The following is a 55,993-nucleotide window of genomic DNA, read 5'->3' as shown; positions in this document are numbered from 1 at the left end:
GCACCCCAGAGGCGCGCGAACTCCCCGACGATCGTCGCGCCGCCCGTGCTCACGGGGCGGCCGTCGATGCGCGCGAGCACGCGGAACCCGCGCCCCGCGCTCCAATCCGCCTCGAGCTCGCGCAGCTCGGCGTCGAGCCCCGCCTCGTCGAGCGGCGCCTGCTCCCAGACCGGCACGTTGACCGCGTCGACGTCGCGCAGCTGCTCTCGTGTGCGCACCGTCTCGACCGTGACGCCCGGGGACTCCCCCGGCGTCGCCTCGTCGAGGGCGAGCGCGAAGACCGTGACGGTGTCCTCGTGCACCGCGCCGCGCCGGAGCAGCGCGTCCGCGAGCCCTGTCGGGCGGTCGGATGCGCCGACCCAGAAGGTCGTGCGCCGCTCGCCCCAGTCGCGGGCGCGCTCGAGCGCGGCGTCCACCGCCTCATCGGCTGTGCCCTCGCGGTCGAACGCCGAGACCCGCACCCCGCCGCCGAAGCGCGCGGGATACCGCACGGCGACCATCCCGTCGACGACGTGATCGGAGTCGCGGGGCAGCCAGACCCACTCGGCGGCTGCGCGGCGGATGGCGTCGGCGTCGGTCATGCGCGCTCCTCCGGGGCCACGAGGCGGGCGAACGCGCTCATGCGCGCGACGCCGGCGGGCGTGTGCGGCAGGTCGTCGAGCAGGGCGGGCGAGTGCACGAGGTACGCCGCGACCATCGCGCGCGAGATCGCGACGTTGAGCCGGTTCTGGAGCAGCAGGAACTCCGTCCCGCGCGGGGCGTCCCTGCCCGATGAGGCCGCGAGCGTCACGATCGAGATCGCGGCTTCCTGCCCCTGGAACCGGTCGACGGTCCCGACGCGCACGCGCGGCCATCCGGCACGCTGCAGGGTCTGCTCGACGAGCTGCTGCTGGGCGTTGTACGGCGCGACGACGATGATGTCGTCCTCCGTGAGCGGGCGCGGCGGGCACGCGTGGGCGACGCCGTCGTCGTCGATGCGGATGTCGGTGAACGCCCGCCCGACGACCTCGCCGACGATCCGCACGACCTCGTCGGCCTCGGCCTGCGACTCGGTCGCATCGCCCCGATGACGCACGGGCACCGCGTGCAGGCCCGGCGCGACGCCGTCGACCGACCGGCGCTCCGCGCCGGCGCGCGACGCGAGACGCCCGGCGTAGGACAGGTGCGAGACGGCCTCGGACACCTCCGGATGCATGCGCCACGACCGCGCGAGGAAGTAGCCGTGCGTCTCCGGGAGCACCTGCTGGCCATCCATGACCCAGCCGAGGGCCGAGGTGTCCACGGGCTCGGGATGCACCCCCTGGCTCACCTGCGGAAGCTGCTGCGGATCGCCGAGCAGAAGCAGGCTGCGCGCCGCCGTCGAGACCGCGATGGTCGACGCGAGCGAGAACTGGCCCGCCTCGTCGATGACGAGCAGGTCGAGCCCGCCGCGCGCGATGCGGCCGGTGTGCGTGAAGTCCCACGCGGTGCCGCCGACGACGTAGCCGCCCTGCTGCTCGGAGACGAAGCGGGCCACGCCGTTCTTGGGGATCAGCGTGAAGGCGGGGTCGCGCGGCTCGGCTCCGGACTTCGGCGCCTTCGCGACGCGCGAGCCGGGCACCCCCGCCGCGACGACGCGGTCGAGCATGTTCTCGACCACGGCGTGCGACTGCGCGACGACGCCGACCCGGTAGCCGTGCTCCATGACGAGGCGCGCGATGACGTGCGAGCCGACATACGTCTTGCCGGTGCCGGGAGGCCCCTGGACGGCGACGTAGGAGCGGTCGAGGCCGCGCACCGTCCGGACGATCGCGGACACGTCGTCGCCGTCGGACGGCGCGATCCCGGCACCGCGCGGCGGGATGCGGCGCAGGATGTCGGTGGCCGGGTCGGCCGGGAGCTCCCCCGCGTCGGCCGCGCGCACGACCGTCTCGGCCCATGCGTCGATGGCCCCCTGCTGGTTGCCGGCACGCGGCGGGGGCGCGGGGGTGAGGGCGACCGGAAGCTCCTGCCACGTCTCGCCGTCGGCCGCGCGCTCCTCGATGACGGCACCGTCGTCGAGGACCTCGATGACGCGTGCCTGGCGCGGCACGTGCACCCAGCGCGGGGAGGCCTGGTTCGGGAACGGAGCGGGCCGCGGATAGAGCAGGTACGGCTCGACGCCCTCGCTCAGTCGCGTTCCCGGTGCGAGCTCGCCGCGGAGCTCGACCACGCGGCGGACGGATCGCGCGCCCTCGGGCATCCCCCAGTCCTCGACGACGCGGCAGCGCGAGGCGTCGACGGCGAGGACATCGCGCGTGTCGAGCCAGAGGCCGAGCGGCTCCCGCAGCCGCTGGAAGTGCCCGTGCCAGAAGCTCTTCGCCTCGCGCGGGTAGTAGTCGATCGCGGCCGCAGCGAGACGCAGCGCGTCCTCGTCGGCGCTCGGGGCCGACAGCGGGTCCGCCGCCACGCGGGCATCGCGGCGCGCAGCGGCATGCGCGTCGAGCGCGAGCGCGAGCGGAGACGGCGCGTACGCGAGCTCGTCGGGCACCTCGGGCGGGGCAGGGGTCACGCCGGTCTCCCGCGCACGCTCGACGAGCCAGTCGCGCAGGCGCCGGGTCGAGACGCAGTCGTAGCGGTTGTAGTCGGCGAGGTCGTCGAGGATGGCCCGCGCGGCCGCCTCCTGCCCATCGGCCTGCAGGGCGCGCGCCTCGACGTAGCGGACGATCGAGTCGTCGCCCTTCTGCACGTCCTGCGTGCGCACCTCGTCGCCCATGTAGAGCGGCTCGAGCTTCTTGATCGAGTACGACCGCGAGCCGATGCGCAGGGCCCGGCGCACGATGGGGTAGAGATCGACGAACAGCTCGTCGCGCAGCATCCGGTCGACGTCGGCCTCGCGCACACCGTGCCGAGCGGCCATCGCCGCCAGGTGCGTGGGCTCATACGGCGCGTAGTGGTAGATGTGCATGTCGGGATGCGCGGCCCTGCGCGCCGCGACGAAGTCGCAGAAGCGCTCGAGGGCGGCCTTCTCCTCCGCGAGGGTGTGCGCCCAGAGCGCGGAGTACTGCTCGCGCAGGTCGACCCATCCGAAGAGGTAGTCGATGCCCCAGACGGCGGCCGAGCCGACCTGCTCGCTGTAGAGCGGATCGCCCTCGAAGTCGAAGAACACGTCGCCCTGGCTCGGGCGGGGCATCGCGCCGAGCGCGAGCGGCTGCACGACCTCGTACGCGGGAACCGGGTGCGCGTCGGCCGGCTCGTCACCCGGAACGCCCGCAGGGCTCTGCAGCTGGAGGCGCGCCTGCGTGCGCAGCGACGCGAAGACGTCGGAGTTCATCCGCGCGGGGCCGGTCTCGGCCGCCGCGAGGTCGTCGATCGTGCGGATGCCGATGTCGCGCAGGCGAGCGCGCTGCGACGGGCGCATGCCCGCGACGAGCAGGAGGTCGCGATGCGCGACGACCTCGAGCTCGCAGGTCGCGCAGCGCCCGCAGGCGGACACCTCGAGCTCGCCGCGCTCGTCGCCCCACGCGATCGCCTCGGCCGACGCGCCCCGCTCGATCCCGCGATCCGCGATGAGCGCCCGCAGGCGCCGACGGCGCACGTCGAACATCGGAAGCAGGTCGTCCACCCGGTGCGTCGACACCGAGCCGTCGCCGAGCAGGAGGTCGACCTCGTCGGAGGTCGGGATGCCGAGACGGCGCAGCTGATCGACGTATGCCGCGAGCTGCATGAGCGCCGTCACGCGGGCCGTGCGGGCGAGCTTGCTGTCCTGCACGCGCCAGCGGCCATCCGCCTCCTGCACGAGGAAGTCGGCGAATCCGACGAACTCGTCCGTGGTGAAGGCCGCCTGGAACAGCACCCGCGCATCCGACCGCAGCGCGTCGACCGTCTGGGCCGCCACGTCGGCGAGCGCCGCGGAGTCGGCCGACGACACCCGCTCGAGCTCGACCACCCCGGCGCCGAACTCCTGGCGGTAGCGCTCGAGGACGCGCTCCTCGTGGCGATCGCCGAGCCGGGCCGCGCGCTCGAGCATGGCGTCCTCCGGATCCTCGACGGCGGCGACGCGGCCGAGCTTCGCGTCGATCGCCCGCAGCCACGCGAACTCGCACTCGGCGGCGGCCTTGAGGTCGCTCGCGCTCCACACGAGGCGCTGCTCTGTCGGGATGAATCTCACACTCCGACGGTAGCCCGGGTCTCGGACATCCCCGTCCGCCGGCATGACACGATGGCTCTGATGCCCGCGAGCGGAGGAGACGGCATGGACGAGCGACCCGGCCCGTGGACCCGGTTGAGCGCCGCGGCCCATCCCCTCGGCGAGGGATCGCGGCTCATCGACGGCGTCGTGCACTGGGTCGACCTCGAAGGCGGCGTCCTGCACGCCTGGACCCCCGAGGGCGGCGACGCCGCGACCCATCGGCTCGACCGCCCGGTCGGCTTCGCCGAGAAGGCGCCGGACGGACGCCTGCTCGCCGCGGCGGGGACGGGCGTCGTCGAGCTCGACATCTTCGGGCGCCACACCGCTCTCGGCGACACCGGTCTCGATCCCGCCCGGCATCGCGTCAACGACGGGACCATCGCGCCCGACGGATCGCTGTGGTTCGGGACGATGGTCCGGGACGGCTCCGATCCCGAGGGCTCGGTCTGGCGCTGGGACGCGGGCACCGGCGAGGTGACGCGCCTCGCGACCGGCATCGACATCCCGAACGGCCCGGCCTTCCATCCCGACGGCGAGACCGTGCTCATCGCCGACACCGTGGGCGGCCGCATCCTGCGCGCGCCGCTCGCGGCACCCGACCGCCTCGACGTGTTCGCCGCGGTCGACGGGTCGCCCGACGGCCTGCACGTCGACGCGCAGGGACGCATCTGGAGCGCCGTGTACGACGGCGGACGCCTCGACGTGTACCGAGCGGATGGCGCGCGGCTCGCGCGCATCGAGGTCCCGGCCGAGCACCCCACGAGCGTCCTCACGACGCCGGACGGCCGCGTCGTCGTGACGAGCGCCGCGCAGGGCATGGACGAGCCGGGCCCGTTCGACGGGCACACGTTCGCCGCCGCGATCGCCGACGTGCTCGAGGCCTGAGCCCGGTCAGGCGGCGCAGGCGCCGGGGCCCGGCTCAGCGCCGCGCTGACCGCTTCTGCACGCCGCGCGCGAGCCCGGCGAGACCGGCGACGAGGATGACCGCGCCCGCGGCCAGGACGACGGTCACCGCGGTCGACACGGGGTCGGCGGTGAGGATCCAGTCGGCCACCGCCGCCTGGAGCGCGGCGTATCGCGTCGCGTCGAGCACCTGTCCCAGCCCGACGAGGGAGACGACGAGCATGAGCGCACCCCAGATGATCGCCGCCCAGCGGATGCGGGGCCGCTCGGCAGGCTCGGGGCCCGCGGCCGGGGCGCCCTCGGGGACGCGCTGCTCTTCGCTCATCGTGCACTCTCCTCGTCAGCGGACGGCGTCGGCTCGACCGCGCCGAACTCGGCCTCGTCGAGCACCCAGATCGACACCTCACCGCCCTCGGTCTGCGTGATGTCCACCGTGCGCAGGGGCGCATCCGCCTCGGCGCCGTCCTGCGCCCACTCGACGATCCCGTCGCGCGGCACCGGCAGGTCCTCCGACTCGTAGAAGCCCGCGTCGCTCATCCGGGTCACCATGACGCGCGTGTCGTCGTCGGCGTGGATCCGGATGTCCGCCGCGACATCCGGAGGGACGGTCACCTGCGTGAAGCCGGCACGGCGGACGACCGTGGCGCTGCCCTCCCCGCCGCCATCGGCCATCAGCCACAGCTCGAGGGAGCCGTAGGCGCGCGTCACCTCGTACGACGAGCCGTCGACGGCGATCGTCTGCCAGCTGTTCGCGCCGATCACGTTGTTCGCGCCGAGCGCCGTGCCGGCCCCTGCGGCGAGCGCGATCGCGGCGAGGGCCGCGAGCGCCCCGCTGCGGCGGCGCAGGACCCCCGCGATGACCATCCCGGCGGCCGCGACCGCCGACATCGCGAAGGCCGCCGCCGCAAGGGCGGCCGAGGCGCGCTCGGGCTCGATCGGCCAGGTCCCTCCGCCGAGGACGACGAGGGCTGCGGCCGATCCCGCGACGAGGGCGAGCCCGAGGGTCGACGCGCCGAAGGCGAGGGAGATCCTCGGACGACCCGCCCTGCGGGCCGCGCGCACGCGCGCCGCCTCCTCCGCGAACGCGCGCGCGGCCCGCTGGCGGCGGGCGCGCTCCTCGTCGCGGGCGAGGCGCTCCGCGTCGGTCTGCTGCGCGCGCCACGCGTCGTGCTGCTCGCGCCACTCCTCGTGCTGGCGACGCCAGGCGTCGAAGTCGCCGTCGGCGGGCGGCTCGGGCGACGGAGCCGGCTCGAAGGGCGGGACGGCCGGCCCCCCGGCCGTCCCGCGCGCGGCGGGGGTTCCCTGCACCCCGCCGAGGCCCCCGCCCGACACGGGGGACGCGATGCGCCGGCCGGCCCAGATGCCGAGCGCGGCGATGGCCGCGACCGCCGCGAGCCCGACGAGCAGCGCGACGGGCGATCCGTACCCGAAGATCGCGGGCACGACGACGCCGAAGCCGATCCCCAGGATCGGGATGGCGGCGGCGACGCAGACGAGGACGATGAGCGCCGTCCGTCCCGGACCGAGCGCGGCCACGCCGCCCACGGGCCGCTCGCGCCGGACGAGCCAGAGCGCGAACGCGGCGACCGCCGCGACGACCGCGATCCAGAACGAGGCCTCGATGGCGGTCCAGACGATCCGGCCCGGGTACGCCAGGGCGAGGAAGTCCTCCATGAGCGTCGCGCTCGCCCAGCTGGCGAGTGCGCCGAAGCCGATCATGATCGCGATGCCGACGAGCGCCGGGCCCGAGCCGGTCCGCAGCCGGATCGCGATGTCGCCCCGCTCATCCGGGAGCAGCGCCCATCCGAGGGCGTACAGCCACAGCGCGGGGAACCCGAGCACCGCGGCGACGACGAAGATGCCCCGCACGATGACGGGGTCGGCGCCCGTGCGACGCGCGATCGCGGCGCACACGCCGCCGATCCAGCCCTCCGTGCGCACGAGGCCGAGCGATCGCACCCAGTCGAAAAACCCTCCTCCCGGACGACGCGACGGCGCCTCGACGGCGGGAGCGCCGCCATCCGCCCCCACGGCGCTCGTCATCTCGGTTCCCCGCGGTTCGCTCTCGGTCATGGTCCGATCCTCGCGCGCTGCGCGCCGGCGCCGCCATGAGGGATCACCCCGGTCCTCCCCTGATTCGCCCGCTCAGGGCGGCCCGCGCGTGGTTGCATGGGGGCATGACCGCCGCGCCTCCCGCCTCGCGCCTCGCGCGCTCGCGCAGCGCGGTGGTCGCGGGCGTCGCCGAGGGCGTCGCGCGGCACCTCGGATGGCGCGTGCCGGTCACACGGCTCCTGTTCGCCGCGACGGCGGGCATCTGGGGCGCGGGCGCGCTCCTCTATCTGTGGCTCTGGGCCTTCACGCCCCTGCAGGATGGCGATGCGCGCGTCACGCGGCGGGCTCCCGTCGCGTGGATCCTCCTCGCGGGGGCGGCGCTGTTCCTCCTGGTCGCGCTCCAGATGAACTACTGGAGCCTCACTCAGGGCGTCCTCCCGCCCGCGAGCCTGCTCCCCGCGGTCTTCGCGATCGCGCTCGCGACCGCCGGGGGCGTGTGGTCGGCCGTCCTCGACCGGGCCGACCCGGCCCGCGGCCCCCAGCAGGACCTCCTCCTGCGAAGCATCGCGTCGGCCGTGCTCGCGGCCGTGGCCATCCTCATCCTCACCCGAACGGGCTCGGTCGCGGCCCAGCTCGCGCCGGTCATGCTCCTCATCGCGCTCGCGGCAGCGCTCGGCATCGCCGTCGTGTGGTCGTCGACCTGGATCGCGCGGTTCCGCGAGCTCCAGGCCGCGCGCATCCAGGGCATCCGCGAGGAGCAGCGCGCCGAGATGGCCGCGCACCTGCACGACTCCGTGCTGCAGACGCTCGCGCTCATCCAGAACCGCGCTGGTGCCTCGAGCGAGGTCGGCCGGATCGCCCGCGCCCAGGAGCGCGAGCTGCGTGCCTGGCTCTACGACGACGACGCGCCCGCCGACAGCGACCTCGCGACCGATCTGCGCGACTACGCGACAGCGCTCGAGCTCGACTACGAGGTGGCGATCTCGGTCGTCTCGGCCGGATCGTCGACCGAGCGGGCGAGCGGCGAGGTCGCCGCGGCGGCCCGCGAGGCGATGCTCAACGCGGCGCGCCACGCGGGCGGCGAGGTCTCGGTCTACATCGAGGGCGCCCCGGGAGCGGTCGACGTCTTCGTCCGCGACCGCGGTGCCGGGTTCGACCTCGACGCCGTTCCCGAGGACCGCTTCGGCGTGCGCGAGTCGATCGTCGGCCGCATGCGGCGCACGGGCGGGATGGCCTCGGTCACGCGCGGCGCAGGAGGCGTCGGCACGCAGGTGCACATCCGCTACCCTTCGGCAGGTGCCCGTGCCTGAGCTCACCGTCGTGATCGTCGACGACCACTCCATCTTCCGCTCGGGGCTGCGCGCCGACCTCGACGGCGCGCTCCGGGTCGTCGGCGAGGCCGCCGACGTGCCGTCCGCGGTCGCCGTGATCGCCGAGACCGCGCCCGACGTCGTGCTCCTCGACGTGCACCTGCCCGGCGGCGCGGCCGGCAGCGCGGGCGGCGAGGACGTCCTGCGGCAGGCGTCGCCGCTCTCACCCGGAACCCGCTTCCTCGCCCTGAGCGTCTCCGACGCGGCGGAGGACGTCGTGCGGGTCATCCGCGCAGGCGCCCGCGGCTACATCACGAAGGGCGCATCGGGAGCCGAGGTCTCCCGCGCGGTGCGGGTCGTCGCATCGGGCGACGCGGTCTTCTCCCCGCGCCTGGCCGGATTCGTCATCGACGCCTTCGGCGCGGCCTCGGGCGAGACCGCGGTCGCCGACGACGAGCTCGACCGCCTCTCCGCGCGCGAGCAGGAGGTCATGCGGCTCATCGCCCGCGGCTACGCCTACAAGGAGGTCGCCGCCGAGCTCTTCATCTCGGTGAAGACCGTCGAGACCCACGTGTCGGCCGTGCTCCGCAAGCTCCAGCTCTCGTCGCGGCACGAGCTCACGGCGTGGGCGTCGGCGCGACGGCTGCTCTAGCGGCGATCGGGGCGGCGCGCCGCCTCCGGTGACAGACTGGACGACGTGAGCGACTTCGACTTCGGCAGCGCATACGGCCACGGCTTCGCCCGCATCGCGGCGGCGACCATCCCGCTCGCGGTCGCGGACCCGGCGACGAACGCCCAGGCGGTCATCGAGACCGCCCGCGAGCTGAGCGACGACGCCGTCGCGGTCGCGGTGTACCCCGAGCTGTGCCTCTCGGGCTACGCGATCGACGACCTCGTGCTGCAGGACCCGCTCCTCGACGCGGTCGACGACGCGATCGCGACGATCGTCGCGGCCTCGGCCGATCTCTTCCCCGTGCTCGTCGTGGGCGCGCCCCTCCAGCGCGGCAGCCGCGTCTTCAACACGGCCGTCGTCATCCACCGCGGCGAGATCCTCGGCGTCGCGCCGAAGTCGTATCTGCCGACCTACCGCGAGTTCTACGAGCGCCGCTGGTACGCCCCGGGCGACGACCAGCGCGGCACGATCGCGGTCGCGGGTCGCGAGGTGCCGTTCGGCCCCGACCTCCTCTTCGAGGCGGCGGACGTGCCCGGCCTCGTCGTGCACGTCGAGGTGTGCGAGGACATGTGGGTGCCCGTTCCGCCCTCGTCGCTCGCGGCGCTCGCGGGCGCCACCGTGCTCCTCAATCTCTCCGGCAGCCCGATCACGATCGCACGCGCCGACGATCGCCACCTGCTCTGCAAGTCGGCCTCTGCCCGATGCATCGCGGCCTACGCGTACGCCGCGGCCGGGCAGGGCGAGTCGACGAACGACGTCTCGTGGGACGGCCAGACGATGGTCTACGAGGTCGGCACCCTCCTCGCCGAGACCGAGCGCTTCCCGGATGGCGCGCGCCACTCCGTCGCGGACGTCGACCTCGACCGCATCCGGCAGGACCGCCTGCGCCAGGGGACGTTCGACGACAACCGGCGCACCTTCGCCGAGCAGACGCGCTTCCGGACCGTCCGCTTCGAGGTGGATCCGCCGCGCGGCGACGTCGGCCTGCGGCGAGCGCTCGACCGGTTCCCCTTCGTGCCCGACGACCCCGCTCGTCTCGCGCAGGACTGCTACGAGGCGTTCAACATCCAGGTGTCGGGGCTCGTGCAGCGCCTGTCGGCGATCGGCAGCCCGAAGCCCGTCATCGGCGTGAGCGGCGGTCTCGACTCGACGCACGCGCTGCTCGTCATCGCCCGCGCGATGGACCGGATGGGCCGCCCGCGCAGCGACATCCTCGCCTACACGATGCCGGGATTCGCGACGAGCGAGCACACGAAGTCGAACGCGATCGCCCTCGCGGAGTCGGTCGGCGCGACCATCGAGACCATCGACATCCGCCCGGCCGCGACCGAGATGCTCTCGCGCATGGGCCATCCGTTCGGCCAGGGCGAGCCGGTCTACGACGTGACGTTCGAGAACGTGCAGGCGGGCCTGCGGACCGACTACCTCTTCCGGCTCGCGAACCACCACGGCGGCATCGTCGTCGGCACGGGCGACCTGTCCGAGATCGCCCTCGGCTGGGCGACCTACGGCGTGGGCGACCAGATGAGCCACTACTCGGTCAACCCCGGCGTCCCGAAGACCCTCATGCAGCACCTCATCCGCTGGGTCATCGCACACGGCGAGGGCGTGTCGGAGGCGGAGCGGAAGGTGCTGCAGTCGGTGCTCGACACCGAGATCAGCCCCGAGCTCGTGCCGGCCGGCCAGGACGGCAAGGTGCAGTCGACCGAGAGCACGATCGGTCCGTACGCCCTCCACGACTTCACGCTGTTCCACATCCTGCGCTACGGCATGCGGCCGTCGAAGATCGCCTTCCTCGCCGAGCGGGCGTGGGGCGACGCCGAGGCGGGCGCGTGGCCCCCCGGGTTCCCCGCGGAGGACCACTACGCCTACGACCTCGCGACCATCGTGAAGTGGGAGCAGGTCTTCCTCAAGCGCTTCTTCGGGTTCTCGCAGTTCAAGCGGTCGGCCATCCCGAACGGGCCGAAGGTGTCGCCCGCCGGCTCGCTCTCGCCACGCGGAGACTGGCGTGCGCCGTCCGACGGGAACGCGAGGGCCTGGCTCGCCGAGCTCAAGGCCGCGCTGCCCGACCTCGTCGAGTAGTCACTCGGGGTCGCGGTCGCGCAGGCCGACGCGATCCGGGATCTGCATCGCGAGGCCCGGGAGCCACGTCGCGGGATCCGGCCACGGGCGCGACGTCGGCAGGCTGCGGAGCATCCGCGCCGCCTGCTCGCGGCGCTCGGCCTCGGGCGCGTGCACGGGCACGATGCGCCGCGGCGCCCGGTGGCCGAGCGCGCCGCACCACCAGTGCCGCCAGATCTCGGGGGCCTCGTCGGGTTCGAGCACGAGGTAGTAGTCGGGCATGAGCGCGTCGCCGCGCTCGAACTGGCGGAGCGTGTCGCCGATCTCCGCCTCGAGCACGCCGAGGGTCGCGCGCTCCTCGAAGAGCTCGATCCACGCGGAGGCCACGTGCTCGAGCGGGTCGGCGTCGTGCACCACCCAGGGGGTGCCGGACGCCGAGATGCGGTGCGCCGCGAGAGACGGCTCGGAACCGCGCAGCGAGAGCGCGGAGACGCCGTCGAGCGCATCGACGGAGGCGAGCACGTCGTCGGCACCGGGGCCGACGACGGCGACGATGGTTCCGGTCGTACCTTCCATGCCTCAATATATGCCGGGATCCGGATGCGAGGCCAGACCCCTCCGTCAACCCCGTGAGAGCCGGGCGCGACGGTCGTATCGTGGCGGCATGGACGGCTTCGCGGCGGTCGACTTCGCGTTCGCGCGCGAGGTGCTCCAGCGCGGCATCGCGGCGCTGTACCTCGTCGCGTTCCTCTCGACGCTCAACCAGTTCCGCGCGCTCCTCGGCGAGCACGGCCTGCTCCGGGCGCCCGAGCTGCTCGCGTGGGCGCGCTCCTCCGACCGTGCCGCCCGGGCGCTGCGGCCCACTCTGTTCCGATGGATCCGGTACACGGATCGTCGTCTCGTCGCGCTCTGCATCGGCGGGATGGCCGTCAGCGCGCTGATCGCGGCGGGCCTCCCCCAGCTCGGTCCGCCCTGGCTGCCGATGCTGTGCTTCCTCGCGATCTGGTTCGGCTACATGTCGATCGTCTCGATCGGGCAGACCTTCTACGGCTTCGGATGGGAGATGCTGCTCCTCGAGTCGGGCTTCCTCGCCGCGTTCCTCGGCTCGCACGATCAGCCGCCCGCGACGGCGATCATCGTCCTGTTCTGGTGGCTGCTGTTCCGCCTCGAGTTCGGCGCCGGCATGATCAAGATCCGCGGCGGACGCGAGTGGCGAGACCTCACGGCCCTGACCTACCACCACGAGACGCAGCCGATGCCGGGGCCCCTGAGCCGCCTGGCGCATCTGCTGCCGCGCTGGTTCCACAGGCTCGAGGTCGTGGGCAATCACATCGCGCAGCTCGCCGTGCCCTGGCTCGTGTTCGCGCCGCTCCTCGGGCTGTGGCTGCCCGACGCGATCCCGCTCCTCATCGGCGCGTGCGCGGCGGCCGTGATCATCGCGACGCAGCTCTGGCTCGTCCTCACGGGCAACTTCGCATGGCTGAACGCGGCGACGATCATCCTCGCGTTCTCGGTCGTGGGCATCCCCGCGGGCGACGACCGCGGCGAGCTCCCCCTGCCCTGGCTCGTGGTCACCTCCGCCGTCGCGGTGCTCTACGTCGTGCTGAGCGGGCAGCCGCTGCGCAACCTCTTCGCGCATCGGCAGCTCATGAACGCGAGCTTCAACCGCTGGAACCTCGCCAACGCGTACGGCGCCTTCGGCACGGTCACGAAGGAGCGCATCGAGTTCGTCGTCGAGGGCACGCTCGACGCGAATCCCGAGCACGCGCAGTGGCACGAGTACGGCTTCCGCGGGAAGCCCGGCGACGTGCGTCGCAGGCCCCCTCAGGTCGCTCCGTACCATCTGCGGCTCGACTGGCTGATGTGGTTCCTCCCGCTCGGCCACCGCATCGACGACTGGTTCCTCGTGTTCCTCGTGCGGATGCTCGAAGCCGACCGTCCGACGCTCCGGCTCCTCGCGCGCGACCCGTTCCACGGCCAGCCTCCCCGCTTCGTCCGCGTCGTGACCTACCGCTACCGCTTCGCCTCGCGCGCCGAGAAGCGCGAGAGCGGAGACGTGTGGGTGCGCGACCGGCGCAGGACGCTCGTGCAGCCCGTGTCGCTGCACGACGTCGCGTGACGCCTGATCAGCCCTCCGCCCAGATCCGCCGCTCGTGCGCGACGCGGACGACCGCGTCGCGCACGAGCAGCACCGCAGGGCGCGACTCCCCCGCGGCCGTCACCGCGCACATCCGCCGCGACGCGAGGCGGCTGCGGATCGGCACGGACACGCAGCCCGCGGGCACGACCGGCTGCTCGGGAACGACCGCGAGACCGAGCCCGGCCGTCACGAGACCGCGCACCGTGATGAGGTCCTCGCCCTCGAAGGCGATGCGGGGCGTCCGCTCGCTGCGCGCGAAGAGGGCGTCGAGCGAGTCCCGCAGCCCGAAGCCGCGCGCGAGCGTGACGATGGGCCACTCCGCGATCTCGGGCACCGAGACCGACGCGCGCCGCGCGAGCGGATGGTCGTCGGGCAGGAGCGCGACGAGCGGCTGCTCGAACAGGGGCACGACCTCGATGTCGCCGCCGATCGCCGGGGTGTCGACGACGAGGGCCATGGCGACGCGACCCGCGTGCAGTTGCTCGATGAGGAGCGAGCGGGCGCCCTGGTGCAGCTCGAAGCGCAGATCGGGGCGGTCGCGGCGCACGGTGCTCACGACCTCGGGGATGAAGCGCTCCCCGAGCGAGGTCTGGAAGGCGAGCGACACCGTCGACGAGGCCGCGCCCGTGACGGCGCCGACGCCGTCCTCGATGAGCTCGATCGCACGTCGGAACGCGGGCAGGAGCGTGCGCGCGGCGGCGGTCAGGCGGATGCCGCGGCCCTCCCTCTCGACGAGCGCGACGCCGAGGCGCTGCTCGAGGGTGCGGATGGCGCGGCTCACGTTGGGCTGCGGCATGCCGAGGCGCTCGGCGGCCGCCGTGACGTGCTCGGTGTCGCCGAGCGCGACGAGCACCGGCACGAGCGGGAGGACGCCGCGGATCCGATCCGGTTCCATGCTCTCATGGTATGCATCAAGCCGATCCGGTATTGGATCCGCATGCATCGGGCGAGCTAGCGTCGAGGGCATGACGGCGACCGCCTCCCTCCCGACCGCGAGGGAGTCCGCCGTGCCGACGTCGCGCCGCCTCTCGATCGCGATGTGGTGCGCGGGCATCGCGAGCTTCGCGCTCCTCCACGCCCCGCAGGGGCTGCTCACGTTCGTCGCCGCCGACCTCGGCCGCTCCGCCGCCGCCGTGGCGTGGATCATCTCCGGCGCGACGCTCGGCCTCGCCCTCTCGCTTCCGCTGTGGGCGGTGCTCGCGGCACGGCGCGGGGTGGCGTGGTCGATGCGCGTCTCGGCGACGACGTCGGCGCTCATCGCGCTGCTCCTCCCGCTCGCGCCCACCCTCGAGCTCCTCGTGGCGGGGCGGTTCCTGCAGGGCGCGGCGCTGGGCGGGATCCCGGCGCTGGCCGTCGCCCTCGTGCACGAGGTGATCTCGGGGCGCCGCGCCGCGGTCGTGGCGGGCGGCTACATCGCGGCGGCCTCGATCGGCGGGCTGTCCGGGCGGCTCGTCGCGCCGCTCCTCGCCGAGATCGGCGGATGGCGCCTCGGCCTGCTCCTCCTCGATCTCGTCGGCGCCGCGATCACGATCACGATGGCCGTCCTGCTGCCGCGCACGGCGCCATGCGGAGCCCCCGCCGGGCGCACGCTCCGGGTGTTCCTGCGGCAGCTGCGCGATGCGCGCCTGCGCGCGCTGTTCCTCATGGGCGGCATGCTGCTCGGGGCGATGATCGGCATGTACAACGCGATCACGTTCCGCCTCGAGGCCCCGCCCTACGCCCTGCCGGCTGCGGTCGTCTCCTTCGTGTTCCTCGCCTATCTCGGCGGGACGGCCGCCGCGCAGCTCTCCGGGCGCCTCTCGCTCCGCTTCGGCCTGCGCACGCCCCTGCTCGCGGGATGCGCGCTCATGCTTGCGGGCGCCCTGCTCACGGGCACGACCCCGCTGCCGCTCGTGATCACGGGCGTCGTGCTGCTCACGACCGGGATGTTCCTCGCGCACTCCGTCGCGAGCTCGGCCGTGGCGGGCTTCGCGGGCACCGACCGCGCGAGCGCGGGGTCGATGTACAACGTCTTCTACTACGGCGGATCGAGCCTGTTCGGATGGCTCTGCAGCGCCGCGTGGACGGCGTCCGGATGGCCCGCGGTCGTCACCGTCCTGGGCGCGCTCGCGATCGCGGCGGGCGGATGCGCGCTCGCGGCCACGCGGCGCTGACCCTCAGCCGCGCGCGTTGTAGACCGTGATCGCGCCGGCGTCGACCGCTGCACGGTACGCGCGGAAGACCGCGACCGCGTCGTCCTTCGCGACGCCGTCGATCACGGCGATGCCGCGGGCCTCGAAGGCCTCCGCCCAGTCGGCGACCATCGGGCCCTCGTCGAACGTCGTGATCTCCTCGCACTCGGGCCCCGACCCGGCGATCGCGAGGGTCGTGATGCCCGACCACATCGCTGCGCCGTAGCACTGCACGCACGGGCGCCAGTTCACGACGAGCTCGTGCCGAGGCTGGTCCGATGCGCCGAGGTCCCACGAGCCGACCCGCGCCTGAGCCATCCCGAGCGCCGTCACCTCGGCGTGCCCCGACGTGATGCCCGTGGACAGCACGACGTTCACGCCGACCGACACGATCCGGCCCGTGTCGGCCTCGGCGACGAGGGCCGCGAACGGGCCGCCGTTGCCCTCGCGCCAGTTGCGGTCGGCGAGCCGGTTGACGAGGGCCATGCGCTCCTCGAGGGTCGGGATGACATCGGGAACGTCGGCGAGCTCCTCCGCGATCCAGGCGGGAAGGGAGATCGTGTACGAGGTGGCGAGGGGTGGGAACTCCATGACGCCAGCATGCTCCACGCTTGTGTCGGCCGTGTGACGGACCGCGGGCGACCGACAGTTCATCCGCCGGAAACGACAGATTGTGCGGCAGCGCCCATGCAGGTGCATGAACATCGGTGGAATGGGTGGCGGCGTCTGCGCACCGAGGCGGGACGCCGGCCTCCGCCGAGGGAGGCCCGCATCAAGAGGAGAGAACACGTGGGTTCAACGAAGGCCAAGGCGCCGATGTCGAACAGGAGGTTCCTCGCGATCTGGATCCCGATCGTCGCGTTCGTGGCCGTCCTGGCCGTCGGCGCGAACATCGCGATCGGGATGTTCCGCGGGGCGATCGAATCGTTCATGGGCACCGGCACGTACGTCGTCAGCAACACCGCCGAGGGCGCTGAGCTCGACACGACCTACTACGAGAGCGATCACGCGACGCAGGACGACGCCAAGGCGGCGTCGGCCGAGCTCGTCGAGGACATCGCCGACGAGGGCATGACGCTCCTCAAGAACAACGGCGCGCTGCCGCTCGAGACGAGCGCCGTGACGCTCCTCGGTCGTGGCGCCGCCGACCCCGTGTACGGCGGCTCCGGATCGGGAACCGCCGACACGCGCACGGCCGTGAACATCCGCCAGGGCATCGAGAACGCCGGCTTCACGGTCAACGACACGGTCTTCGACGAGCTCGCGGCCTTCGCCGAGGCGAACCCCGCAGCGGAGGGCGGCCGGACGAACATCGTCATGGACAAGCCCGAGGAGTCGAACTACAACATCGGCGAGATGCCGATCGAGGAGTACTCGCAGGACGCGCTCGACAGCTTCGCGGAGTACGGCGACGCGGCCATCGTCGTCATCGGACGCGCCGGCGGCGAGGGCGGAGACCTCGCCACCGACATGACCCCCTGGGACGAGACCGCCGAGCCGGGGCAGCACCAGCTCGAGCTCAACCAGGACGAGAAGGACCTCGTCGCCCTCGCCGAGGAGAACTTCGAGACCGTCGTGGTCGTCGTCAACGCGTCGACGTCGATGGAGCTCGGCATCCTCGAGGACGACCCCGCAGTCGACGGCATCGTGTTCGCCGGCTCGCCGGGTGTCTCGGGCTTCAACGCCCTCGGCAGCATCCTGAGCGGCGCCGTCAACCCGTCGGGTCACACCGTCGACGTCTTCTCGGCCGACTTCACGGCCGACCCGACGTTCGTCAACTTCGGCGACTTCGCCTACTCGAACCTCGAGGACGCGTACTTCGTGGACTACGAGGAGGGCATCTACAGCGGGTACCGCTACTACGAGACCGCCGCGGTCGAGGGCTTCATCGACTACGACGAGGCCGTCGTCTACCCGTTCGGCTACGGGCTGAGCTACACGACCTTCGGCTGGAGCGTCGCGGACGCGCGCCTGGGCGAGGTCGACGGCGAGATCTCGATCGACGTCGACGTGACGAACACGGGCGACGTCGCCGGCAAGGACGTCGTCCAGCTCTACTACACCGCTCCGTACACCCCGGGCGGCATCGAGAAGGCACACGTGGTGCTCGGCGACTTCGCGAAGACGGAGCTCCTCGAGCCCGGCGCGACGGAGACCGTCACGCTGACGCTCGCCGTCGAGGACATGGCCTCGTACGACGCGGCCGATGCCGCGGCCTACGTGCTCGAGCAGGGCGACTACGAGCTGAAGCTGCAGACAGACTCGCACAGCCTCAAGGACGGCATCGAGCCGCTCGTCTACACGGTCGACGAGACCGTCGTCTACACGGACGGACGCGCGAGCGACGAGGTCCCCGCGACCAACCGCTTCGACGACGTGACGGCCGCGTTCGAGGACGGCACCCGCACGGCGTTCTCGCGCGCGGACTTCGCCGGCACGTTCCCGACCGCTCCCGAGGGCGCCGACCTCGAGGCGAGCGAGGCGACGATCGCCGCGTACGAGCCGTTCGACGCCGCAGCCGCCGCGTCCGACGCCGAGGGCGCCGAGGCTCCGACGTGGAACGCCGACAACGACCTGTCCCTCGTCGATCTGCGCGGCCTGCCGTACGACGACCCCGCGTGGGAGGAGCTCCTCGACCAGCTCGACCCCGACGAGGTGCTCACGCTCCTCACGTCGGGCGCGTACAACACGGCAGGGCTGCCGGAGATCGGCAAGATCCGCACGAACGACCTCGACGGCCCCGCGGGCTTCTCGTCGTTCATCAACCCCGACCTCTGGACCGGGACCGCGTTCCCCTCGGAGTACCTCATCGGCCAGACGTGGAGCCGCGACCTCGCGAACGCCATGGGCGTGGCCGTGGGCAACGAGGCGCTGCACATGGGTGCGAACGGCTGGTACGCCCCCGCGGTGAACCTGCACCGCTCGCCGTTCGCGGGCCGCAACTTCGAGTACTACTCGGAGGACCCGGTGCTCTCGGGCGCCCTCGCGACCCAGGTCGTCGACGGCGCGCTCACGAAGGGCGTGTACTCGTTCACGAAGCACTTCGCCATGAACGACCAGGAGACCAACCGCGTGAACGGCGGCGGGCTCTCGACCTGGGCGACCGAGCAGACCATCCGCGAGCTGTACCTCAAGCCGTTCGAGATGGTCGTGAAGGACGCGCGCGGCGAGGTCGAGTACTACGACGCGGATGGCGAGCTGCAGACGAGCGAGATCGGCTCGACCGCGATCATGAGCTCCTTCAACCGCATCGGCGCGACGTGGGCCGGCGGCTCGTCCGCGCTCATGCACGACGTCCTGCGCGAGGAGTGGGGCTTCCGCGGCTTCGCGATCACCGACTTCAACCTGTACGACTTCATGTACCCCGACCAGGCGTGGAACGCCAGGGGAACGGATCACATGCTGACGTTCGAGGGCTCGAAGACGATCGCGGACTCGACGAGCGCGGCCGCGCAGGACAACCTGCGGTACGCCATCCACAACGTGCTCTACACCGTGGCGAACTCCAACGCGGTGAACGGCATGGCCTCGGGTGCGACGCTCACGTACCAGCTGGCGGGCTGGGAGATCGGCGTCATCGTCGGGACGATCCTGCTCGCGCTGCTCGTCGTGGCCGGCGTGGTCTGGATGGTCATGCGCGTGCGCCGTCACCGCGCTCGCCCGACCGTCGCCCCGGCCGACGCGGCGACGTACTGACCCAGCCATGAACCGGGGCCGGGAGGGCGACCTCCCGGCCCCGCACAGGAAGACCTCATCGTGAACGACACACCGGCGCTCCTCGCCCAGCTCACCCTCCTCGAGAAGGCCGCCCTGCTGAGCGGTCAGAACACCTGGCAGACGCGCGCGATCGCGCGTCTCGGCATCCCCGCGATCTGGATGTCGGATGGCCCGCACGGTGTGCGCAAGCAGGTCGGCTCCGCGGACCACCTCGGTCTCAACGCCTCCGAGCCGGCGACCTGCTTCCCGACCGCGGCCACGATCGCCAACAGCTGGGACGAGGAGCTCGCCGCCGAGATCGGCCGAGCGCTCGGTGCGGAGGCGTCCGCCCAGGGCGTGCACGTGCTGCTCGGGCCGGGTCTCAACATCAAGCGCAGCCCGCTCGGCGGGCGCAGCTTCGAGTACTTCTCCGAGGACCCCGAGCTCGCGGGGCGCCTCGCCGCCGCGTACGTGCGCGGCATCCAGGAGCAGGGCGTCGCCGCGACGCCCAAGCACTTCGCCGTCAACAGCCAGGAGCTGCGCCGGATGGTGAGCGACTCGGTCGTCGACGAGCGGACCCTGCGCGAGATCTACCTGACCGCGTTCGAGATCGTCGTCGAGGACGCGGCGCCGTGGGCGATCATGTCGTCGTACAACCTCGTGAACGGCGCCTACGCGCACGAGAACGCGCATCTTCTCGCCGAGATCCTCCGCGAGGAGTGGGGCTTCGACGGCGCGGTCGTCTCCGACTGGGGTGGCGGCAACGACGCCGTCGCCGCCGTGCGCGCGGGCGGCTCGATCGAGATGCCCTCGCCCGGGTTCGACTCGACCCGTCAGATCGTCGCCGCCGTCGAGCGCGGCGAGCTCGCCGAGGCGGACCTCGATGCGCGGGTCGCCGAGATCCTCGACCTCGTGCGGCGCGTCACGACGCGGACGACGCGCGCCCGATCGCGCTTCGACGCCGACGCGCACCACGCCCTCGCCCGACGCGCGGCGGCCGAGTCGGCCGTCCTCCTGCGCAACGAGGGCGGGCTCCTCCCCCTCTCGTCCGGCACGCGCGTCGCCCTCATCGGCGACTTCGCCGAGACCCCGCGCTACCAGGGCGCGGGATCGTCGGCGGTCAACGCCACCCGGGTGACGAACCTGCGGGATGCGCTCGCCGACACCGACCTCGAGGTGCTCTCGTTCTCGCCGGGGTTCCACCGGGACGGCCGCCCTGACTCCGCTCTCCTCGCAGGTGCCGTCGCCGCGGCGCGCGAGGCCGAGGTCGCGGTCCTCGCGCTCGGCCTCCCCGAGATCTCCGAGTCGGAGGGGCTCGACCGCGGCTCCCTCGCGCTGCCCGCCGCGCAGGTCGACGTGCTGCGCGCTGTCGCGGCCGCGAATCCGCGCACGGTCGTCGTGCTGAGCGCGGGCGGCGTCGTCGAGACACCGTGGGCCGATGACGCGGCGGCCCTCGTGCACGCATACCTCGGCGGACAGGCCGGTGCGGAGGGGCTCGCCGACGTGCTGACCGGAGCCGTCAACCCCGGCGGTCGCCTCGCCGAGACCGTGCCGCACCGCCTCGCCGACACGCCGACCGCCGAACGCTTCCCGAGCGTCGACCGCACCGCCGAGTACCGCGAGGGCCCCTTCGTCGGCTACCGCTACTACGAGACCGCGGGCGTCGATGTCGCATTCCCCTTCGGATTCGGGTTGAGCTACACGACGTTCGCGTACTCCGACCTGCAGGTGGGCGACGACGCGGTCTCGTTCACCGTGACGAACACGGGCGGCGTCGCAGGCGCCGACGTGGCGCAGGTCTACGTCGGCCGCCGCGGCACGGGCGGCGTTCCGCGCGCGGTGCGCGAGCTCAAGGGCTTCCGCAAGGTGCGGCTCGCGGCCGGCGAGTCCGCGCGGATCACCGTGCCGCTCGGCGCGCGCGCCTTCCGGTTCTTCGACGTCCGCACGGGCGCCTGGCAGATCGAGGAGGGCGACTACCTCGTGCAGGTGGGCCCGAATGTGCGCGATCTGCCGCTCGAGGCCGTCGTGCCCATCGGGGGCACCGTGCCGCAGCGGGCGCCGGAGGCAGCACTCGCCGTCTATGCCACGGGACGCGTGCACGACGTCTCCGACGCGGACTTCACCGCGCTGCTCGGCCGCCCGCGCCCGGACTCGGAATGGGGCGACGGCCCGCTCGGGGTGAACGATCCGATCGATCGGCTCCGCGTCGCCCGCAGCCCCCTCGCGCGTCTTGTGTTCCGGATCGTCGACGGTCGTCGGCGCAAGGCCGAGGCGTCCGGGGAGCCCGACCTCAACATCCTCTTCCTCTTCAACGGGCCGTTCCGCGTCATCTCGAAGATGAGCGGCGGCCTTGCGACGAGCCGGCTCACCGACGCGCTGCTCACCCTCGTCAACGGGCAGACGATCCGCGGTCTGGGCCGCGTCGTCGCCGCCTTCTTCCGCGGACGCCGGGAGGAGAGGCGCACCCGCGACGCCTTCCTCTCCGCCGCCGACGCACCCACCTCGAACAGGAGCGCATGATGTTCACCGCGATCAAGGACTGGTGGCGAGGCTTCCAGGACCGGCACCCCGAGCTGTCGAAGTTCCTCATGTTCTTCGTGCTCTCGAACGGCGTGACCGTGCTGCAGCTCGCGCTCATGCCGATCTTCCGCTGGGCGTTCGACAGCTTCACGGGTCTCGTCGGGGTCGACTTCCAGGTGCTCCCGGTCGGCTCGAACGTCGACGGCTCGACGTACTTCATGTTCGACTACGCGGCCGGCGCCCTCCCCGAAGGGGGCGGCGGTCTCGCCTACTTCCTAGCCGTCCAGATCACGCTGCTCATCGCGCAGGTCATCAACTTCTTCCTCCAGCGCAACATCACGTTCAAGTCGAACACCTCGCCGTGGGTCGCGGCTGGATGGTACGCGCTCGCCTACGTCGTCATCACGTTCGTCGCGGCTGCCGCGCAGGGGTTCTACAAGGCCCCGATCTACGACCTCCTCATCGGGATGTGGGGCGGCACGGGCGAGGTCGTGGCCGACGTCGCGACGATGATCATCAACTCGGCGATCTCGTTCTGGGTCTTCTACCCGATCTTCAAGCTGATCTTCCGCCAGACGCCCGACGCCGCCGCCGTGGCCGCGCCCACCGCACAGGCAGACTAGAGCCATGCCCCTCCTCTCGATCGTGGTCCCCGCCTACAACGCGGCCGACCACCTTCACCGTGCCCTCGTCCCCCTTCTGCGGATGCGGCACGACATCGAGGTGATCGTCGTCGACGACGGATCGACCGACGCCACCGCCGAGATCGCCGACGACTACGCGCGTCGGCGCCCCGACGTGTTCCGGGCCATCCATCAGCCGAACCGGGGGCACGGCGGGGCGATCAACACCGGTCTCGCCGAGGCCCGCGGCACGTACCTCAAGGTGCTCGACGCCGACGACTGGCTCAGCATCCCCGCTCTCGAGCAGGTGCTGCAGATCCTGCGGACCCTCGAGGAGTGCGGCGGCGTCGACGCCGTGTTCACCGACTACGTGCACGACCGCGTCGGCAAGTCGAACCGCGTCTCCCGGTTCGACAGCGTCTTCCCCGCGGGACGGGTCTTCGAATGGGGCGACACCGAGCGATTCAGCCGTCGCCAGTACCTCATGATGCACGCGATCATCTACCGCACCGAGATGGTGCGGGCATCCGGCCTCCGGCTGCCCGAGAACACCTTCTACGTCGACAACCTCTACGTCGTCGTGCCCCTCGCGCGCGTGCGGAGCATGTACTACCTGCCGGTGAAGCTCTACCACTACGTCATCGGCCGCGAAGGGCAGTCGGTCGAGGCCGACACGATGCTGCGCCGCGTCGACCAGCAGCTGCGGGTGAACCGCCTCGCCCTGCGCGCGCTCCCCTCTCCCGCCGAGGTCGCGACCGGAGAGGTGCCAGCGCCCCTGTACGCCGCGCTGCTGCACTACATCGAGGCGATCTGCGCGGTCACCTCCGCCACTCTCGCGCGAGGAGGAACGCGTGCGCACCTCGCTCAGCGCGACGCCTTCTGGCGCGAGGTCAAGGCGGAGAGCCCGTGGGTCTACACGAGGCTCCGACGGAGCTTCATGGGCGCGAGCAGCAACCTGCCCGGTCATGCCGGGCGCCGTGTGACCTCGCTCGCGTACAGCGTCGCGCGCCGGGTCGTCGGTTTCAGCTGATCCGAGGAGGGAGAGAGGATGATCCGCATCGCCGTCGTCGAGGACGACCCGGGGAGCATCGACCGTCTCCTCTCGCACCTCGACCGGTTCCAGCGCGAGCACGACGAGCGGTTCCACATCGGCGCGTTCCATGACGGCGCGGACATCCTCGACGACTACCGGCCCGACTGGGATGTCCTCCTCCTCGACATCCAGATGGAGCGCGTGGACGGCATGACCGCGGCCCGCCGCATCCGCGAGGTGGACGGCGAGGTCATCATCGTGTTCGTGACGAGCTCGCCTCAGTACGCGATCAGCGGATACGAGGTCGACGCGCTCAGCTACCTCCTCAAGCCGGTGTCCTACGCGGCCTTCGAGCAGGAGATGGAGCGGTGCCTCGTCCGCCTGCGGCGGCGCGAGCGCCGTCACCTCCTCTTCTCGACCACCGACGGGGCGCGCCACCGCGTCGACGTCGCCGACATCGTCTACCTCGAGAGCGCGAAGCACAACGTGCTGATCCACACGCTCGAGACCGACCACACGGTGGTCGCGACGCTCAAGGCCATGGAGGCCGAGCTCACGGACGAGGGCTTCCACCGGTGCAACAGCGGATACCTCGTCAATCTGCGCCACGTCACGGGCGTCGAGGGCAGCGACTGCCGGATGCGCGGCGGCGCGCGGCTGCAGATCAGCCGTCCGCGCAAGAAGGACTTCCTCGCGGCACTCGCGAGCTACATCGGCTCGCGCGGGATCACGGCATGAGCGACGTCGTCACGAGCGAGCTCGCCGAGATCCCCCGCCTGTTCACCGCTCTCGCCGAGTGGGGCGCCTGCGTGGTGTTCATCGCGATCGTCCGCCGGCGCATGCGGTGGCTCCCGACCGTCGGCGTCGCCCTGGCCGGGCTCGCGGCTCTCGTCGGCCTGCAGCTGTGGGCAGACACCCTCCCTCTCGCGCTGTGGATCCCCGGCATGCTCGGCGCCGCGCTCACGATGTTCGCGCTCCTCTTCGCGTCGCTGCGGATCACCGCGGTGACGGCGGGGTACCTGACAGCGCGGGCGTTCGTGCTCGCCGAGTTCGTCGCGTCGCTGCACTGGCAGCTCGAGCGCTTCTACCTGCCCGACGCCGAGGGCGTCGCGCGGGCGGCGTTCCTCGCCCTCGTCTACGGCGGCGTGCTCGTGCTCGCCTGGCTCGCCGAGCGCCGGCATCTCACGCGCGGCGCGGAGATCGAGGTCGGATGGCGCGAGCTCGTGAGCGCGCTCGCGATCGCCGCAGCGACCTTCGGGATCTCGAACCTCAGCTTCGCCAACGCCAACACCCCGTTCAGCAGCCGGCTCGGCCCCGAGATCTTCTACATCCGCACACTGGTGGACCTCTGCGGCTACATCGCGCTCTACGTGCAGCACGAGGTGCGCCGCGAGATGCAGACCCGGCGCGACGCGGAGGCGATGTCGCAGCTGCTCCGGAGCCAGCACGACCAGTACGAGCTCTCGCGACGCGCGATCGACGAGGTGAGCCGCAAGTACCACGACATGAAGCATCACCTCGATGCGCTGCGCGCCGAGACCGATCCGGGGCTGCGCGAGCGGATGCTCGACGACCTCGAGGAGTCCATCCGCGACTACGGGGCGCAGGTGCGCACGGGCAACCGCGTGGTCGACGTGGTCCTCACCGGCAAGCGCCTGCGCGCCAACGAGGACGGAGTCGACGTCTCGTACGTGGCGGATGGACGGCTGCTCGACTTCATGAGCCCGCTCGACGTGACGGCGGTGCTGGGGAACGCCCTCGACAACGCCATCGAAGCGACGAAGCGCATTGCGGACGCCGACGAGCGCCTCGTGCGGGTCGCCCTTTTCGCGCAGGACGACTTCGTGATGCTCCGTGTCGAGAACACCTTCGACGGCATCGTGAAGCGCTCGGATGGCCGGATCGTCTCACGCAAGCGCGAGGCCGGCCACGGCTACGGTCTGCGCAACATCGAGGCGGCTGTCGAGCGGTACGGCGGCTCGCTCTCGATCAGCGCGGACGAGCGCTGGTTCTCGCTGCGCGCGCTCTTCCCGCGCTGAGCGTTCCGGGCTCGGCGGTACTCAGTCGCGCCGCGAGCTCACGAGCGACCGCAGCACGAAGAAGACGACCACGGCCACGACGGCGACGACCGCGAGCTTGAAGATCCAGAACATCACCGAGAACAGGATGTTCACGAGCCACCACGCGATGACGACCGCGGCGATGACGCCCAGGCCTGTCCAGATGGTGCTCTTGTTCATGACTCCAGCCTAGGGCCCGCCGATCAGCAGGCCACCCGGTACCGGGTCGGCCCGCCACGACGCGGCGTGCGCGTGTGGTCGAGCCAGGGCGGCGGGATGAACCACGGCACCGCGTCGACCCCGGCGCCCTCGATGCGGATATCCCATCCGTCGTCGTGGATCCGATGATGACAGGCCACGCACAGGAGGATCCCGTTATCGAGATCGGTCCTTCCTCCCCGCGACCACCACTCGATGTGGTGCACCACAGCGTGCCCGGGCGGGGCGCCGCAGAATGCGCACCCCTCGTCGCGGATGGAGATCGCGAGCTTCTGTTTCGGAGTGAAGAGGCGCTCTCTGCGTCCGAGGTCGAGGATCTCGCTCTTGCCGCCGAGCACGCACGGGATGATCTGCGCATCGACCGCCATGCGCCGCACCGCCTTGGCGGTCACGGGCTGCTCGATTCCGTCGATGGTCGCCATGCCGCCGCCCGACGCATCGCCGTTCTGCTCATCGAGTGCCGCGCGGAAGGTGTCGTAGTCCATCCGCACGACCATCGTGGCGATGGGGCGGGTCGGAATGGCGGTGCAGCCGAGCGCATGCCGCGCGACGTCGGCGAGGATGTCGATCTGCATCTGCAGCCGCGTGCGACGATCGCGGCGCGCCTCGTCGGGCTCGTGTTCGTTCGCGCGCATCCGCTGCGTCACCATGCCGTCGAGCAGCGCGACGATCGGCGCCGCCGTCTCGGGGTCGGCGCGTCCCGTGAAGGACACCGAGCCGTCGCGCTCGGTGCGCCACGCGAGCATGCGCCGATCGCGGCGATCCTGCTCTCGGTCTTCTGCGCCATCCGGATCGAGCCGCATCTCGGCATCGAGCAGCAGGCGCCGCAGCTCGTCACTCGTGAGCCCGGGGGCCTGCGCGACGAGGATCGACTCCATCTCGTCGCAGGCCGCCGTGCCGGCGCGCACGGCCACCCGGTCGAGCATGCCGACGATGGCCTCCGCTGCGGCGAGGCCGAGGGCGCCGGACCGAAGCGCCTCGGCGACATGCGGGTGCTTCGCGGGCAGCCGCTCCCCGACGAGGCTCATCCGCGGCGCGATCGCCTCGCCGACACGCATGAGCCGAGCAGCCTCGCCCGTCGTCACACCCGTCGTGGCCGAGAGCAAGGTGCCCGGCGAGGAGTACCCCTGCCTGCGCGCGAACCCGTCCTTGCCGAGCTCGCGGCGCGACTGGCGGGCGATCTCTCCCGAGGCCGCGGCGAGCGACGCATCGACGCTCCGCCGGAGGGCGCCGAGCACATCGGTCAGCGCCCTCAGCTCGTCCGGAGCGAGACCATCCACATCGAGGTCAGCGACGTCGGCACGCAGGGCCGCCAGGCTCTCGCTGAGTGCTGATGTCATCCTCGACATGACTCCATAGTAGTTCTGTTCGATTGTCCGCGCAAGGGTTTTTAGAAGTTTTCTTCGAGTTCATTCGCACACGAGCGCACGTCCCTCCCCCGCGGACGCAGCCGCAGCATCCGCTGATCTCCCCGCGATCCGCGCCCCGACCATCCGACCGCTCATAGTCTGGAAGCCGGATCACCGAACGACTGGAGGCACCATGGCACGGATCGGCACGAGCGAGCTCGACGTCTTCCCCCTGAATCTCGGCGGAAACGTGTTCGGGTGGACGGCAGACCGCGACGAGTCGTTCCGCATCCTCGACGCCTTCGTCGAAGGAGGCGGCGACTTCATCGACACGGCCGATTCGTACAGCGCGTGGGTTCCCGGCAACAGCGGCGGCGACAGCGAGCGGATCATCGGAGCCTGGCTCGCCGATCGCAAGCCGCAGGGCGTGACCGTCGCGACGAAGGTCAGCCAGCACCCCGACTTCCGCGGCCTCTCCGCCGCCAACGTCCGCGCCGCCGCGGAGGCGTCCATCGAGCGCCTCGGCGTCGAGTCGATCGATCTCTACTACGCGCACTTCGACGACGAGTCGACGCCGCTCGAGGAGACCGTCGCGGCGTTCGGCGAGCTCGTGCAGGACGGCCTCGTTCAGTACACCGCGATCTCGAACTACACGCCCGAGCGCATCCACGAGTGGATCCGCATCGCGCGCGAGATCGGCGCCCCTGACCCGGTCGCCGTGCAGCCCCACTACAACCTCGTCGAGCGCGGCATCGAGCAGACGATCCTCCCTCTCGCCGAGGAGTTCCACCTCGGCGTCCTGCCCTACTTCTCCCTCGCGAAGGGCTTCCTCGCGGGCAAGTACCGCTCGGCGGCCGACGCCGGCTCTCCGCGTGCGGGCGCTGCGAAGGAGTACATCTCCGAGAAGAACCTCGCGCTCATCGACGGCATCGAGCGGATCGCGCAGGCCCACGGGGTGTCGATCGCGACGATCTCGCTCGCGTGGCTTCGGTCGCGCCCCACCGTCGTCGCCCCGATCGCGTCGGCGTCGCGCGTCGACCAGGTGGCGGATCTCCTCGCCGCCGGACGCCTCGAGCTCGCGCCGGAGGAGATCGCAGAACTCGACCGCCTGTCCGCCTAGCGGCCCGCAGCGCCACCCGCGCGCGATGGCAGGATGAGCGGGATGGCTCCCGCGACCGACGACGAACTGCGACTCCTTCGCGAGCAGGCCTTCGGGCGTGGGGCGGACGGCGCGACGCGCGCCGCCGCACTCGCCCGCCTCGCGGAACTCGACGGTGCGGCCCGGACCGCGAAGGTCGACACCGCGGGTGACGAGGGCGTCGCGGCTGCATCCCCTTCGCTCGCGGCGGACGGGTCGGCGCAGCCCGGTGCGGCAGCGGACACGCAGAGCGCGGCATCGGAGGGCGATCCAGTGCTGTCCGCTCCAGCGGATGGCGTGTCGGGATGGCGATGGATCGAACGGCTTGCGGCGCACATGCGCGGGCTTCCCTCGACCAGACTCCTCGCTCTCTGGGCTGCATCGCTCGTCCTCACCGTCGCGGTCACCCTCGGGGGCGGGGCCGCCGTGTCGAGCATCGACGTGCACCGCGTCGCCGTGCTGCACGTCGACCCCGACGGCGAGCTGCCGCCGGAACTCGATATGCCGGGAGATGTCACGGTCTTCGAGGAGTTCCACGACATCAGCTTTGTGACCTACCCGCTCAGCGGTTCGGGGCGTACGGCAGCCGGTACACGGTGCATGCAGGCATCAGCTCCGCTCCCCGATGACGGAGCGCGGTACTTCTTCGGGTTCGCGGCTTGTGCGTTCGGGCCATTCCCCGCGACCATCGCGACAATGATCGACGAAAGCGCGCCGGCGCCGCTTCGCGACATCTTCCCCGTCGGAACCGCTCTCCAGTTCGAGCTGTCCGGAGATCAGATCATTGTCCGAGCGGACTGACGGTCTCCTGGGTCACGGTGCTCCAGCCCTGAGGCGTGCGATCGACGCGCAGCTGCGCGGGGATCTGCTCCTTCATCGCCTCGACGTGGCTGATCACGCCCACGGTGCGGCCGCCCTCGCGGAGGCCGTCGAGCGTGCGCATCGCGACCTCGAGCGTCTCGCTGTCAAGTGATCCGAAGCCCTCGTCGATGAAGAGGGTGTCGAGCGTGATCCCCCCTGCGCGGTTCGTCACGACCTCGGCGAGGCCGAGCGCGAGAGCGAGGGAGGCGAGGAACGTCTCTCCGCCCGACAGCGATCGCGGTGACCGCGGCTGCCCCGTGAAGCGGTCGAGCACCTCGAGCCCCAGGCCGCTCGCCGCGTTGCGGTACGCGAGCGCGTCGGTGTGCTGGAGCGCGTAGCGGCCATCCGACATCTCGTCGAGGCGGCGGTTGGCGGCTTCGACGATGCCCTCGAGCTCGGCCGCGAGGACGAACGTCTCGAGGTCCATCTTCTTCATGTTCCGCCCGGCGACGGCGTCGGCCAGGTCGCGGATGATCGTCGCCGCGCGCACCGCGGCGGCGATGCTCTCATGCGCCTCCTGCGCCCGGCGGAGCGCGTCCTGCAGCGCTGCAGCGAGTTGACGCATCGACGACAGGTGCGCGACAGCCGCGTCGCGGGCGTCGTCGGCCGCGGCGAGGGCGGCGTGCGCGCCGTCGATGTCGATCGGCTCCTCGGGCAGCACGAGGAACTCGAGCTCCATGAGCGCGGCCTTCGTGCTGCGCAGATCGCCGTCGTGGGTGCTGATCCGCTGCTCGAGCTGCTCCTGCGCGGCGACGTCGCGGATGGCCGTGCGCGCACTCTCGACATCGGCGAAGCCCGCGTCGCGGACGGCCCGATCGAGCGCCTCGGCCGCCTCTGTCGCGGCTCGCTCCGCACGAAGCGCATCGTTCTGCGCTTCGGCGTAGGCCTCTGCGGCTGCCGCGCGCCGGGTCTCCGCCTCGATGCGATCGGCGACCGACTCGGCATCGCCTCTCGCTGCCGTGACCGTCGCGCGGTTCTTCTCCAGCCCGTCCTCCGCCGAGCGGATGCGCGAGGCCAGCTCGGTCTTCTCGGTCTCCACCGCGGTCCGCTCGGCCCCGAGACGCTGCTCCTCCTCGGCGAGCTCGCGCTGGGCCGACTCGATGGCCTTGAGCTCCTCTGCCGCGGCCGTCGCCGCGCGGAGCTCCTCTGCCGCTGCGTCGCGTTCGGACTCGAGCTGCTCGACGCTCCGCCCGCCCGACTTCGCCTCGGCTTCGGCGAGCGCGCGCTGCGCCTCTCGACGGGTCTCGGATGCCGCGAGCTCGGTTCGGCTCGCATGCGCCTTCCGCTCCTCCGCGGCGTCGATCTCCTCAGCGGAGACATGATCGTCGTCCCGCTCGGCTGGCGCGGGGTGCGCCGTGGACCCGCAGACCGCGCACGCGACGCCGTCGGAGAGCTCCGCCGCGAGTTCGGCGGCGTAGCCGCTGAGGCGACGCCGATGGAGCTCGGCGAGCTCGCGATCGGCGGCGTCGCGCGCACGCAGCGCCTCCTCGGCCGCCGCGGCGGCGCGCTCGTACTCGGACGCGAGTCGTGCAACCTCACGCGCAGCCTCGAGCTGCGCCGTCGCCGAGGTCAGCCGGTCCTCCGCGTGGCGGCGCTGCCCCGCGGTCTCCGTGGCAGACTTCGCCGCGGCATCGAGCTCGCCGCGTCGACGCGGGATCTCCGCGAGGCGCGCCGCGACCTCGTCGGCGCGCTCCTGCGCTCGTGCGGCTTCGTCGCGCAGGGCGGCGAGGGCCTCCTCGTCGGCGACGAGGCTCTGCTCGACGGCGAGAACCGGTCGCCATTCACCGATCCGCTGCTGCGCCCCCGTCGCGATCCGCTCGAGATCGGCGGGCTCGAGGACCTCGCCCGACGCGAACTCGGACCACCGCTCCGCCGCGCCCTCGACCGCGCTCACAGCGGTCGCTACGGCGGCGAGGGCGCGTCCGGCGCCATCGAGCGCGCCGCGCACGCTCTCCGCCCGACGCGCCGCGGTGAGCTCTGCCCGCGCGCGCTCGATGTCGTCGATGCGCGCTTCGAGCTCGTCGAGCCGGCGCCGCAGACCGTCACGCTGCTCCTGCCTCTCCCGTTCGCCGCGCAGGCGGTCGAAGGTCTCGGCGGCCGTCTCGCGGCGGCGACGCGCCTCGGCCTCCGCGGCCTCCGCGATCTCCACCTCGTGGCGCGAGCGCTGCTCGGCGCGCTCGAGCTCGGCGATCCGCATGTCCTCAGAGGCGCGCCCGGCCGCAGCCTCCGTCGCCTCTCGGCCCGGTCCATCCGCTGTCGCCGCACCCGCGCCGCCCTCGCCATCCGCCTGGGCCTCGGACGAGGACGGAAGCCGGGCCGCGATGCCATCGGCCTGGTCGAGCACGACCGAGAGGAGCTGACGCCCCTCGGCGACCGTCGCCTCAGCCGATGCCCGCCGCTGATCGAGCTCCCTCTCGTAGTCCTCGAAGCGGCGCGAGCCGAAGAGGGTGCGGAGGAGCTTCTGCCGATCGTTGTTGTCGGCGAGCAGGAAGCGGGCGAAGCGCCCCTGCGCGAGCAGGATGACCTGGAGGAACTGCTGCTGGTTGAGTCCGACGACCTCGGCGACGAGGTTCGCGACGTCGCGGTCCTTCGTGGCGCGCCAGTCGACGGAGTCGCCGACCACCTCGCCCATCTGAGCGCGTGCGGGAGCCGTGGTCATCCCGTCGCCGCGCTTCTTCGGGCGCTCGTACTCGGGCGATCGCTCGATGCGCCAGCGGGTGCCGCCGGTCGTGAACTCGACCGCGACGCTCGTCGGGTCGTCGGGCTCGCAGTGGTCGCTGCGGAGGCGCTTCTCTCCGCCCTCGTAGCGCGGAACCGAGCCGAAGATCGCGAAGGTGATCGCGTCGAGGATGCTCGACTTGCCGGCGCCCGTGCGCCCGCCGATGAGGAAGAGGCCGTCGGCGGCGTATGCGTCGAGGTCGACGACCTGGCGCGCGCGGAAGGGGCCGAAGCCCTCGATCTCGACGCGGTGGATTCTCATGCGCGCGTCTCCGCGGCCTCGCGGGTCGAGACGACCTCGCCGATGATCTCCCGCTCGACGTCGGTCGCGCCCTCGCCGTTGCGCACGTGCGTCAGGAAGTCGTCGACGAGCTCGCGGTCGGAGCGCGCGCTCTCGACTCGCTCACGGAAGGTGCGACGCTCCTCCTTGACTCCTCCGGCGGGTGCGAGCTGGATGGTGGCGCATCCGTCGAAGCGCGCGCGGAGCTTCCGCATCGGCTCGAGCGGCGGGTTCACGTCGGTCAGCACGGCGCAGACCCAGTCGCCCTCGTGCTCGCGGTAGCGCTCGTCGGCCAGCAGCTCGTCGAGGGTGCCGCGCAGAGTGACGAGCCGGCGCGGGATGGGAAGGTCGAGCCATTCGATGCGCTCGACACCGTCGGCGCCGAGATCGACGATCCAGGCTCCGCGGGGCTTGTCGCCCTCACCGAAGCTGTAGTGCAGCGGCGCGCCCGAGTAGCGGACGTTCTCGGCGAGGCGCGACCGCCCGTGGATGTGCCCGAGCGCGACGTAGTCGGGCCCGTCGAAGTCGACGAGCGGCACGACGTCGAGCGACCCCTGCCGGATCTCGCGCTCGACGCCCGCGGTCGGCTCGACGTCGCCCGCGAAGCAGTGGGACGCGACGATCGATCGCCCGCCGCGCTCGGAGCGATCGGCGTTCACGAGGCTCATCGCATGACGGATGGCCTGCTCCTGCGTGCGCAGGTCGACGTCTGGCCAGACGCTGCGCACGATCGCGGGCTCGAGGTAGGGAAGACCGTAGAAGTGCACGGGCCCGTGCTCGTCGTCGATCGTGACGGGGGTGCCGACCGAGCGCGGATCGGTGATGATGTGCACACCGGCCGCGCCGAGCAGCGGCGCCTGGAAGCCCAGGCGCGCTGCCGAGTCGTGGTTGCCGCTCGTGACGACGAGCTGAGCCCCTGCCGAGCGGATGGCCCGGAGCGTGTCGGTGAGCAGTTCGAACGCGGCCGCGGCGGGCGTACCGGAGTCGAAGACGTCGCCCGCGACGACGACCACGTCGATCTTCCGGGCGCGCACCTCCTCGACAAGGGCATCGAACACGCCCCGCAGCGCATCGAGCGTCGAGAACCCGTGGAAGGTCCGCCCGATGTGCCAGTCCGAGGTGTGCAGGATCCGCATGCTTCAACGGTAAGGAGGGTGTCGGACATTGCCGCGGCGACGCGGCGGGCAGGGGGCCTCCCGCGTCGACGCTGCGCCTCGACCTCGGTCGCCCAGACGGGCGGCGTGTTCCCGACCGGCGTACCAGTGCAGGGACATAGCGCGGGGCCGAATAGGCCGCACGACCCAAGCGCCGACTACTCAGGTGCGCGCGCCTCTCGTTAATCGACACACCCTGCGTCGGAAACGCGGATCGCTAGCGTCTGGGCGCGCGCCAATCGGCGTGCTGCGTGCTGCCCCGCAGCGCACCTTACGCGCGTTAGAAGGACGAGAAGTATCCAAGGTTGGGTTTGACGAAGCTACCGATCAGCAGGGCTCGATCGAGGAACTGGTTGTACTCCTCGCAACTCGTTTCAGGGAGAAGCGCGCACCCGTGACAGGCGGAGCCGTTGCAGGAGTTCACTCCCTGGCCCTTTTCGCCGGCGTCCATGCACACCGGGTCGGTCGAGCACCACCGCGTGTCGGTGATTGCGGATCGCACAACTGGGAGAAGGTTCTCGGGACGCGCCATGCGGACGAGTCCGCCCATCGTCCCTTCGGAATCGCCCGCTGCGGTGTAGATCAGCACGGCCGCCATCTCCTTGCCCGGCGCGTGCGATACGGAGAGCCGCTCGCGCAGGGACGCGGAACTATACCCACAGCTGAAGACGAGCTCATTGATGAGGACATGCGCGAAGGTGTGGAGCATTACCAATCGCGGCGAGATGTCCCGCGGCTGGAGCCCGTGGCTCTCCGCCACGGCGTCCTGCCTGACCTGAATCGACCCCGCTCGCGCTTGAACCTCACCGTCTGGCGCCATTCAGGTCCCACGACCGTACGTGTTCCCCTCGCCCGGCGCGCGGGCGGTCCGCTCGCCGTCGACGCTGTCTTTCCGACGAGCCTGCCGACGAGCGTGCATTGGGATGCCGCTGCCGGCGAGCTCGTACTCGAACTGCTGGACGAGCTGGCGGCGCGCGCACTGCGGATCCGGATGGCTAGGACCAGCGGTCAGGCGAGCTGAAGCGAGACCGTCGCGTAGGAGTGCGGGGGCAGCTCGATACGGATGCCGTGGCCGAAGTCGTTCGCGACCTCCTGGATCGCATGTCTGCGTACGCCGACGGCGTCCGGCGACGCCGCGGTGTTGTGGGCCTGCACGGTGTCGCCGGTGAGAAGTCTCGCCGCGCTGCCCGCCACGCGACGGCCGCGGAGATCGAGCATCACCTCGTGGGACTGCGTCGCGTCCAGGTTCGACAGCGAGATGAGCGCCTCGTCGTCCTTCGTCGAAGCCGAGAGCGACAGGAGGTCGAGTTCGGATCCGTCCTCGAGCGTCCGACGACCGACTCCGTGCATCCGCACGTCCAAGGCGCGCGCGTCGTGATGGGCACGATTCATCTCGAACACGTGGTACGTGGGCGTCAAGATCAGCTCGTCCGTCTCCGGGTCGGTGAGGAGAACCGATTGCAGCACATTCACCGTCTGGGCGATGTTCGCCATGACGAGGCGGTCGGCGTGGCGGTGGAACGCGTCGAAGTGCACGCTCGCGACGAGCGCATCACGCATCGTGTTCTGCTGGTACAGGAAGCCCGGGACGGTTCCCGGCTCGACATCCCACCACGTTCCCCATTCGTCGAGGACGAGGCCGATCGTCTTGTCGGGGTCGTAGACGTCCATGACATCCGAGTGCCGGCGGATGCGCTCCTCGGTGCGCTTGGCGGTGAGGAGCGTCTCGTAATACCAAGCCGTGTCGAACTCTGTCGCCCGCCCACGCCCACTCCACCCCTTGCCGGGCACCGTGTACTGATGGAAGGAGATCGCGTCGAAGAACGGCTTGCCGTCGTTGCGGGCCATGCCCTTCATAAGGGCGTCCGTCCAGCCGTAGTCACCGGCATCCGCTCCGGCCGCGATCTTGTACAGCCGGTTCCCGGACTGGTCCCTCAGATAGGTCGAGTACTGGCGAGCGAGTTCGACGTACGCCTCGGGACGCAGCTGCCCTCCGCATCCCCAGGGTTCGTTGCCGATGCCCCAGAACGGCACGCGCCACGCCTCGTCCCGACCGTTCTGGCGACGCAGCGCAGCCATGGGCGAGTCGTCGTCACGAGTCAGGTACTCCACCCACTGGCTCATCTCTTGGACCGTGCCGGAGCCCACATTTCCGCTGACATATGGCTCCGCGCCCAGCATCTCGCACAGCTGCATGAATTCATGCGTACCGAACGCGTTGTCCTCGACGATGTCGCCCCAGTGGGAGTTGACCATCCGAGGGCGCTCTTCGCGAGGACCGATGCCGTCGCGCCAGTGATACTCGTCGGCGAAGCAGCCGCCAGGCCAGCGGAGGTTGGGAATGTCCAACCGCCGCAGCGCCTCCACGACGTCGTTGCGGATCCCGTTCGTGTGGGGCACCGACGAATCCTCCCCGACCCAGAACCCGCCGTAGATGCAACGGCCCAGATGTTCCGCGAAATGGCCATAGAGATGGCGGCTGATCGTGGCGCCGGGCGCATCCAGATCAACCACGGCACGTGCGGACTCGCTCATAGTTCTCCCTCATCATTCATCGCGGCGATGCCTCGATACTTTATCGATACATTCCCATGGCTCCGAACGCTTGCACACGCGCCGCAGTGGTGGTTAGTGTATCGTCAAACCAACCCTTCACCTCGCGAGTCCGAAATCCCGGAGCGCGACAGCGACCGAGTCGCTCAACGATGCAAAGGAGTATCAGTTGGCCACGCAATCGCCTGCCCAGCTCGGCCCGCTCGCTCAGCTCGCCCAGCACCAGACCACCCGACGCGCGTTCCTCGGCATGGCTGCGACAGCCGGAGCCGCCTTCGGGCTCGCTGCCTGCTCGTCGCCTTACAACGACGCCAAGACACTGACCTTCACCTTCTGGGGCAACGGGCCGGAGAAGACCGCGGTGACGGATGTTGTGAGGACGTTCGCAAAGAGCGTCGGCCTCACGCCGAAGGCGCAGAACATCCCGGTCACCGACTACGAGACGAAGCTGAACACCCTCGTGGCCGGGTCCAACCCTCCGGACGCCGGATACATCAACCCCGGCGCTGCGATGCGGTTCGGTGAGCAGGGCAAGCTGGTCAACGCGCTGGACTACCCCGACTTCGATCAGTTCATGCCGAGCGTCGTGCACTACTACGAGCCCGACAAGGCCGTCAGCCAGATCTGCATGGAGGCATATGCGCTGTGGTACGACAAGGCGGCCCTGCGTGAGGTGGGCATGGATGCTCTGCCGACGACGCCCGATCAGGTCATGGGGTGGGATGCCTTCATCGCTCTCGCCGACAAGCTTACCGTCGACGACGAAGGGCGCCACCCCAGTGAGAGCGGGTTCAATGCGGATCGCGTCGAGCGGTACGGCTTCGGCTCGCCGACATGGCTCGCGCCCTACTCCGTACTGCTGAAGACCGCCGGTGTGGATATGTTCGATGCCGAAGGAACGCGGTGCTTCTTCGACACGGAGGAGGCCATCGCCGTCTTCCAGGCGATCAACGACATGATCTTCGAGCACCGTGTCTCGCCCAACGGAGCACAGATGGGCGAGATCAGCGGATCGATCGCAAGCGGCCGCGTCGCCATGAACCTCGACGGACAGTGGACGCTGATGGACCTCAATCCCATTCGCAAGGAGAAGGGGTTCCAATTCGACGTCGGCATCGCCCCCTCCTTCGGACAGGGGGCATGGACGGCCACGATGTCGAACGCGAACGGCGTCTTCTCGAGTTCCGACAACAAGGAGGACGCGATGCAACTACTGCTCCAGCTGTCGGACCCGGCGCAGGTTCCGCTCTTCGAGCAGGGTCTGTGGATGCCGGTGCTCGAGAAGTTCTACACGGACGACGCACTCCGCGCGGGATGGATGGACAACGACGACCACCCGGCCGGCTATCGCGCGGCAGTGGCCGACATGGCGTTCGACAACCAGTTCACGTACCCGGACTTCCGCATCAAGAACTGGCCCGAGATCGACGCGGCAATCGCGGGGTTCTTGACCACATTCGTGTCGGAGAAGACCGACGTTCGTGCCACGTGCAAGGCGATGGCTGAGGCTGTCAACCCGCTCATGCAGGGCGCGTATCTCGACACGCTGTGACCGTGTGCTGTTCGCGGTCGAGTGATCCGCCGACCGGCGTCTGTGCCGGTCTCGAGAGGAGCCAACCATGACTCTTGTCGCCAGACGAGGTCGACGACTGCGTTCGACTGGACTGGCTCGTACTCAGGCCGTCTGGGGGTGGGGTTTCGCGCTCCCCGCGGTCATCGGGTTCGTCGTCTTCATCGCGGGCCCGATGGTCGCGTCGTTCTTCGTCGGAATGACGGACTGGACGATCGGGGGCGAGCCCGAGTTCATCGGGCTCGACAACTACGGTGCGATGCTGCAGGACGACGTCTTCTGGAAATCCCTGCGCGCGACCGCCTACTTCGCGGCGCTCGCCGTCCCCCTCAGCGTCGTCGTCGCCTTCCTCGTCGCCGCCCTGCTGAATCGGGCCGGCCGCGGGCGTGGAATCTTCCGCACCGTCTTCTACCTGCCCGTCCTCGTGCCCCCCGTGGCGTCGGCCGTCCTCTGGCTGTGGATCTTCGCCCCCGACAGCGGTCTCGCCAACACCCTTCTGAAGCTCGTCGGTCTCCCACCGCTGCGCTGGATCTATGACGAGGCGACCGCGGTGCCGTCGCTCGCCATCATGAGCGCATGGGCCTTCGGGAACATGGCGCTCATCTTCTTGGCCGCCCTCCAAGGGGTTCCGCGCGAGCTGCTCGAGGCCGCGGAGATGGACGGGGCAAGCCCGATCCGACGGGTTTGGCATGTCACGATTCCGCAGGTGAGCCCGATCATCCTCTTCAATCTCATCACGGGGATGATTGCCGCGTTGCAGGCGTTCGACACCGCGTACGTCATGACCGACGGTGGCCCGAACTACGCGACGTCGTTCTACGTCTTCTACCTGTTCCGTCAAGCGTTCAAGCTGGGAAACCTGGGCTACGCGAGCGCGCTCGCCTGGATTCTCTTCCTGGTCGTCCTGGTGGTCACGGTTATCCTGTTCCGGACTGCCCGCCACTGGGTGTTCTATGAGGCGGAGGCGAAATGAGCGTTCGCGAAGTCGTCGACATCGATGCTCTGACTCAGATGGAGGAGGACTCCCGGCCCACGCGCCGTCGCGGGCGACCGCGCCGGCGGTGGTCGACCGTCGTCGTCTACGTCCTGCTCATCGGCGTCGGCCTGACGTGCTTGCTTCCCTTCTATTGGCTTCTGCGCAGCTCGCTGATGAGCGACGAGCAGATCTTCACCTTCCCGCCCCAGTGGATTCCCGATCCCATCACGTGGTCAAACTATTCCGGCGCCTTCGAGGCGGCACCGTTCGTCAGGTACTTCCTGAACACCCTGACGATCGCGGTTCTGGTGGTCGTCGGAACGCTGCTCTCCACGTCGGCCGCCGCATTCGCCTTCTCACGTCTGGTGTGGCCGGGTCGGCGAATCGTGTTCGGTCTGCTTCTGTCGAGCCTGCTACTGCCGTGGGCGGTCACGCTCGTGCCGAGCTTCATCGGCTGGCAGTGGCTCGGGTTCGTCGACACGTTCGTGCCTCTCACGGCACCGGCATTCTTCGCGGCCGGGCAGGGCTTCAACATCTTCTTGCTGAGGCAGTTCTTCCTGCAGATACCGATAGAGCTCGACAACGCCGTCTACGTCGACGGCGGGAGTCCGTGGACGGTGTACTGGCGCGTGATCCTGCCCCTGAATAAGGGACCCCTGACCCTGGTGGCGATCTTCTCCACCATCTTCGTGTGGAACGATCTGCTCGGACCCGTGATCTACCTGAACAGCGAAGAGAACTACACGCTGTCCCAGGGGCTGGCGTCGTTCACGGGCACGTACACGTCGGATTGGGGCTACCTGATGGCCGCCACCCTGATCGTCATTCTTCCGGTGGTCGTCCTCTTCTTCTTCGCTCAGCGGCACATCATCGAGGGTGTCGCGCTGACGGGGCTGAAGGGCTGAGCGTGGCACTCAATCGCACACTCGCCCATCTCGCCGACTGGGCTTTCTGGGGTGCGATCGTTCTCGTTCTCGCGTTGCCGGTCGTCACGCTGCCCGTCGCGATCGCTGCGGGAATCGCCGCAGCGAACCACGGCGGTTTCGTCCCTGCGCTGAGGGCGGTTCTGTCGACAACCCGTGACGCGTGGGTTCGTGGATCGATCGCGGGAGCGCTGCTCATTCTGCTCGCCGCGTGGGGACTTCTTCTGGTGACCATCGACTTCGGAGCGGAGGGGAGGACCGAGGGTGCCCTCAGCCGCGGGATCGGCACGACGTTGATCGCCGCTGCGGTGTTCGCCGCCCCGTTCATCGCGTGTGCTCTCACCGGCCGGTCATCCGCCCGGCGGTTGGCGCGGAGTGCGGGACGGCTGGCCGTGTTGGCACCGGTCCGAGGCCTCGCCCACGTCGGCCTGTCGATCATCGCCGTCGCTGCGGCAGCGCTGTTCCCAGTCCTCGTGGTCCCCGTCCTCGGGGCGGTCGTCGCGAACGCCGCGGCGATACCCGCTTCGGCGGCGCGCCGTCTCGAGCGCGCCGGCGCCGATCTCACGCGTGCGCCGGTTGCGCGTCCGTGATCGGAAAGTAGACGCTGAACCGCTGATCCTCGATCTCGTGCAGCGGAAGGAAGCGAATCGATCTCGCCTGGCCGACCGTGCGATAGCGCAGCAGCCACTGGGTCCATTGACGCTCGTTGTCGGGCACCAGGATCGACTCGGGCGATGAGCCGCGCGCAGACAGCGACGGCTCGTGATCCACGAGTCCGGCGAGCACCACGGGCCCGGACGCGAAGGCAACGGTCTTCGGCTCATCGGGAATCGGAATGCTGCGAAGGGCGGTGGGCAGGCTGAGCTCGACAACGGTGTCACCGCCGCGGTGTCCGACGTGCGCGAAGCCATCCGCCAGCGAAACCGATGTCCCTTCGCTCACCTGGACGCCGACTTCGCCGGCAACCCACTCCGGAATCCGGATGCGGACCGGTGCCGCCGCGCCGTCGTCGGAACGGATCGTGACGCGAGCGAGCCATCGATCGGGGCGGTGACGGGCGCCGGCCTGACCGGCGTTCGCATCCGGTCCGACACGCATCGCCGTCTCCAGCAGCTCGACCCGCACGTCCAGCACGTGCGCGGCGACGGTCACCTGCGCGCGGGAGGGTATGAACTGCGCGATGACGAGCGCATCGTCCTCGGCGGCATAGAACGCCCACTGGCTGTGACGCGTGTGTGCCTGGACGAGCGTTCCGTGACAGCACCAGAAGTCCTCGGTGGCGCTTCCCCAGTTCTTTTGCGCCCCGCCTTCGAGGGGGAGGAAGTATGCCACCGCGCCGGACCGAGGGTGCTGCTGCGCGAGGACGCCGTTGAAGATGTTGCGTTCGATGTAGTCCAGACACGACGTCTCTCCGGTCCAGCGGAAGATGACATCCGCGAGCCGGATCATGTTGTAGACGGTGCAGTGCTCCTGAGTCTTCTCTCCTCGGCGCGCGGCGAATTCGAACGGAGGCGTCCAGATCTCGCCCGAGGTCTGCCCGCCGGTGCAGAACGTGCCTCGACGCGGCACGGCCCAGTTCCAGTACGCGAGGACGGCTGTACGCCACTTGTCCTCGCCGGTCACCTCGTACGCGCGGGCCGCGCCCAGTATCTCGGGGATGCTGGTGTTGGCATGCATGTTGGTCAAGACGTCTTCATCTGCCAGAAGGGGGTCGAACAGCGAGCGTCGATAGTAGAGACCGAGCAGGGTCGTGTACTTCGCGTCGCCGGTGATCGCGAGCAGGTCGGCCCACACCTCGAGCATTCCGCCCGTCTCGACGTCCAGGATCGCCTGGAACGAATCGTCGTCGAAGGACGCCGCCCAGCGGAGTATCCAGTCGGCAGCACGATCCGCGATGCGCAAGGCTGACTCGTCTCCGAGGTCGCGATAAACGTCGACCAGGCCCATGAGTGTCTTGTGGATGGCGTATTGCGGCGCCCACACGCTGAGTCCGCGCGCAAGCCGGTCGAGATAAGTTCGCGGCGTGGCAAAGACCCACTCGCCACCATTCTCTTGTTGACACCGCTCCAGCCCGAGCAGCACGTCATCGAGGGCGACGCGCAGTGCCCGGTCACCCGTAGCAGCGATCTCGCGCGCGGCCGCCGACATCCAATGGCCGAGGAAGTGACCACGAAGAAGCGAGCCGGGCGTCTCCCAGCCCCAGTGACGGTCCAGGCCGCGATCCCGCGGGTCGGCCGAAGAGGGATGCAGATGCCAGGCCTGGTCGCCGATCCCCGCCTCGATCAGAAAATTCTGCAAGAGATTGTCGACCCGGAGCGACAACAGGTAGTCGCGATTGAGAGAGCGACGTTTGTCGAAGAGGCCTGGGAGAAGCCGGATGTCGGCGGGTTTCAGGGACGTGTGCTGCATTGCGGTCCTCTCGGTGTTCGAGCATTAGTGTAACGTAAAACCACAGCCGCTCCCGGGTGCCTCCGTCGGCTCAGGAGTTTGCCTGCCGGAGTAGGATTCGCGGGTCGGAGGGAGAGTCGTGCCGTCAGCGGAATCGGGCGCCATCGCGCGCAAGACGACCATGCGCGATGTCGCGCGCGAGGCTGATGTGTCGATCATGACGGTCTCGAATGTCATCAACGATCGCGATGGCAAGGTGAGCAGCGAGACGCACGAGCGTGTCATGAGCGCCATAGCGCTCCTGGGCTATCGCGTGAACACGTCTGCGAGGTCGCTCCGCAAAGGACGCACCGGCGTGGTCTGCCTCGCGGTTCCCGCTGTGGCGTCGCTGTACTACGGAGAACTCGCCGAACGGTTGTTCTCCGCGTTCCGAGCGCGCGGCATCCATCTCGTCGTCGAGCGCACCGTCGAGGCCGTCGAAGCCGAGCTGGCTTCGCTCAACGACGCCCACCTCGAGGGGTATGACGGCCTGATCCTGACGGTGGCCAAGGGGGAGGCCGAAGACCTCGATCGAGTGAGCCCGAGCAAACCCGTCGTGCTCATCGGCGAACGTGCGTTCTCGCGGCAGTACGACCATGTGCTGATGGACAATATCGCCGGCTCGCGTCTGGCTACGTCTCATCTTCTGGCGACCGGTGCTCGCCGGATCGCGCTCATCGGCGGACGCATCGCCGATCACGACGGCATGCCCGAACTGCGCACGCGCGGCTATATAGCCGCGCTGGAGGAGGCCGGTGTTCCCATCGACCCCGCTCTCGTTGTCGAGAGTGGATGGACGCACCGTGACGGTTATCAGGCCACGGCCGGTCTTCTGGACACGGATGCCGGTCTGGACGCGATCTTCGCGTTGACGGATGCCGCAGCCTTGGGAGCGATCCGTGCCCTGCGCGACCACGACGTCAGGATTCCCGAAGACGTCCAGGTGATCGGCTGGGACGCGACGGAGATCGGGGAGTACTCCGTGCCGCGGCTGACGACGATCGATCCATCGAACGATGCGATGGCGGAGTCGATTGCTTCGCTGCTAATCGCTCGCATGGAGGACCCCGAGCCCGACAGTGAGCGTCGAATCGTCATGACGCCGTCGTCCGTGCTGATGCGGGAATCGACCCGTGAGACCGGACGGGACGGCATTGTCTGAGCGAAAGTTTGATCCCAGAGGAGACGGAGTGGTGAGCGACCGGTGATGCGAGTGCTTGTGTGGGGAGAGAATCACCACGAGAAACACGATGCCGCAGCTGCGGTACTCCGAAATCGGAAGCCTGGAGCAGCCGCCATCCTCCGACATAGCCAAGATCGCTGAGCCTGTCCAGCACTCGCTGCCGATAGGCGGAGAAACGCGGTCCAGACAGCCCTCGAACGTTCTCGAGCATCACCGCTCGCGGCCTCAACACTGCGACTTGCTCGATGGCCCAAGCAAAGAGGTCACGCTCATCCGATGAACCGAGCTGCTTGCCGGCGACCGAGAACGGCGGGCACGGAACGCCGCCAGCGAAGAGGCTTACCCCTTCGAACTCCTCCGGCCGCCAAACGGCCGGGTCCGCGACGTCACCGACTTCGACGCGCCATCCGCCATTCGTGCGAAGAGTCTCGGCAGCGGTTTCGTCGATCTCGATCGCGATCGCGTGGTCGAATCCTGCCTTGTGCAAGCCGAGCGACTGACCGCCCGCACCCGCACACACCTCTACTACCGAGTACCTCGCCATGTCACGCTCCCTCAGCGATCGTACTTGTCCTGCCCGCGGGCGGCTCGCAGCCATTCTGGGCAAGTCCCACGTTAGGAGCGAGGTCGGACATTCACGCGGACACTCGCAGCAGCCGGAACTCCCGCTTCCGCAACAATCGCAGCAGCCACGACGCCGGCGGGCCGAAGGCCTTGAGCCCCTCCTCGACGCCGTACGGCTCGACGGAAGTGATCTCGAACCACTCCCCCCGATGCAGCACGCGCCCGCCGCCCGCGACGACGTTGCGGTACCAGTTCACCTGCGGGCCGTACGTCAGCTCGGCGACGAAGCCCTCGGGCACGCGCGCGAGGATCAGCGGCGCTTCAAAGGTCCGACCCGAGCGCCGTCCGACATGCTCGATGAGCGAGAACGGACCCCGCCCGCTCCGCGCCGCGCGCAGAGTCAGGGGGTTGAGGGTGCGGTTGAGCACCTTAAGGAACGACGACTTCATGCGGGTCATGGGAATCCCTTCCGGGACCATCTTGCGACGTTTCGACGCGCGGAGACCAGCGTGAGGAAGGTCCCGAGGTCGGCGCGCCGCGTTTCGACTCGCTTCGCTCGCTCAACGACCGCGAGGGGGGCGAACGCTCAACGACCGGGGGCGACGGCCCCGCCCCCTACGCCCCGTGCTTCGCGATGAGCCGATCGAACGCGGCGTCCAGCTCCGCGTCCACCTCCTGACGCGACGGATCCGCTCGATGCCACTCGACGATCTCGCGCGCACCCTCCGCGAACGGCGTCGTCGCCGTCCATCCGGGCACGAGCTGCTTGATCCGCGTGTTGTCGAAGATCACCGAGTGCGCCTTGTCGCCCACGAGCCCGGGGCCCATCTCGGGAAGCTCGCGCGCGATCGCGTCCGACGCCACGTGCACGATCTCCGGCTCGCGACCGAGCGCGCGGCCGAGAAGCCGGGCGATCTCATCCCACGTGAGGCTTTCGTCGCTCGTGATGTGCACCGCCTGCCCGAGCGCGTGCGGATTGCCGAACAGCCCGACGAACGCCCGAGCGAAGTCGCGCGAGTGGGTGAGCGTCCACCAGCTCGTGCCGTCGCCGTGCACGACGATCGGCCGCCCGTCGAGGATGCGCTGCAGCGCGGTCCACTTGCCCTCGAGCGGGATGAGCGACGGACCGTACGTGTGGCTCGGCCGCACGATCGTCATCGGGAAGCCCGACGCGCGGTACGCCGCCACGAGCAGGTCCTCGCTCGCGATCTTGTCGCGCGAGTACTGCCAGAACGGGTTCCGCAACGGCGTCGACTCCACGATCGGCAGCTGCGCGATCGGCTTCTGATACGCCGACGCACTCGAGATGTAGATGTACTGGGCCGTCCGACCCTCGAAGATCCGGATGTCGTCGGCCACCTGCTGCGGAGAGAAGCTGCGGAAGTTCGCGACGACGTCGAACGTCTCAGCGCCGACCGCGCGCTCGATCGATGCGGCGTCACCCGCGTCGCCGACGAGCGAGCGCACGCCCTCCGGCACCTCGCTCTTCCCGCGGTTCAGCACGGTGACGTCGTGCCCGCGCGCGAGCGCCTCCTCTGTCACGTACGAGCTGATGTTGCCGGTGCCGCCGATGAGGAGGATGCGCATGGACGCCACGCTACTCCCGCCCGCGCTCCCAGGGCTCGACGTCGCCGGGCACGATCACGAAGAGCGGATGGCTGTCGCGCGTGAGGCGCGCGGCATGCGCCTCATGGAGCGCAGGAGAGCGGATGGCCAGCTTGCGCAGCAGATGACCCCACTCGAATTCGAGCTGGCCCGCGGTCGCGGGGATCGCCTCGACCTCGCCGTGCGGCGGGACCGCGATGCGCTCGGCGTCGTATCGATAGCCGCGGCGGGTCGCCTCCTCCTGCACGCCGGCGAGGTAGGCGCCGATCGCTGCCTCCGGGTCCGCGTGAACGCGGAAGCGGTCGAGCTGCGGGTGCGCGGTGTACCCCTTCGTCCGCCCCAGCAGCACCGCCTGCGCGAGCAGCCCCTCACGCCAGACGGCGGTGAGCCCCTGCCGATCGAGGAGCGAGGGGTGCAGCGTCCAGAGCCTCACGAAGCGAGCAGGCCGGCGCGCTCGGGATGCTCCGCGAACCACTCGGCCACGTACCAGCACACCGGCAGCACGCGCCGATCGCCGCGGGACTCGATGTCGGCGACGGCGCGCTCGGTCACGACCGCGGCGTAGCCGTGCCCTCGGAAGCGCGGATTCGTGTACGCGCGCGTGAGCGCGACCGTGCGCCCGTTGTCGCGGTAGTCGAGGATGCTCACGAGGTCGTCGCCCCGCCGCAGCTCGTAGCGCGACGCCTCGGGTGCGTGGGTGAAGTGGAGCTCGGTCACCCTCCGAGAGTACGCCCACCCACCGACATCACGGCGCGTGCAGATCGCCCTGCCGGGAGGCTCTCAGGCGCGCACATCCGTCACATTTCTTCACGCAGACCGTCACATCTGGACTCCGTTTGACACACCCCGACACGCCCGGACATAATCGGCGACATGACTGACAGCACACAGCCCTTGTCCGCCTGGGAGGCGAACGGGACTGCCGGCATGATGATGGCCGGCTGTGTTGTCACGTGCTGTCGAATGTGCAGCTGACGTCGGATAACCCCTCAGCAGCACCGCCAGGGCACAGCGAGACCCCCATGGTCGCAACGCCCCCGAGCTCCGATCACACCGGCAGCTTCGACACCGCCGCATCCGGCACCGGCCGAGCTCACGATCAGGCGATCACCGCCGATCCGGCCGCACCTCAGCACGACCGAACCCACCGGGTTCCCCCGCAGAAGGACTCCATCATCATGTCTGCTTCCCTCCTCGAGCGCCCCGCGACCGTCCGCCCCGCCGCTCCCACCGCCCGTCCGACCCACCTCCGTGCCGTCCCCTCCCCCGCCGAGGCGCCGCAGACCGGCCCGCAGTCGGGCGTCTCGCCCCGCGGCTTCGCGCTCTACGTCGGGCTCGACGAGGCCAAGGCCGTCGCCGACGGCGTCTCGCTCTCGACGATCGTCGAGGCGCTCCGCCGCACCATCGCGGAGCTCTCCCCCAGCGCCGAGACGTACGCGGCCGTCGCGCTCGCTCCGCAGAACGCGGGCGGCCGCGACGTCGACGTCGTCCGCCTCGCCCTCAAGGAGCCGGGTGCGGTCGCCCGCGTCCAGCCCGAGCAGGCCGAGCCCGAGCAGGCCGAGGGCGTCGTCGTCGACATCTCGCGCAAGCGCGTCCTGCTCGACGGCGAGTCGGCCGCCCTCACGTTCAAGGAGTTCGAGCTGCTGCAGTACCTCGTCCTCCGCGAGGGCCGCACGATCGAGCGCACCGAGCTCGTCGAGTCGCTGTGGCAAGCGCAGAGCGAGGACGACGTGCCCGGCGAGCGCACCATCGACGTGCACGTGCGCCGCCTGCGCGCGAAGCTCGGGCGCTACGAGGACATCGTCCGCACCGTGCGCGGCGTCGGCTACCGCTTCGACCGCCACGCCGACGTCACCATCCGGTACGGCGCCGGCGCCCCGTCGCCCGACCGCTTCTGACCCGCGCTGCGCACCGCTTTGTCGGGTGCGGGGCGTAGCGTGGCGGCATGATCCCTCAGGCCGCGCTCGAGTCGCGCTTCGCGACCCGCGAGCGCGACCCGCGCCCCGACCCCGGCCCGCGCCTCGAGACGGTCTACCGCCCGCGGCGCCCTCTCGACCTCTACGCGACGGTCGCCGTGCTGCAGCGCGGCCCGGGCGATCCGGCGCAGGCCTTCGACCGCGGCGTGGTCTGGCGCGCGACGCGCACCCCCGACGGCATCGCGTGCACGGCGCTGCGGCAGACGGCGGATGGCGCGGTGCGCGCCGCGGCCTGGGGCCCGGGGCGCGCGTGGGCGATCGCCCAGGTGCCCGCCCTCTGCGGCGCGCTCGACGATGACGGCGACTTCGACGCACGCGCCCATCCGCTCATCGCGGACGCGCACCGGCGGCACCCCGGCCTCCGCATCGCGCGCAGCGATCTGCTCTTCGACGCGCTCGCGCAGTCCATCACCGAGCAGAAGGTGACCCTGCGGCAGGCGTTCGGCGCCTGGCGCGCCCTCGTCACGTGGTTCGGCGAGCGCGTCCCCGGCCCGACACCGCGGCCCCTGTTCGCGCCGCCCTCGATCGACGGCTGGCGGCTCATCCCGTCGTGGGCATGGCACAGAGCAGGGCTCGAGCCGCCGCAGGCGCGCACCATCGTCGAGGCGGCCCGACGCGGACCCTCGCTCGTGCGGGCGGTGCTCGCCGCCGCGGATGGCGACGGTCGCGACCGCGCCCTCACGGCCATCCGCGGGATCGGCCTCTGGACCGCATCCGAGACGCGCATCCGCGCGCTCGGAGACCCGGACGCCGTGAGCGTGGGCGACTTCCATCTCGCGCATCAGGTCGGGTACGCGCTCACCGGCTGCCGGACGGACGACGACGGCATGCTCGAGCTGCTCGAACCCTGGCGCGGGCAGCGCTACCGCGTCATCCGCCTCATCCTCACGTCCGGCGCGAGCGAGCCGCGGCGAGCGCCGCGCCTGCACATGGAGGACCACCGCGACCGCTGAGCGCGGCATGATGGTGGCATGACCCGCGGCCGCACCCTGCTCATCGCCCTCGGCGTGCTCGCGCTCGCCATCATCGTCGGGCTGATCCTGGGCAACGTCGGCCTCGGCATCGTGCTCGGCCTCGTCGTCGGGCTCATCCTCTTCATGTCGTTCGAGTCGCGCCGCGGGCGCAACCAGGGCGTGAACGACGAGGATCACGGCATCGAGCTGTAGGTCAGTAGTAGACCGCGAGCGGCCCGTTCGGGCCAGCCACCACCTGCACCGGGGTGTCGAAGACGCGTGTCAGCACCTCGTCGGTGAGGATCTCGTCGGGCGTGCCGAACTCGACGACCCTGCCGTCCTTGACCGCGCAGATGCGATCGGCGTAGTGGCCCGCGAAGTTGATGTCGTGCAGCACGATGACGATCGTCCGCCCGAGCTCCTCAGCCGCGCGCCGCAGCTGCTTCATCATCTGCACGGAGTGGCGCATGTCGAGGTTGTTGAGCGGCTCGTCGAGCAGCACGTACTCGGTCTCCTGCGACAGCACCATCGCCACGTAGGCGCGCTGCCGCTGACCGCCGGAGAGCTGGTCGAGATAGCGGTTCTCGAGCGCCGTGAGATCGAGGAAGTCGATCGCCCGGCTGATGATCTCCTCGTCCGCCCGCGTCAGACGCCCCTTGGAGTAGGGGAATCGCCCGAACGACACGAGCTGGCGCACGGTCAGCCGCGTGATGAAGTGGTTCTCCTGGCGGAGGATCGAGACGATGCGAGCGAGGTCCTTCGAGGCCGTGCTCGCGACGTCGCAGCCCGCGATCTCGATGCTGCCCTCGTCGATGCCGAGCAGGCGGCCGATCATCGTGAGGAGCGTCGACTTCCCCGCGCCATTCGGCCCGACGAGGGCCGTGATGCCGCCCTCGGGGATCTGCAGATCGACGGGGCCGATCGCGACCTCGGTGCTGTAGTCCTTGCGGACGCCGGTGAGCGAGATCACAGCCTGCCCTTTCTGAGGATGACGAAGAGGAAGACGGTCCCGCCGACGACCTCGATGATGATCGAGACGACGCCCTGCGCGGCGAAGACGTTCTTCATGACGAAGTACGCCCCGGCCAGGACCACGAAGCCGGTCAGCGCGGCGACCGGGAACACGAGGCGGTGGTCGTACGTGTCGGCGAACTGGTACGCGAGCGTTGCGACGAGGAAGCCGAGGAACGTCATCGGACCGACCAGGGCCGTCGAGACCGCCATGAGGATGGACACGAAGAACAGCATCCGCATGACCTCGCGTCGGTGGTCGATTCCGAGACTCGTGCTCAGGTCGCGGCCGAGGGCGATCGCGTTGAGCCGGCGGCCGTTCGCGAGGATGAAGATCACCGCGAGGCCCACGAGCGGGAGGGCCACGGGCAGGTAGGAGGCGTCGGCGTTCGCGATGCTCCCGAACAGGCGGGCCGCGAGCACGTCGAACTCGCTCGGCGTAAGCAGCCGCTGCATGAAGGTCGAGACCGAGCCGAGGCCCGCGCCGATGACGATCCCGACGAGGAGCATGATGTGGAGGCTTCCGTACCGCCCCGACAGCAGCCATCCGTAGAGCAGCAGCGAGAGCCCGACCATGAGGGCGACCTGCAGGAGGAACTGCGGCACGCCCTGAAGCGCGACCACGCCGGCCGCGCCGAGGAAGTAGACCGCAGATGTCTGCACGGCCGTGTAGAGGGACTCGAAGCCCATGATCGACGGGGTGATGATCCGGTTCTCGGTGACCGTCTGGAACGTCACCGTCGCGATCGCCTGGCACACCGCGACGACGGACAGCACGACGAGGTTCGTCGCGCGGAGGTTCGCGATGCGCCAGAACCCCTCGGAGCCGACGGGCATCGGGTTGTCCCACGCGAGCAGTCCAAACGCGGCGCCGGCCGCGAGCGCGGCGAGCACCGCGAGCAGGATGGCGTAGCGGCGCCGCGCGCGGAGGGTCGGCAGCGGCGCGGCGCTGCGGCGGACCGCGGCGCCTGCGGGAGCGAGGACGGTTCGGGTGTCAGCCACGTCGACGCTGCCTCAGGAGAAGGAGGATGAAGACGGCGGCACCGACGACACCCAGGATCAGGGACACCGGCACCTCGAACGGCATGATGATCGTCCGCCCGACGAGGTCGCACACCGTGACGATCGCGATGCCGAGCAGGCAGACCCACGGCAGGTTGCTGCGCAGGTCGTCGCCGCGGACCATCGACACGACGTTGGGCACGATCAGCCCGAGGAAGGGCAGGTTGCCGACGACCACCGTCACGACGCCCGTTGCGACCGCGATGAGGGCGGTTCCGAGGAGCATGATGCGGTTGTAGTCGAGGCCGACGTTGGTCGCGACCTCCTCGCCCAGCCCCGCCACCGTGAAGCGGTCGGCGGCGATGAAGATCGCGATCCCCACCGCCAGGACGACCCACAGCGGCTCGTACTGACCGCGCAGGACGGAGGTGAAGCTGCCCGCGAACCACACGCCGAGGCTCTGCAGCATGTCGGTCTGCAGGGCGAAGAACATGGAGACCGAGCCGACCACGGCGCCGAGCATGATCCCGACGATCGGCACGATGAGCGAGGACCGGAGCGAGACCCTGCGCAGGAAGAGGAAGAAGACCATCGTGCCGACGAACGCGGCGACGACCGCGCCGACCATCCGCGTGAAAATGCTCGCGTCGGGGATGAGCACCATGACCGCGAGGAGGCCGAGCCCCGCCCACTCCGTCGTGCCCGTCGTCGTGGGCTCGACGAAGCGGTTCTGCGTGAGCAGCTGCATCACGAGGCCGCACATCGCCATCGCCGCGCCCGCGAGCACGAGGGCGATCGTCCGGGGGATCCGGGTGATCGCGAACATCTCGGCGCCGTCGTCGGCGCCGAGCACGTCGTAGACGCCGACGAAGAGGGAGAGCACGAGCAGCGCCGCGACCACGGCGACGCCGATCAGTAGCCGAGCGTCGAAGAGACGGCTGCGGCGCGCGGGCGCCGCGGTGGGGATGGCCTGAGTCATGGGGTCCTCTGCGTCGACGGGGGGCCCGCGTCCTGCGGGCCCGCCACCGGTTCAGCCGTGTCGGATCACGCGCCCGCTTCGAGGGCGTCGGCGAAGTCGTTGAAGAACTCCGTGTACGTCTGGATGCCCTCGTTCGTGTACGTGTCGGCGGGCATGTACACGATCTGGTCCTCCTGCACGGCGGTGACCCCGGCGAGCGCCTCGGAGTCCTCGAGCACCTCGGCCGCCTGCGTGTACTCCGGGTCGTCTGCGGCGACGGCCGCGTCACGGTCCATCACGAGGAGCCAGTCCGGGTTCGAGTCGGCGATCGCCTCGACGGAGATGTCGTCGCCCTGGTGGTCCTCGCTCGACTCCGGGACCTCGAGCGCGGGGGTGAGACCGAGGATGTCGAACACCGGGCCGAGCGTGCGGCCGTTGCCCGGCGCGGAGTACCCGATCTCTCCGCCCGACGTGATGACCGCCATCACCGAGTCGGCCGGGTCGTAGGCGGCCTTCACACGCTCGATCGCAGCGTCGAGGTCGGCCGCGAGCTCCTCGGACTCGGCCTGCTTGCCGAAGACCTCGCCGAGCACGGCGACCTGGCGCTTGAGCTCCGCGTCGAAGGGCTCGCCCTCGCGCGGGTCGAGTTCGAGGATCGTCGCGTCCGGCGCGAGCGCCGCGAAGTCGTCGTGGTACTGCGCGAAGCGCTGACCGTTCACGATGAGGTCGGGCTCGGCCGCGACCACGGCCTCGAGGTCGGGCTCGTTGTGCGTGCCGAGGTCGACGATCGCGTCGTCGGTCGTGTACGGGATCGTCTCGGGCATGAGCGACACGGCGGCGGCGGAGAGCTCGATGCCCCAGTCGGCGAGCGTCTCGAACGTGCGGTTGTCGGTCGCGACCACCGACGTCGGCGGGACGGCGACCGTCTGCGTGCCGTTGTTGTCCTCGACCTCGACCGAGGTCGGCTCGGCGGCCGCGGACTCCTCGGGCACGGCCTCGGCGCTGTCATCGGCGGCCGAAGCGCAGCCGGCGAGAGCGAGGGCGGATGCCGCGACGAGCGAGAGCGCGGCGATCGGACGGGTCGTGGACATAGCGGTGCCTCCTGGGTCGGAGAGCGCGGTGTCATCCGCGGTCTCGTGGGGGACGATGCCGGGAGCGCCGCTCTTCCTCGGGACGCTCGATTCAGGTAAGCCGAACCTAACCGGATCGGAGGAAGGCTAACCTAAGTCTTATGCACTTGTCGAATTCCACGGACGCCCGCTTCGCACTCGAGCGCTCGCGCGTCGACCTCCGCTTCCGGTTCACACGGCTCGCCTCCCGCGAGTGGATCGGTCCGGACTACGTCCGGGTGCGTGTTCAGGGCGACGATCTCGCGGGCTTCGGCGAGGGCCTCGGCCACGACGACCACATCCGCATCTTCTTCCCCGACGGCGCCCCGTCGAGCGTCGCGGAGATGCGCGAAGCGCCCAGCCGCGAGTTCACCCCGCTGCGGTGGGGCGAGGACTGGCTCGACCTCGAGTTCGCCGTGCACGGCGACGAGGGCGTCGCGGGCGTGTGGGCTGCCGGCGCCCCGATGGGCTCGCTGCTCGGCGTCGGGGGCCCGCGCGGCACGCTGCGCATCGACGGCGCGCCCGACGCGTGGCTCCTCGCGGGCGACGAGACCGCCATCCCGCAGATCCGCCGCTACGCTGCGGCGATCCCGGATGGCGCGAGCGCCCGCGTGCTCGTGGAGGTCGCGGATGCCGCGCATGAGGTGCGGATCGATGCACCGGTCGCCGTGGAGTACGTGCATCGGGACGGCGCCCGCCCGACATCGGCGCTCATCTCCCGGCTCGACCAGCTCACCGAGGCCGACCGGCCCGATGGCGACGTCTTCGCGTTCATCGCCGCCGAGCAGGCGGTCGTCAAGGCCGGGCGCTCGCTCGCCGTCGACCGCTGGTCGCTCGACCCCGAGCGCATCGTCGTCAAGGGCTACTGGAAGGCCGACGAGAGCGGCGCGACGTACCACGCCGCGCACTGAGGCTCACGGGTTCGAGCCGACTCCGTCGAGCCACTCGGCCCAGTGCGCCTTCCACCACTCCGCCTCCTCGGGCGTGGGCAGCTTCTCGTGCGTGACCGTGAGGCGCGTGCCGTCACCCGCGTCCTCCGCGGTGAACGCCACGATCCCCGTCTCGATGCCCTCGTGGGTGACGCGGAAGCGCAGGTTCTTCGCCGTGGGCCGCGAGAGCAGCTCGGTCTCGACCTCGCCGAGCAGCTCGCGCCGCAGCGCGTCATCGAGCAGCGCGTCGCGCAGGGTGTCGGCCTGCACGCGGAGACGCCGGCTGCGCGAGACGCTGAACGTCCCGTCGGGCATCTGCCCCGGCAGCCGCAGCCCTCGGATGCGCTCGTAGCCGACGGTCACGGACTGCGCCCACCACGCGTCGACCGCGTGCGCGTCGACGAGCCAGCGGGCGATCGCCGTGTGCCCGGCCTCGGGGCCCGGGCCGGCGTCGATGAGGGCGACCCACTCGTCCCATCCGCGCCCTGTGCTCGCCGTGACCGTGGCGTCGTCGACCGTGGGCTGCGCGATCCAGGTGCTGCTCATGCGCGGAGCCTACGCCGCGTCGCTGGCGATATCCCGGACATCTCGGGTGGATCCATCCGCTGCGCGCTCACGCGCGCCGAGGCGGCCATGCGACACTGGCGCCATGTGGATCGGCTGGGTCGAGTTCGACGTCCTGCTGGGTGACGTGCACTCCCTCAAGGAGAAGCGGAGCGTCATCCGGCCGCTCATCGCGAACCTCTCCCGCCGCACCGCGGCCGCCGCCGCGGAGGTGGGTGCGCACGACCTGCACCGGCGGACCGCGATCGGGCTCTCGGTCGTGGGCGCCGACCTCGCGCACGTGCGCGACGTGCTCGACCGCGCCGAGCGCGTACTCGCGGAGGAGCACCCCGAGGTGACGCTCCTGTCCGTCCGACGGGGACTGCACTCGAGCGACGACTGAGGGGGTCAGCTCCGCACGGCGAGGATGGCGTCGATCAGCGCATCGGCGACCTCGCGCTTGGAGCCGGTGACGGATGCCGCGACCTGGTCCTGCGCGTCGATGATCGTGAGCGCGTTGTCGGCCTGCTCGAAGCCCTCCGACCATCCGACCGCGTTCACCGCGAGGAGATCGACGCCCTTCCGTCGACGCTTCCGCACCCCGCGCTCGAGAAGGGTCTCCCCCTCCGCGGGCGTCTCGGCGGCGAAGCCGACGACCGTCTGGCCCGGCCTCCGGTCGGCGGCCAGTCCCGCGAGGATGTCCTCGTTCTCGACGAGCTCGAGCGTCGGGGGCACGCCGCCGGCCGCCTCCTTCGTGAGCTTGCTCTCGGACACCGACGCGACGCGGTAGTCGGCGACCGCCGCGGCCATGATCACGACATCGACGCCGGGCGCCACCTCGCGCATCTCCGCGGCGAGCTCGGCGGCCGTGCCGGCGACGCGCACCCGGATGCCGGGGTGGCCCTCGAGGGCGCTCCGGACGGATTCGTCCACATGCGCGAGCACCGCGGTCACCTCAGCCCCGCGATCGGCGGCCGCGATCGCGATGGCCGCGCCCTGGCGACCGCTCGAGCGGTTGCCGAGGAAGCGGACGGGGTCGATGGGCTCGCGCGTCCCACCCGCGGAGACGGCGATACGGAGCCCGGCGGCATCCTGGCGTCGCGCGAGGATCGCGCGCAGAGCCTCGTGGATCCGCTCGGGCTCGGCCATCCGACCCGGCCCGACGTCGTCCCCCGTGAGCTGCCCCGACTCCGGGCCGACGAAGAGCACGCCGCGGCGGCGCAGGGTGTCGACGTTCGCCTCCGTGGCGGGATGCCGCCACATCTCCGTGTGCATGGCCGGGGCGACGATGACCGGCGCCGTCGTCGCGAGCAGCGTCGTGCCGAGGAGGTCGTCCGCGATGCCCGCGGCCATCCGCGCGAGCGTGTTCGCGGTGGCAGGCGCCACGACGACGAGGTCGGCCGCCTGGCCCAGCGCGACATGGCGCACGCTCGCGACGTCCTCATGCACGGATGTCGTCACCGGATGGCGGCTGATCGCCTCCCAGGTCGGCAGACCGACGAAGCGCAGCGCGTCAGCGGTGGGCACGACGTGCACGTCGTGCCCGTCCTTCACGAGCAGCCGCACGAGGTGCACGGCCTTGTACGCGGCGATGCCGCCGGACACTCCCACGACGATGTTCATCGAGTGCGATTCTCCCATCCGTCTGGCCGCCCGGCACCCCTCCGCACGGCCCTAGGCTGAACGGGATCGCTATGTGCACCGTCGTCATCCGCATTCCCGAGCCCGGCGCCACCGCCGAGCCCATCCGCCTTCTCGCCGTGCGCGACGAGGACCCGGCTCGCCCGTGGAACCCGCTCGGCCCGTGGTGGCCGCAGCTGCCGGACGTCGTCGGCGTGCAGGATCGCCTCGCAGGAGGCGCATGGCTCGCAGCCCGGCCGGGCCGCCTCGCCGTGCTGCTCAACCGCGCCGGCGGACCGGATCTCCCCGCCGCTCAGATCGCCTCGCGCGGGGGAATCGTGCTCGACGCGGTCAACGGCGCCACCCCGCGAGGAGAGCTCCGCACCCTGGGCTTCAACCTCGTCGAGGTCGATGGAGAGGGCGCGTCGATCGTCTCGTGGGACGGGCAGGAGCTGCGACGCGAACGCCTGTCCCCCGGCACGCACATGATCGCGCACACCGATGCGGACGACCCGGCCACGCCGCGCATCGCGGCGTGGCACGCGGCCTTCGAGGCCGCGCCGACGGATGGCGATGCGAGCGGATGGTGGGACCCATGGCTGACCGTGCTCGCGCAGAGCGCCGAGCTCAGCCCGGAGGACGACCGCGCGATCATCCGCGACAACCGCCCGCACGGCTACCCGACGCAGTCTCTCCTGGCGTGCGTGGCATCGGTCTCCGCGCAGACGACCGACGTGCGGTACGCCGAGCTGCGCCACGCGGGCGAGTGGTCTCCGCTGAGCTTCGAGCCGCCGCGCGGCTGACTGCCGCGAAGCGGTGTTCGCGTGAGTGCCGTGTGATGCACGAAAGGCCACCCGGCGTTGGGTGGCCTTTCGTTCAGGTTAAGTCCGGCGGTGTCCTACTCTCCCACAAGGTCCCCCTTGCAGTACCATCGGCGCTGAGAGGCTTAGCTTCCGGGTTCGGAATGTGGCCGGGCGTTT

Annotated in this window: 50 protein-coding genes and 1 rRNA gene (1 of these 51 cut by a window edge); 25 read left to right on the top strand and 26 right to left on the bottom strand. The window is 70.6% G+C overall.

What is annotated here, in order from left to right; all coding sequences use genetic code 11:
- Together PKE79_RS14410 and PKE79_RS14405 are read right to left on the bottom strand one after the other, a co-directional pair.
- Window positions 1-581 carry the 5' portion of a hypothetical protein gene (locus PKE79_RS14410; protein WP_271174405.1) on the bottom strand. The gene continues 193 nt to the left of window position 1, outside the view, so the window shows 581 of its 774 coding nt (coding positions 1-581); its start codon is at window positions 579-581; the stop codon falls past the left edge of the window.
- Window positions 578-4,129 (bottom strand): TM0106 family RecB-like putative nuclease, encoded by a 3,552-nt coding sequence (locus tag PKE79_RS14405; RefSeq protein WP_271174404.1) that lies wholly within the window; start codon window positions 4,127-4,129, stop codon window positions 578-580. Before PKE79_RS14405 ends, PKE79_RS14410 begins: the two co-directional genes overlap by 4 nt.
- 84 nt (window positions 4,130-4,213) lie before the next feature.
- On the opposite strand from PKE79_RS14405, the gene PKE79_RS14400 reads away from it, so the two are divergent.
- Window positions 4,214-5,035: an SMP-30/gluconolactonase/LRE family protein gene (locus PKE79_RS14400; protein WP_271174403.1), complete on the top strand. Its 822-nt coding sequence runs from the start codon at window positions 4,214-4,216 to the stop codon at window positions 5,033-5,035.
- Window positions 5,036-5,069: 34 nt separating this feature from the next.
- On the opposite strand, the gene PKE79_RS14395 is transcribed toward PKE79_RS14400, so the two are convergent.
- Both PKE79_RS14395 and PKE79_RS14390 read right to left on the bottom strand, forming a co-directional pair.
- The gene (locus PKE79_RS14395; protein WP_271174402.1) at window positions 5,070-5,378 is read right to left on the bottom strand and encodes a mannitol-1-phosphate 5-dehydrogenase; all 309 of its coding nucleotides are present in this window, start codon (window positions 5,376-5,378) and stop codon (window positions 5,070-5,072) included.
- The gene (locus PKE79_RS14390) at window positions 5,375-7,126 is read right to left on the bottom strand and encodes a PspC domain-containing protein (protein WP_271174401.1); all 1,752 of its coding nucleotides are present in this window, start codon (window positions 7,124-7,126) and stop codon (window positions 5,375-5,377) included. The genes PKE79_RS14395 and PKE79_RS14390 overlap by 4 nt, the downstream gene beginning before the upstream one ends.
- 104 nt (window positions 7,127-7,230) lie before the next feature.
- Here PKE79_RS14390 and PKE79_RS14385 point away from each other — a divergent pair, with 104 nt between their 5' ends.
- From PKE79_RS14385 to PKE79_RS14375, 3 genes are read left to right on the top strand one after another with little or no spacing between them, the layout of a single operon-like run.
- Window positions 7,231-8,415 carry an ATP-binding protein gene (locus PKE79_RS14385; protein ID WP_271174400.1) on the top strand — a complete coding sequence of 395 codons (1,185 nt, stop codon included), beginning with the start codon at window positions 7,231-7,233 and terminating at the stop codon, window positions 8,413-8,415.
- Window positions 8,402-9,067, top strand: a complete 666-nt coding sequence (locus PKE79_RS14380; protein WP_271174399.1) for a LuxR C-terminal-related transcriptional regulator — start codon at window positions 8,402-8,404, stop codon at window positions 9,065-9,067. Before PKE79_RS14385 ends, PKE79_RS14380 begins: the two co-directional genes overlap by 14 nt.
- 45 nt (window positions 9,068-9,112) lie before the next feature.
- On the top strand, window positions 9,113-11,170 hold the full coding sequence (locus PKE79_RS14375; RefSeq protein ID WP_271174398.1) for an NAD(+) synthase: 2,058 nt from the start codon (window positions 9,113-9,115) through the stop codon (window positions 11,168-11,170).
- Here PKE79_RS14375 and PKE79_RS14370 read toward each other — a convergent pair whose 3' ends face one another.
- Entirely contained in the window at window positions 11,171-11,725 is a 555-nt protein-coding gene (locus PKE79_RS14370; protein WP_271174397.1) for a hypothetical protein, read from the bottom strand.
- A gap of 88 nt (window positions 11,726-11,813) precedes the next feature.
- Here PKE79_RS14370 and PKE79_RS14365 point away from each other — a divergent pair, with 88 nt between their 5' ends.
- The gene (locus PKE79_RS14365; RefSeq protein ID WP_271174396.1) at window positions 11,814-13,268 is read left to right on the top strand and encodes a lipase maturation factor family protein; all 1,455 of its coding nucleotides are present in this window, start codon (window positions 11,814-11,816) and stop codon (window positions 13,266-13,268) included.
- A 7-nt stretch (window positions 13,269-13,275) separates the two neighbouring features.
- Here PKE79_RS14365 and PKE79_RS14360 read toward each other — a convergent pair whose 3' ends face one another.
- Entirely contained in the window at window positions 13,276-14,184 is a 909-nt protein-coding gene (locus PKE79_RS14360; protein WP_271174395.1) for a LysR family transcriptional regulator, read from the bottom strand.
- A gap of 70 nt (window positions 14,185-14,254) precedes the next feature.
- On the opposite strand from PKE79_RS14360, the gene PKE79_RS14355 reads away from it, so the two are divergent.
- Window positions 14,255-15,442, top strand: a complete 1,188-nt coding sequence (locus PKE79_RS14355) for an MFS transporter (protein ID WP_271174394.1) — start codon at window positions 14,255-14,257, stop codon at window positions 15,440-15,442.
- A gap of 3 nt (window positions 15,443-15,445) precedes the next feature.
- Here PKE79_RS14355 and PKE79_RS14350 read toward each other — a convergent pair whose 3' ends face one another.
- Window positions 15,446-16,051 carry a nucleoside deaminase gene (locus tag PKE79_RS14350; RefSeq protein ID WP_271174393.1) on the bottom strand — a complete coding sequence of 202 codons (606 nt, stop codon included), beginning with the start codon at window positions 16,049-16,051 and terminating at the stop codon, window positions 15,446-15,448.
- 198 nt (window positions 16,052-16,249) lie between these two features.
- Between PKE79_RS14350 and PKE79_RS14345 the strand changes: the two genes are divergently transcribed.
- From PKE79_RS14345 to PKE79_RS14320, 6 genes are read left to right on the top strand one after another with little or no spacing between them, the layout of a single operon-like run.
- Entirely contained in the window at window positions 16,250-19,156 is a 2,907-nt protein-coding gene (locus tag PKE79_RS14345) for a glycoside hydrolase family 3 protein (protein ID WP_271174392.1), read from the top strand.
- A gap of 60 nt (window positions 19,157-19,216) precedes the next feature.
- Window positions 19,217-21,676, top strand: coding sequence for a glycoside hydrolase family 3 C-terminal domain-containing protein (locus PKE79_RS14340; protein WP_271174391.1), 2,460 nt, complete (start codon window positions 19,217-19,219; stop codon window positions 21,674-21,676).
- Window positions 21,673-22,299: a hypothetical protein gene (locus tag PKE79_RS14335; RefSeq protein WP_271174390.1), complete on the top strand. Its 627-nt coding sequence runs from the start codon at window positions 21,673-21,675 to the stop codon at window positions 22,297-22,299. The genes PKE79_RS14340 and PKE79_RS14335 overlap by 4 nt, the downstream gene beginning before the upstream one ends.
- Before the next feature lie 4 nt (window positions 22,300-22,303).
- Window positions 22,304-23,329: a glycosyltransferase family 2 protein gene (locus PKE79_RS14330; protein ID WP_271174389.1), complete on the top strand. Its 1,026-nt coding sequence runs from the start codon at window positions 22,304-22,306 to the stop codon at window positions 23,327-23,329.
- An 18-nt stretch (window positions 23,330-23,347) separates the two neighbouring features.
- Window positions 23,348-24,070, top strand: a complete 723-nt coding sequence (locus tag PKE79_RS14325) for a LytR/AlgR family response regulator transcription factor (RefSeq protein WP_271174388.1) — start codon at window positions 23,348-23,350, stop codon at window positions 24,068-24,070.
- Window positions 24,067-25,371 (top strand): sensor histidine kinase, encoded by a 1,305-nt coding sequence (locus PKE79_RS14320; protein WP_271174387.1) that lies wholly within the window; start codon window positions 24,067-24,069, stop codon window positions 25,369-25,371. Before PKE79_RS14325 ends, PKE79_RS14320 begins: the two co-directional genes overlap by 4 nt.
- 21 nt (window positions 25,372-25,392) lie before the next feature.
- On the opposite strand, the gene PKE79_RS14315 is transcribed toward PKE79_RS14320, so the two are convergent.
- A complete protein-coding gene (locus PKE79_RS14315) occupies window positions 25,393-25,572 on the bottom strand; it encodes a hypothetical protein (protein ID WP_271174386.1) in 180 nt (59 codons plus the stop codon).
- A 23-nt stretch (window positions 25,573-25,595) separates the two neighbouring features.
- Entirely contained in the window at window positions 25,596-26,960 is a 1,365-nt protein-coding gene (locus PKE79_RS14310) for an HNH endonuclease (protein ID WP_271174385.1), read from the bottom strand.
- 193 nt (window positions 26,961-27,153) lie between these two features.
- Between PKE79_RS14310 and PKE79_RS14305 the strand changes: the two genes are divergently transcribed.
- Both PKE79_RS14305 and PKE79_RS14300 read left to right on the top strand, forming a co-directional pair.
- Window positions 27,154-28,080: an aldo/keto reductase gene (locus PKE79_RS14305; protein WP_271174384.1), complete on the top strand. Its 927-nt coding sequence runs from the start codon at window positions 27,154-27,156 to the stop codon at window positions 28,078-28,080.
- 42 nt (window positions 28,081-28,122) lie between these two features.
- A complete protein-coding gene (locus PKE79_RS14300; protein WP_271174383.1) occupies window positions 28,123-28,899 on the top strand; it encodes a hypothetical protein in 777 nt (258 codons plus the stop codon).
- On the opposite strand, the gene PKE79_RS14295 is transcribed toward PKE79_RS14300, so the two are convergent.
- From PKE79_RS14295 to PKE79_RS14280, 4 genes are all read right to left on the bottom strand, one after another.
- Complete coding sequence (locus PKE79_RS14295; RefSeq protein ID WP_271174382.1) at window positions 28,880-31,939, bottom strand: AAA family ATPase; 3,060 nt, start codon at window positions 31,937-31,939, stop codon at window positions 28,880-28,882. The genes PKE79_RS14300 and PKE79_RS14295 overlap by 20 nt on opposite strands.
- Window positions 31,936-33,093: an exonuclease SbcCD subunit D gene (locus PKE79_RS14290; RefSeq protein WP_271174381.1), complete on the bottom strand. Its 1,158-nt coding sequence runs from the start codon at window positions 33,091-33,093 to the stop codon at window positions 31,936-31,938. Before PKE79_RS14290 ends, PKE79_RS14295 begins: the two co-directional genes overlap by 4 nt.
- A 298-nt stretch (window positions 33,094-33,391) precedes the next feature.
- Window positions 33,392-33,871, bottom strand: coding sequence for a DUF1998 domain-containing protein (locus tag PKE79_RS14285; RefSeq protein WP_271174380.1), 480 nt, complete (start codon window positions 33,869-33,871; stop codon window positions 33,392-33,394).
- Between the two features lie 248 nt (window positions 33,872-34,119).
- Window positions 34,120-35,646 carry an alpha-N-arabinofuranosidase gene (locus tag PKE79_RS14280; protein ID WP_271174379.1) on the bottom strand — a complete coding sequence of 509 codons (1,527 nt, stop codon included), beginning with the start codon at window positions 35,644-35,646 and terminating at the stop codon, window positions 34,120-34,122.
- 187 nt (window positions 35,647-35,833) lie between these two features.
- On the opposite strand from PKE79_RS14280, the gene PKE79_RS14275 reads away from it, so the two are divergent.
- From PKE79_RS14275 to PKE79_RS14260, 4 genes are all read left to right on the top strand, one after another.
- A complete protein-coding gene (locus PKE79_RS14275; RefSeq protein WP_271174378.1) occupies window positions 35,834-37,216 on the top strand; it encodes an extracellular solute-binding protein in 1,383 nt (460 codons plus the stop codon).
- A 67-nt stretch (window positions 37,217-37,283) separates the two neighbouring features.
- On the top strand, window positions 37,284-38,207 hold the full coding sequence (locus tag PKE79_RS14270) for a carbohydrate ABC transporter permease (RefSeq protein ID WP_271174377.1): 924 nt from the start codon (window positions 37,284-37,286) through the stop codon (window positions 38,205-38,207).
- Entirely contained in the window at window positions 38,204-39,115 is a 912-nt protein-coding gene (locus PKE79_RS14265) for a carbohydrate ABC transporter permease (protein ID WP_271174376.1), read from the top strand. Before PKE79_RS14270 ends, PKE79_RS14265 begins: the two co-directional genes overlap by 4 nt.
- Window positions 39,116-39,117: 2 nt before the next feature.
- Entirely contained in the window at window positions 39,118-39,723 is a 606-nt protein-coding gene (locus tag PKE79_RS14260; protein ID WP_271174375.1) for a hypothetical protein, read from the top strand.
- Here PKE79_RS14260 and PKE79_RS14255 read toward each other — a convergent pair.
- Window positions 39,695-41,542 (bottom strand): beta-L-arabinofuranosidase domain-containing protein, encoded by a 1,848-nt coding sequence (locus tag PKE79_RS14255; protein WP_271174374.1) that lies wholly within the window; start codon window positions 41,540-41,542, stop codon window positions 39,695-39,697. The two genes, PKE79_RS14260 and PKE79_RS14255, sit on opposite strands and share 29 nt — an antisense overlap.
- A gap of 118 nt (window positions 41,543-41,660) precedes the next feature.
- On the opposite strand from PKE79_RS14255, the gene PKE79_RS14250 reads away from it, so the two are divergent.
- The gene (locus PKE79_RS14250; RefSeq protein WP_271174373.1) at window positions 41,661-42,722 is read left to right on the top strand and encodes a LacI family DNA-binding transcriptional regulator; all 1,062 of its coding nucleotides are present in this window, start codon (window positions 41,661-41,663) and stop codon (window positions 42,720-42,722) included.
- On the opposite strand, the gene PKE79_RS16710 is transcribed toward PKE79_RS14250, so the two are convergent.
- From PKE79_RS16710 to PKE79_RS14230, 5 genes are all read right to left on the bottom strand, one after another.
- A complete protein-coding gene (locus PKE79_RS16710) occupies window positions 42,655-43,287 on the bottom strand; it encodes a DNA cytosine methyltransferase (protein WP_369015240.1) in 633 nt (210 codons plus the stop codon). The two genes, PKE79_RS14250 and PKE79_RS16710, sit on opposite strands and share 68 nt — an antisense overlap.
- Window positions 43,288-43,378: 91 nt before the next feature.
- Window positions 43,379-43,765, bottom strand: a complete 387-nt coding sequence (locus PKE79_RS14245; protein WP_271174372.1) for a PNPOx family protein — start codon at window positions 43,763-43,765, stop codon at window positions 43,379-43,381.
- Between the two features lie 157 nt (window positions 43,766-43,922).
- Window positions 43,923-44,894, bottom strand: coding sequence for an SDR family oxidoreductase (locus tag PKE79_RS14240; RefSeq protein WP_271174371.1), 972 nt, complete (start codon window positions 44,892-44,894; stop codon window positions 43,923-43,925).
- Between the two features lie 10 nt (window positions 44,895-44,904).
- The gene (locus tag PKE79_RS14235) at window positions 44,905-45,345 is read right to left on the bottom strand and encodes a pyrimidine dimer DNA glycosylase/endonuclease V (protein WP_271174370.1); all 441 of its coding nucleotides are present in this window, start codon (window positions 45,343-45,345) and stop codon (window positions 44,905-44,907) included.
- Window positions 45,342-45,629: a GNAT family N-acetyltransferase gene (locus PKE79_RS14230; protein ID WP_271174369.1), complete on the bottom strand. Its 288-nt coding sequence runs from the start codon at window positions 45,627-45,629 to the stop codon at window positions 45,342-45,344. Before PKE79_RS14230 ends, PKE79_RS14235 begins: the two co-directional genes overlap by 4 nt.
- Window positions 45,630-46,090: 461 nt before the next feature.
- On the opposite strand from PKE79_RS14230, the gene PKE79_RS14225 reads away from it, so the two are divergent.
- Genes PKE79_RS14225 through PKE79_RS14215 form a run of 3 tightly spaced genes read left to right on the top strand, consistent with a single transcriptional unit; the run spans window position 46,091 to window position 48,054 of the window.
- Window positions 46,091-46,810 (top strand): winged helix-turn-helix domain-containing protein, encoded by a 720-nt coding sequence (locus tag PKE79_RS14225; RefSeq protein WP_271174368.1) that lies wholly within the window; start codon window positions 46,091-46,093, stop codon window positions 46,808-46,810.
- Window positions 46,811-46,857: 47 nt separating this feature from the next.
- Complete coding sequence (locus PKE79_RS14220) at window positions 46,858-47,841, top strand: DNA-3-methyladenine glycosylase family protein (RefSeq protein WP_271174367.1); 984 nt, start codon at window positions 46,858-46,860, stop codon at window positions 47,839-47,841.
- Window positions 47,842-47,859: 18 nt separating this feature from the next.
- Complete coding sequence (locus tag PKE79_RS14215; RefSeq protein WP_271174366.1) at window positions 47,860-48,054, top strand: hypothetical protein; 195 nt, start codon at window positions 47,860-47,862, stop codon at window positions 48,052-48,054.
- Between the two features lies 1 nt (window position 48,055).
- Here the strand turns inward: PKE79_RS14215 and PKE79_RS14210 are convergent, their stop codons facing one another.
- The 4 genes from PKE79_RS14210 to PKE79_RS14195 all read right to left on the bottom strand — a co-directional run bounded on the left by PKE79_RS14210 (window position 48,056) and on the right by PKE79_RS14195 (window position 51,903).
- Entirely contained in the window at window positions 48,056-48,811 is a 756-nt protein-coding gene (locus PKE79_RS14210; RefSeq protein WP_271174365.1) for an iron ABC transporter ATP-binding protein, read from the bottom strand.
- Entirely contained in the window at window positions 48,808-49,854 is a 1,047-nt protein-coding gene (locus PKE79_RS14205) for an iron chelate uptake ABC transporter family permease subunit (RefSeq protein WP_374727749.1), read from the bottom strand. Before PKE79_RS14205 ends, PKE79_RS14210 begins: the two co-directional genes overlap by 4 nt.
- Window positions 49,847-50,833 carry an ABC transporter permease gene (locus tag PKE79_RS14200; RefSeq protein ID WP_271174364.1) on the bottom strand — a complete coding sequence of 329 codons (987 nt, stop codon included), beginning with the start codon at window positions 50,831-50,833 and terminating at the stop codon, window positions 49,847-49,849. The genes PKE79_RS14205 and PKE79_RS14200 overlap by 8 nt, the downstream gene beginning before the upstream one ends.
- A 65-nt stretch (window positions 50,834-50,898) precedes the next feature.
- The gene (locus PKE79_RS14195) at window positions 50,899-51,903 is read right to left on the bottom strand and encodes a siderophore ABC transporter substrate-binding protein (protein ID WP_271174363.1); all 1,005 of its coding nucleotides are present in this window, start codon (window positions 51,901-51,903) and stop codon (window positions 50,899-50,901) included.
- A gap of 146 nt (window positions 51,904-52,049) precedes the next feature.
- On the opposite strand from PKE79_RS14195, the gene PKE79_RS14190 reads away from it, so the two are divergent.
- On the top strand, window positions 52,050-52,832 hold the full coding sequence (locus PKE79_RS14190) for a siderophore-interacting protein (protein WP_374727750.1): 783 nt from the start codon (window positions 52,050-52,052) through the stop codon (window positions 52,830-52,832).
- Window positions 52,833-52,835: 3 nt separating this feature from the next.
- Here PKE79_RS14190 and PKE79_RS14185 read toward each other — a convergent pair whose 3' ends face one another.
- The gene (locus tag PKE79_RS14185; RefSeq protein WP_271174361.1) at window positions 52,836-53,396 is read right to left on the bottom strand and encodes a hypothetical protein; all 561 of its coding nucleotides are present in this window, start codon (window positions 53,394-53,396) and stop codon (window positions 52,836-52,838) included.
- 103 nt (window positions 53,397-53,499) lie between these two features.
- On the opposite strand from PKE79_RS14185, the gene PKE79_RS14180 reads away from it, so the two are divergent.
- Window positions 53,500-53,796 carry a DUF503 domain-containing protein gene (locus PKE79_RS14180; protein WP_271174360.1) on the top strand — a complete coding sequence of 99 codons (297 nt, stop codon included), beginning with the start codon at window positions 53,500-53,502 and terminating at the stop codon, window positions 53,794-53,796.
- A 5-nt stretch (window positions 53,797-53,801) separates the two neighbouring features.
- On the opposite strand, the gene coaBC is transcribed toward PKE79_RS14180, so the two are convergent.
- Complete coding sequence (coaBC, locus tag PKE79_RS14175; RefSeq protein ID WP_496401199.1) at window positions 53,802-55,034, bottom strand: bifunctional phosphopantothenoylcysteine decarboxylase/phosphopantothenate--cysteine ligase CoaBC; 1,233 nt, start codon at window positions 55,032-55,034, stop codon at window positions 53,802-53,804.
- A gap of 53 nt (window positions 55,035-55,087) precedes the next feature.
- Between coaBC and PKE79_RS14170 the strand changes: the two genes are divergently transcribed.
- Window positions 55,088-55,816, top strand: coding sequence for an NRDE family protein (locus tag PKE79_RS14170; protein ID WP_271174358.1), 729 nt, complete (start codon window positions 55,088-55,090; stop codon window positions 55,814-55,816).
- Between the two features lie 82 nt (window positions 55,817-55,898).
- Here the strand turns inward: PKE79_RS14170 and rrf are convergent.
- Window positions 55,899-55,993, bottom strand: a 5S ribosomal RNA gene (gene rrf / locus PKE79_RS14165); the annotation flags it as partial.

The organism is Microbacterium barkeri, from assembly GCF_027921765.1.
In the GTDB taxonomy this organism is placed as follows: Bacteria; Actinomycetota; Actinomycetes; order Actinomycetales; family Microbacteriaceae; genus Microbacterium; species Microbacterium barkeri.
This window is presented reverse-complemented; position numbering and strand designations above follow the sequence as displayed.

What these genes read in the sequence shown, in the direction of transcription:
- PKE79_RS14400 (WP_271174403.1), top strand. Translation starts at nt 4,214, where the DNA reads ATGGACGAGCGACCCGGCCCGTGGACCCGGTTGAGCGCCGCGGCCCAT.
- PKE79_RS14395 (WP_271174402.1), bottom strand. Translation starts at nt 5,378, where the DNA reads ATGAGCGAAGAGCAGCGCGTCCCCGAGGGCGCCCCGGCCGCGGGCCCC.
- PKE79_RS14390 (WP_271174401.1), bottom strand. Translation starts at nt 7,126, where the DNA reads ATGACCGAGAGCGAACCGCGGGGAACCGAGATGACGAGCGCCGTGGGG.
- PKE79_RS14385 (WP_271174400.1), top strand. Translation starts at nt 7,231, where the DNA reads ATGACCGCCGCGCCTCCCGCCTCGCGCCTCGCGCGCTCGCGCAGCGCG.
- PKE79_RS14370 (WP_271174397.1), bottom strand. Translation starts at nt 11,725, where the DNA reads ATGGAAGGTACGACCGGAACCATCGTCGCCGTCGTCGGCCCCGGTGCC.
- PKE79_RS14365 (WP_271174396.1), top strand. Translation starts at nt 11,814, where the DNA reads ATGGACGGCTTCGCGGCGGTCGACTTCGCGTTCGCGCGCGAGGTGCTC.
- PKE79_RS14360 (WP_271174395.1), bottom strand. Translation starts at nt 14,184, where the DNA reads ATGGAACCGGATCGGATCCGCGGCGTCCTCCCGCTCGTGCCGGTGCTC.
- PKE79_RS14355 (WP_271174394.1), top strand. Translation starts at nt 14,255, where the DNA reads ATGACGGCGACCGCCTCCCTCCCGACCGCGAGGGAGTCCGCCGTGCCG.
- PKE79_RS14350 (WP_271174393.1), bottom strand. Translation starts at nt 16,051, where the DNA reads ATGGAGTTCCCACCCCTCGCCACCTCGTACACGATCTCCCTTCCCGCC.
- PKE79_RS14335 (WP_271174390.1), top strand. Translation starts at nt 21,673, where the DNA reads ATGATGTTCACCGCGATCAAGGACTGGTGGCGAGGCTTCCAGGACCGG.
- PKE79_RS14330 (WP_271174389.1), top strand. Translation starts at nt 22,304, where the DNA reads ATGCCCCTCCTCTCGATCGTGGTCCCCGCCTACAACGCGGCCGACCAC.
- PKE79_RS14325 (WP_271174388.1), top strand. Translation starts at nt 23,348, where the DNA reads ATGATCCGCATCGCCGTCGTCGAGGACGACCCGGGGAGCATCGACCGT.
- PKE79_RS14320 (WP_271174387.1), top strand. Translation starts at nt 24,067, where the DNA reads ATGAGCGACGTCGTCACGAGCGAGCTCGCCGAGATCCCCCGCCTGTTC.
- PKE79_RS14315 (WP_271174386.1), bottom strand. Translation starts at nt 25,572, where the DNA reads ATGAACAAGAGCACCATCTGGACAGGCCTGGGCGTCATCGCCGCGGTC.
- PKE79_RS14310 (WP_271174385.1), bottom strand. Translation starts at nt 26,960, where the DNA reads ATGTCGAGGATGACATCAGCACTCAGCGAGAGCCTGGCGGCCCTGCGT.
- PKE79_RS14305 (WP_271174384.1), top strand. Translation starts at nt 27,154, where the DNA reads ATGGCACGGATCGGCACGAGCGAGCTCGACGTCTTCCCCCTGAATCTC.
- PKE79_RS14300 (WP_271174383.1), top strand. Translation starts at nt 28,123, where the DNA reads ATGGCTCCCGCGACCGACGACGAACTGCGACTCCTTCGCGAGCAGGCC.
- PKE79_RS14295 (WP_271174382.1), bottom strand. Translation starts at nt 31,939, where the DNA reads ATGAGAATCCACCGCGTCGAGATCGAGGGCTTCGGCCCCTTCCGCGCG.
- PKE79_RS14290 (WP_271174381.1), bottom strand. Translation starts at nt 33,093, where the DNA reads ATGCGGATCCTGCACACCTCGGACTGGCACATCGGGCGGACCTTCCAC.
- PKE79_RS14280 (WP_271174379.1), bottom strand. Translation starts at nt 35,646, where the DNA reads ATGAGCGAGTCCGCACGTGCCGTGGTTGATCTGGATGCGCCCGGCGCC.
- PKE79_RS14270 (WP_271174377.1), top strand. Translation starts at nt 37,284, where the DNA reads ATGACTCTTGTCGCCAGACGAGGTCGACGACTGCGTTCGACTGGACTG.
- PKE79_RS14265 (WP_271174376.1), top strand. Translation starts at nt 38,204, where the DNA reads ATGAGCGTTCGCGAAGTCGTCGACATCGATGCTCTGACTCAGATGGAG.
- PKE79_RS14255 (WP_271174374.1), bottom strand. Translation starts at nt 41,542, where the DNA reads ATGCAGCACACGTCCCTGAAACCCGCCGACATCCGGCTTCTCCCAGGC.
- PKE79_RS16710 (WP_369015240.1), bottom strand. Translation starts at nt 43,287, where the DNA reads ATGGCGAGGTACTCGGTAGTAGAGGTGTGTGCGGGTGCGGGCGGTCAG.
- PKE79_RS14245 (WP_271174372.1), bottom strand. Translation starts at nt 43,765, where the DNA reads ATGACCCGCATGAAGTCGTCGTTCCTTAAGGTGCTCAACCGCACCCTC.
- PKE79_RS14240 (WP_271174371.1), bottom strand. Translation starts at nt 44,894, where the DNA reads ATGCGCATCCTCCTCATCGGCGGCACCGGCAACATCAGCTCGTACGTG.
- PKE79_RS14225 (WP_271174368.1), top strand. Translation starts at nt 46,091, where the DNA reads ATGTCTGCTTCCCTCCTCGAGCGCCCCGCGACCGTCCGCCCCGCCGCT.
- PKE79_RS14220 (WP_271174367.1), top strand. Translation starts at nt 46,858, where the DNA reads ATGATCCCTCAGGCCGCGCTCGAGTCGCGCTTCGCGACCCGCGAGCGC.
- PKE79_RS14215 (WP_271174366.1), top strand. Translation starts at nt 47,860, where the DNA reads ATGACCCGCGGCCGCACCCTGCTCATCGCCCTCGGCGTGCTCGCGCTC.
- PKE79_RS14200 (WP_271174364.1), bottom strand. Translation starts at nt 50,833, where the DNA reads ATGACTCAGGCCATCCCCACCGCGGCGCCCGCGCGCCGCAGCCGTCTC.
- PKE79_RS14195 (WP_271174363.1), bottom strand. Translation starts at nt 51,903, where the DNA reads ATGTCCACGACCCGTCCGATCGCCGCGCTCTCGCTCGTCGCGGCATCC.
- PKE79_RS14185 (WP_271174361.1), bottom strand. Translation starts at nt 53,396, where the DNA reads ATGAGCAGCACCTGGATCGCGCAGCCCACGGTCGACGACGCCACGGTC.
- PKE79_RS14180 (WP_271174360.1), top strand. Translation starts at nt 53,500, where the DNA reads ATGTGGATCGGCTGGGTCGAGTTCGACGTCCTGCTGGGTGACGTGCAC.
- coaBC (WP_496401199.1), bottom strand. Translation starts at nt 55,034, where the DNA reads ATGGGAGAATCGCACTCGATGAACATCGTCGTGGGAGTGTCCGGCGGC.
- PKE79_RS14170 (WP_271174358.1), top strand. Translation starts at nt 55,088, where the DNA reads ATGTGCACCGTCGTCATCCGCATTCCCGAGCCCGGCGCCACCGCCGAG.